General features: G+C 65.3%; 57 protein-coding genes (1 of these 57 cut by a window edge). 27 read left to right on the forward strand and 30 right to left on the reverse strand.

Going from position 1 to position 54772, the window contains the following annotated elements:
- Nucleotides 1-95: 95 nt before the first annotated feature.
- The 6 genes from AC3A6M_RS21195 to AC3A6M_RS21220 form a co-directional block, all read right to left on the reverse strand.
- Nucleotides 96-1109 (reverse strand): alpha/beta fold hydrolase, encoded by a 1014-nt coding sequence (locus tag AC3A6M_RS21195; RefSeq protein ID WP_487854696.1) that lies wholly within the window; start codon nt 1107-1109, stop codon nt 96-98.
- On the reverse strand, nt 1106-2008 hold the full coding sequence (locus tag AC3A6M_RS21200; RefSeq protein WP_487854697.1) for an NAD-dependent protein deacetylase: 903 nt from the start codon (nt 2006-2008) through the stop codon (nt 1106-1108). The genes AC3A6M_RS21195 and AC3A6M_RS21200 overlap by 4 nt, the downstream gene beginning before the upstream one ends.
- Nucleotides 2009-2132: 124 nt before the next feature.
- Complete coding sequence (locus tag AC3A6M_RS21205) at nt 2133-3032, reverse strand: DMT family transporter (protein ID WP_487854698.1); 900 nt, start codon at nt 3030-3032, stop codon at nt 2133-2135.
- Nucleotides 3033-3101: 69 nt separating this feature from the next.
- Nucleotides 3102-4730, reverse strand: coding sequence for an L-aspartate oxidase (nadB, locus tag AC3A6M_RS21210; RefSeq protein WP_487854699.1), 1629 nt, complete (start codon nt 4728-4730; stop codon nt 3102-3104).
- A 113-nt stretch (nt 4731-4843) separates the two neighbouring features.
- On the reverse strand, nt 4844-6016 hold the full coding sequence (locus AC3A6M_RS21215; protein ID WP_487854700.1) for a glycosyltransferase family 4 protein: 1173 nt from the start codon (nt 6014-6016) through the stop codon (nt 4844-4846).
- A 12-nt stretch (nt 6017-6028) separates the two neighbouring features.
- Entirely contained in the window at nt 6029-7303 is a 1275-nt protein-coding gene (locus AC3A6M_RS21220) for a glycosyltransferase (protein ID WP_487854701.1), read from the reverse strand.
- A 289-nt stretch (nt 7304-7592) separates the two neighbouring features.
- Here AC3A6M_RS21220 and AC3A6M_RS21225 point away from each other — a divergent pair, with 289 nt between their 5' ends.
- The 4 genes from AC3A6M_RS21225 (at nt 7593) to AC3A6M_RS21240 (ending at nt 10567) form a co-directional block, all read left to right on the forward strand.
- Nucleotides 7593-8093 carry a pyridoxamine 5'-phosphate oxidase family protein gene (locus AC3A6M_RS21225; RefSeq protein ID WP_487854702.1) on the forward strand — a complete coding sequence of 167 codons (501 nt, stop codon included), beginning with the start codon at nt 7593-7595 and terminating at the stop codon, nt 8091-8093.
- Between the two features lie 117 nt (nt 8094-8210).
- Nucleotides 8211-8840, forward strand: a complete 630-nt coding sequence (gene pnuC / locus AC3A6M_RS21230) for a nicotinamide riboside transporter PnuC (RefSeq protein ID WP_487854703.1) — start codon at nt 8211-8213, stop codon at nt 8838-8840.
- Nucleotides 8837-10147, forward strand: a complete 1311-nt coding sequence (locus tag AC3A6M_RS21235) for a Xaa-Pro dipeptidase (RefSeq protein ID WP_487854704.1) — start codon at nt 8837-8839, stop codon at nt 10145-10147. Before pnuC ends, AC3A6M_RS21235 begins: the two co-directional genes overlap by 4 nt.
- Before the next feature lie 75 nt (nt 10148-10222).
- Complete coding sequence (locus tag AC3A6M_RS21240; protein WP_487854705.1) at nt 10223-10567, forward strand: four-helix bundle copper-binding protein; 345 nt, start codon at nt 10223-10225, stop codon at nt 10565-10567.
- 9 nt (nt 10568-10576) lie between these two features.
- On the opposite strand, the gene AC3A6M_RS21245 is transcribed toward AC3A6M_RS21240, so the two are convergent.
- Nucleotides 10577-10951 carry a hypothetical protein gene (locus AC3A6M_RS21245; protein ID WP_487854706.1) on the reverse strand — a complete coding sequence of 125 codons (375 nt, stop codon included), beginning with the start codon at nt 10949-10951 and terminating at the stop codon, nt 10577-10579.
- 174 nt (nt 10952-11125) lie between these two features.
- On the reverse strand, nt 11126-11404 hold the full coding sequence (locus AC3A6M_RS21250) for a hypothetical protein (protein ID WP_487854707.1): 279 nt from the start codon (nt 11402-11404) through the stop codon (nt 11126-11128).
- A 197-nt stretch (nt 11405-11601) separates the two neighbouring features.
- Between AC3A6M_RS21250 and AC3A6M_RS21255 the strand changes: the two genes are divergently transcribed.
- Both AC3A6M_RS21255 and AC3A6M_RS21260 read left to right on the forward strand, forming a co-directional pair.
- Complete coding sequence (locus AC3A6M_RS21255; RefSeq protein ID WP_487854708.1) at nt 11602-13677, forward strand: putative bifunctional diguanylate cyclase/phosphodiesterase; 2076 nt, start codon at nt 11602-11604, stop codon at nt 13675-13677.
- Nucleotides 13678-14185: 508 nt separating this feature from the next.
- Nucleotides 14186-15277, forward strand: coding sequence for a tyrosine-type recombinase/integrase (locus tag AC3A6M_RS21260; RefSeq protein ID WP_487854709.1), 1092 nt, complete (start codon nt 14186-14188; stop codon nt 15275-15277).
- Nucleotides 15278-16253: 976 nt separating this feature from the next.
- On the opposite strand, the gene AC3A6M_RS21265 is transcribed toward AC3A6M_RS21260, so the two are convergent.
- The 3 genes from AC3A6M_RS21265 to AC3A6M_RS21275 form a co-directional block, all read right to left on the reverse strand.
- The gene (locus tag AC3A6M_RS21265; RefSeq protein WP_487854710.1) at nt 16254-16418 is read right to left on the reverse strand and encodes a hypothetical protein; all 165 of its coding nucleotides are present in this window, start codon (nt 16416-16418) and stop codon (nt 16254-16256) included.
- Nucleotides 16419-16445: 27 nt separating this feature from the next.
- Nucleotides 16446-18224, reverse strand: coding sequence for a class II glutamine amidotransferase domain-containing protein (locus AC3A6M_RS21270; RefSeq protein WP_487854711.1), 1779 nt, complete (start codon nt 18222-18224; stop codon nt 16446-16448).
- A 1311-nt stretch (nt 18225-19535) separates the two neighbouring features.
- Complete coding sequence (locus AC3A6M_RS21275; protein WP_487854712.1) at nt 19536-20546, reverse strand: acyltransferase family protein; 1011 nt, start codon at nt 20544-20546, stop codon at nt 19536-19538.
- 313 nt (nt 20547-20859) lie between these two features.
- Between AC3A6M_RS21275 and AC3A6M_RS21280 the strand changes: the two genes are divergently transcribed.
- The 11 genes from AC3A6M_RS21280 to AC3A6M_RS21330 all read left to right on the forward strand — a co-directional run bounded on the left by AC3A6M_RS21280 (nt 20860) and on the right by AC3A6M_RS21330 (nt 30565).
- Nucleotides 20860-21777, forward strand: a complete 918-nt coding sequence (locus AC3A6M_RS21280; RefSeq protein ID WP_487854713.1) for an ROK family protein — start codon at nt 20860-20862, stop codon at nt 21775-21777.
- The gene (locus AC3A6M_RS21285; protein ID WP_487854714.1) at nt 21770-22501 is read left to right on the forward strand and encodes a copper homeostasis protein CutC; all 732 of its coding nucleotides are present in this window, start codon (nt 21770-21772) and stop codon (nt 22499-22501) included. Before AC3A6M_RS21280 ends, AC3A6M_RS21285 begins: the two co-directional genes overlap by 8 nt.
- Before the next feature lie 55 nt (nt 22502-22556).
- Nucleotides 22557-23213 carry an amino acid ABC transporter permease gene (locus tag AC3A6M_RS21290; protein ID WP_487854715.1) on the forward strand — a complete coding sequence of 219 codons (657 nt, stop codon included), beginning with the start codon at nt 22557-22559 and terminating at the stop codon, nt 23211-23213.
- A complete protein-coding gene (locus tag AC3A6M_RS21295; RefSeq protein ID WP_487854716.1) occupies nt 23213-23884 on the forward strand; it encodes an amino acid ABC transporter permease in 672 nt (223 codons plus the stop codon). Before AC3A6M_RS21290 ends, AC3A6M_RS21295 begins: the two co-directional genes overlap by 1 nt.
- 1 nt (nt 23885) lies before the next feature.
- Nucleotides 23886-24620 (forward strand): amino acid ABC transporter ATP-binding protein, encoded by a 735-nt coding sequence (locus AC3A6M_RS21300; protein ID WP_487854717.1) that lies wholly within the window; start codon nt 23886-23888, stop codon nt 24618-24620.
- Nucleotides 24617-25543 carry a glycosylasparaginase gene (locus tag AC3A6M_RS21305; RefSeq protein ID WP_487854718.1) on the forward strand — a complete coding sequence of 309 codons (927 nt, stop codon included), beginning with the start codon at nt 24617-24619 and terminating at the stop codon, nt 25541-25543. The genes AC3A6M_RS21300 and AC3A6M_RS21305 overlap by 4 nt, the downstream gene beginning before the upstream one ends.
- Nucleotides 25544-25553: 10 nt before the next feature.
- Nucleotides 25554-26339, forward strand: a complete 786-nt coding sequence (locus AC3A6M_RS21310) for a transporter substrate-binding domain-containing protein (RefSeq protein ID WP_487854719.1) — start codon at nt 25554-25556, stop codon at nt 26337-26339.
- A 132-nt stretch (nt 26340-26471) separates the two neighbouring features.
- Nucleotides 26472-27578, forward strand: coding sequence for a TIGR03118 family protein (locus AC3A6M_RS21315; RefSeq protein WP_487854720.1), 1107 nt, complete (start codon nt 26472-26474; stop codon nt 27576-27578).
- A 219-nt stretch (nt 27579-27797) separates the two neighbouring features.
- Nucleotides 27798-28268 (forward strand): hypothetical protein, encoded by a 471-nt coding sequence (locus AC3A6M_RS21320; protein ID WP_487854721.1) that lies wholly within the window; start codon nt 27798-27800, stop codon nt 28266-28268.
- A gap of 1 nt (nt 28269) precedes the next feature.
- Nucleotides 28270-29178: a DUF2145 domain-containing protein gene (locus AC3A6M_RS21325; RefSeq protein ID WP_487854722.1), complete on the forward strand. Its 909-nt coding sequence runs from the start codon at nt 28270-28272 to the stop codon at nt 29176-29178.
- A 7-nt stretch (nt 29179-29185) separates the two neighbouring features.
- Nucleotides 29186-30565 carry a serine hydrolase domain-containing protein gene (locus tag AC3A6M_RS21330; protein ID WP_487854723.1) on the forward strand — a complete coding sequence of 460 codons (1380 nt, stop codon included), beginning with the start codon at nt 29186-29188 and terminating at the stop codon, nt 30563-30565.
- Between the two features lie 33 nt (nt 30566-30598).
- On the opposite strand, the gene budC is transcribed toward AC3A6M_RS21330, so the two are convergent.
- Nucleotides 30599-31360: a meso-2,3-butanediol dehydrogenase gene (gene budC, locus AC3A6M_RS21335; RefSeq protein ID WP_487854724.1), complete on the reverse strand. Its 762-nt coding sequence runs from the start codon at nt 31358-31360 to the stop codon at nt 30599-30601.
- A 193-nt stretch (nt 31361-31553) separates the two neighbouring features.
- On the opposite strand from budC, the gene AC3A6M_RS21340 reads away from it, so the two are divergent.
- From AC3A6M_RS21340 to AC3A6M_RS21365, 6 genes are all read left to right on the forward strand, one after another.
- Nucleotides 31554-31904 (forward strand): hypothetical protein, encoded by a 351-nt coding sequence (locus tag AC3A6M_RS21340; protein ID WP_487854725.1) that lies wholly within the window; start codon nt 31554-31556, stop codon nt 31902-31904.
- A gap of 130 nt (nt 31905-32034) precedes the next feature.
- Complete coding sequence (locus tag AC3A6M_RS21345) at nt 32035-34320, forward strand: FdhF/YdeP family oxidoreductase (RefSeq protein WP_487854726.1); 2286 nt, start codon at nt 32035-32037, stop codon at nt 34318-34320.
- An 18-nt stretch (nt 34321-34338) separates the two neighbouring features.
- Entirely contained in the window at nt 34339-34596 is a 258-nt protein-coding gene (locus AC3A6M_RS21350) for a DUF6582 domain-containing protein (protein WP_487854727.1), read from the forward strand.
- Nucleotides 34597-34672: 76 nt separating this feature from the next.
- Entirely contained in the window at nt 34673-35344 is a 672-nt protein-coding gene (locus AC3A6M_RS21355; protein WP_487854728.1) for an HNH endonuclease, read from the forward strand.
- Nucleotides 35345-35580: 236 nt separating this feature from the next.
- Nucleotides 35581-37551: a peptidase U32 family protein gene (locus AC3A6M_RS21360; RefSeq protein ID WP_487854729.1), complete on the forward strand. Its 1971-nt coding sequence runs from the start codon at nt 35581-35583 to the stop codon at nt 37549-37551.
- A 66-nt stretch (nt 37552-37617) separates the two neighbouring features.
- On the forward strand, nt 37618-38079 hold the full coding sequence (locus AC3A6M_RS21365) for a hypothetical protein (RefSeq protein WP_487854730.1): 462 nt from the start codon (nt 37618-37620) through the stop codon (nt 38077-38079).
- Here AC3A6M_RS21365 and AC3A6M_RS21370 read toward each other — a convergent pair.
- The 8 genes from AC3A6M_RS21370 to AC3A6M_RS21405 form a co-directional block, all read right to left on the reverse strand.
- Nucleotides 38076-38525: a pyridoxamine 5'-phosphate oxidase family protein gene (locus AC3A6M_RS21370; RefSeq protein ID WP_487854731.1), complete on the reverse strand. Its 450-nt coding sequence runs from the start codon at nt 38523-38525 to the stop codon at nt 38076-38078. The two genes, AC3A6M_RS21365 and AC3A6M_RS21370, sit on opposite strands and share 4 nt — an antisense overlap.
- 295 nt (nt 38526-38820) lie before the next feature.
- Complete coding sequence (lpxO, locus tag AC3A6M_RS21375; protein WP_487854732.1) at nt 38821-39720, reverse strand: lipid A hydroxylase LpxO; 900 nt, start codon at nt 39718-39720, stop codon at nt 38821-38823.
- Nucleotides 39721-39839: 119 nt separating this feature from the next.
- Nucleotides 39840-40067, reverse strand: coding sequence for a DUF6139 family protein (locus tag AC3A6M_RS21380; protein WP_487854733.1), 228 nt, complete (start codon nt 40065-40067; stop codon nt 39840-39842).
- 124 nt (nt 40068-40191) lie between these two features.
- A complete protein-coding gene (locus tag AC3A6M_RS21385; protein ID WP_487854734.1) occupies nt 40192-40392 on the reverse strand; it encodes a hypothetical protein in 201 nt (66 codons plus the stop codon).
- A 238-nt stretch (nt 40393-40630) separates the two neighbouring features.
- Nucleotides 40631-41563 (reverse strand): class I SAM-dependent methyltransferase, encoded by a 933-nt coding sequence (locus tag AC3A6M_RS21390; protein WP_487854735.1) that lies wholly within the window; start codon nt 41561-41563, stop codon nt 40631-40633.
- Nucleotides 41564-41682: 119 nt separating this feature from the next.
- The gene (locus AC3A6M_RS21395; protein ID WP_487854736.1) at nt 41683-42339 is read right to left on the reverse strand and encodes an ankyrin repeat domain-containing protein; all 657 of its coding nucleotides are present in this window, start codon (nt 42337-42339) and stop codon (nt 41683-41685) included.
- 3 nt (nt 42340-42342) lie between these two features.
- A complete protein-coding gene (locus AC3A6M_RS21400; RefSeq protein WP_487854737.1) occupies nt 42343-43125 on the reverse strand; it encodes a TatD family hydrolase in 783 nt (260 codons plus the stop codon).
- An 81-nt stretch (nt 43126-43206) separates the two neighbouring features.
- Nucleotides 43207-45207, reverse strand: a complete 2001-nt coding sequence (locus AC3A6M_RS21405; protein WP_487854738.1) for a PKD domain-containing protein — start codon at nt 45205-45207, stop codon at nt 43207-43209.
- Nucleotides 45208-45424: 217 nt separating this feature from the next.
- Here AC3A6M_RS21405 and AC3A6M_RS21410 point away from each other — a divergent pair, with 217 nt between their 5' ends.
- Entirely contained in the window at nt 45425-45628 is a 204-nt protein-coding gene (locus AC3A6M_RS21410; RefSeq protein ID WP_487854739.1) for a hypothetical protein, read from the forward strand.
- Nucleotides 45629-45638: 10 nt separating this feature from the next.
- Here the strand turns inward: AC3A6M_RS21410 and AC3A6M_RS21415 are convergent, their stop codons facing one another.
- The 5 genes from AC3A6M_RS21415 to mltG are packed head-to-tail and all read right to left on the reverse strand — an operon-like array spanning nt 45639 to nt 49232.
- Nucleotides 45639-46160, reverse strand: a complete 522-nt coding sequence (locus AC3A6M_RS21415) for an N-acetyltransferase family protein (protein WP_487854740.1) — start codon at nt 46158-46160, stop codon at nt 45639-45641.
- Nucleotides 46161-46173: 13 nt separating this feature from the next.
- Nucleotides 46174-46560 carry a PilZ domain-containing protein gene (locus tag AC3A6M_RS21420; RefSeq protein WP_487854741.1) on the reverse strand — a complete coding sequence of 129 codons (387 nt, stop codon included), beginning with the start codon at nt 46558-46560 and terminating at the stop codon, nt 46174-46176.
- Between the two features lie 10 nt (nt 46561-46570).
- Complete coding sequence (locus AC3A6M_RS21425; RefSeq protein ID WP_487854742.1) at nt 46571-47611, reverse strand: DNA polymerase III subunit delta'; 1041 nt, start codon at nt 47609-47611, stop codon at nt 46571-46573.
- Nucleotides 47602-48228 (reverse strand): dTMP kinase, encoded by a 627-nt coding sequence (tmk, locus tag AC3A6M_RS21430; RefSeq protein WP_487854743.1) that lies wholly within the window; start codon nt 48226-48228, stop codon nt 47602-47604. The genes AC3A6M_RS21425 and tmk overlap by 10 nt, the downstream gene beginning before the upstream one ends.
- A complete protein-coding gene (mltG, locus tag AC3A6M_RS21435; protein WP_487854744.1) occupies nt 48225-49232 on the reverse strand; it encodes an endolytic transglycosylase MltG in 1008 nt (335 codons plus the stop codon). The genes tmk and mltG overlap by 4 nt, the downstream gene beginning before the upstream one ends.
- Nucleotides 49233-49344: 112 nt before the next feature.
- Between mltG and ygfZ the strand changes: the two genes are divergently transcribed.
- From ygfZ to AC3A6M_RS21450, 3 genes are read left to right on the forward strand one after another with little or no spacing between them, the layout of a single operon-like run.
- On the forward strand, nt 49345-50412 hold the full coding sequence (gene ygfZ, locus AC3A6M_RS21440) for a CAF17-like 4Fe-4S cluster assembly/insertion protein YgfZ (RefSeq protein WP_487854745.1): 1068 nt from the start codon (nt 49345-49347) through the stop codon (nt 50410-50412).
- Complete coding sequence (locus AC3A6M_RS21445; RefSeq protein ID WP_487854746.1) at nt 50409-50726, forward strand: DUF4936 family protein; 318 nt, start codon at nt 50409-50411, stop codon at nt 50724-50726. The genes ygfZ and AC3A6M_RS21445 overlap by 4 nt, the downstream gene beginning before the upstream one ends.
- Nucleotides 50717-51460 carry an NRDE family protein gene (locus tag AC3A6M_RS21450; protein ID WP_487854747.1) on the forward strand — a complete coding sequence of 248 codons (744 nt, stop codon included), beginning with the start codon at nt 50717-50719 and terminating at the stop codon, nt 51458-51460. The genes AC3A6M_RS21445 and AC3A6M_RS21450 overlap by 10 nt, the downstream gene beginning before the upstream one ends.
- Here the strand turns inward: AC3A6M_RS21450 and AC3A6M_RS21455 are convergent, their stop codons facing one another.
- From AC3A6M_RS21455 to AC3A6M_RS21475, 5 genes are all read right to left on the reverse strand, one after another.
- On the reverse strand, nt 51461-51661 hold the full coding sequence (locus AC3A6M_RS21455; protein WP_487854748.1) for a hypothetical protein: 201 nt from the start codon (nt 51659-51661) through the stop codon (nt 51461-51463).
- A gap of 23 nt (nt 51662-51684) precedes the next feature.
- Nucleotides 51685-52398 carry an SDR family oxidoreductase gene (locus AC3A6M_RS21460; protein ID WP_487854749.1) on the reverse strand — a complete coding sequence of 238 codons (714 nt, stop codon included), beginning with the start codon at nt 52396-52398 and terminating at the stop codon, nt 51685-51687.
- Nucleotides 52399-52479: 81 nt separating this feature from the next.
- Nucleotides 52480-53076: a TetR/AcrR family transcriptional regulator gene (locus AC3A6M_RS21465; RefSeq protein ID WP_487854750.1), complete on the reverse strand. Its 597-nt coding sequence runs from the start codon at nt 53074-53076 to the stop codon at nt 52480-52482.
- Nucleotides 53077-53192: 116 nt separating this feature from the next.
- Nucleotides 53193-53516, reverse strand: a complete 324-nt coding sequence (locus AC3A6M_RS21470) for a hypothetical protein (protein ID WP_487854751.1) — start codon at nt 53514-53516, stop codon at nt 53193-53195.
- Between the two features lie 91 nt (nt 53517-53607).
- Nucleotides 53608-54772, reverse strand: partial view of an MFS transporter gene (locus AC3A6M_RS21475; RefSeq protein ID WP_487854752.1) — the 3' portion only. The gene runs 206 nt beyond the window's last position; the window shows 1165 of its 1371 coding nt (coding positions 207-1371); the start codon falls outside the window, past its right edge; it ends in the stop codon at nt 53608-53610.

Consider the following 54772-nt stretch of genomic DNA (forward strand, 5'->3'; position numbering starts at 1 on the left):
ATTACCCGCAACCTCATCAGCTACTTACTTCTCTTCAGTAGCTGCTCTTCCTTAATTATCCCGGACAGCAGTGCGCGAAGGCGGAAACGACGGGGCTATACACCACTCTCGCTCGCCCGCGCCATCGCCTCCGCCTGCGGGCTGCGCGGCAGCAGATGCTCGCCCACCCGCGCCGCGATCGAATCGACCGCCGCCAGCACCCGGTCCGGATGCGCATAATGCGTCATGTGGCCGACGCCCGGCTGCAGTTGCAGCTCGCTGTCCGGAATCCGTTCGCTCAGGCGCTCGGAGTTGTGGCCGAAGTCGGCTATCAGGTCGCGGGTGCCGGCCATGATGACTGCCGGGACCTTCAGTTCCTGGTAGCGCTTGGCCAGCGCCATCGCGGACGGAATCATCATCGCGGTTTCGGCGGCGCTGGCGCGTAGCTGGCTTGGCCGCAGCATCATCCAGACCGGCAGCGAGCGGAAGCGGATATCGAGCTCCTGTGGCGCGAAAGCGCGTTTCGCAATCGGGCGCCACAACATCCGCCCGACCAGCGGCGACACCGTATAGCGCATCAGGTCGCCAATCAGCGGGATGGCCGGTCCGGACGTCAGCACGTCGGCGCGCAGGCTCGGATAGTAATAGCCTGACAGCAGCACCAGTCCGCGCACGAAATCGGGCGCCTCCAGCGCCATCGACAGGGCGACCAGGGTGCCCCAGGAATGGCCGAGCACGATGGCGGAATCGACCTCCAGCTGCTGCAGCGCATGGTGCAGCAGGCGCGCCTGGGCCTGGGGCGTCCAGACCGTCTTGCGCGGACGCTCGCTGTAGCCGAAGCCGGGGCGGTCGAAGGCGATCACGCGATAATGCTGGGCCGCCAGGTCGAGCAGACCGCTGTGCTCGAAATCCTCGGCCAGCACGCCGTTGCCGTGCAAGAGCACCAGGACCGGCCCTTCGCCGCGCTCGATGTAATGCAGGCGCACTCCATCAACCTCCACGAAGCGGCCCTGCGGCGGATTCTCGGCCTCGGCCTGCCGGGTTTTCGCCCGTACGTAAAAGAAGGATGCCGCCAGGCCGAGTCCGGCCGCGGCCGCGCCGATTTGCCAGCCTTTGATGTTATTCGTCACAATGTTCCCCCGTCGAGTTGAATGGATGGCGTGACTCTTTCAGTTCCAGCCCGAGCATTTTCCAGCAGCTCGACCACGAGCGGCAGCACGCGCTCGCTGGATTCTTCGATTTTTATGTCGAGCATGTCATCGGCCCGCGTACGGCCGAGGTTGATGGCGGCGATCGGCTTGCCGCTGGCCAGTGCCATGCGGCAAAAGCGGAAACCCGAATAGACCATCAGCGAGGAACCGATCACCAGCAGGGCGTCGGCGCGCTCCATCTGGTCGAGTGCGATGGCGGTGCGCGCCGGCGGGACGTTGTCGCCGAAAAAGACGACGTTCGGCATCAGGGTGCCGGCGCAGCATACGCACTGCGGCAGGCGGAACTCCGCCAGCTCGGCCGGCTCGACTGCGGCGTCGCCGTCCGGCAGCGGCGTCGCGTCCGCGTGCAGCATGTGGGGATTCGCATCGGCCAATTGCCCCTGCACAAAGGCGCGGGGAAATAGCGCCGAACACTCCAGGCAGACCACCGAATGGATATTGCCGTGCAGTTCGAGCACGCTGTGGCTGCCGGCCTGGCCGTGCAAGCCATCGACGTTCTGGGTCAGCACCGAGCCGATGTGGCCGATCTTTTCCAGTGCTGCGATCGCGGCATGGCCGGCGTTCGGGCGCGCGCGCGACAGCACCGGCCAGCCGATCATGCTACGCGCCCAGTAGCGTTTCTGCACATGCTCGTACTTGCGGAAATCCGGCCCGTGGATGGGCGGACGGCCGCGCCGGGTGCCGTCGCGGTCCCGGTAATCGGGGATGCCGGACGCCGTGGACAGGCCGGCGCCGGTCAGTACCAGGGCGCGCGGGTGGCGGTCCAGGAATTCCGCGAGCGTCGCCGCGTGGTCGTGGACAGTAAAACCTTCAGCCATCGTGGTGGTTCCTCGTTCTGCTTCTTCCCCAGGGATCGTAACACCCTTACTGACGGGACGGACACACGATACCGGCCCGTGCGCTGCGGCGCAGCATTGTCGCAACGGCGAGGCGCCGGATGCCTCAGCGACGGCTCGAAACGACGATGCCGCCCACGATCAGGGCGAAAGCGAGCGCATGATAGGCGTGTGGCAACTCGCCGAGGAAGCTTGATGACAGCAGCGCCGCGAACAGCGGGGTCAGGTTGACGAAGAAGGCGCCGATGCCGGGCCCGGCACGGCGGATGCCGGCGCCCCACAGCGCATAGGCCAGCACCGCCGGCCCGGCGGCGACGAACAGCAGGGCCGCCGCCAGGGTGCCGCTCCAGGCGATCGCCGGCGCGCCGATACTCCACTCGACGCCCGTGAACAGCGCCGACCACAACAGGCCATAGGCGACCTGGGTCGCGAGGAAAGCCGCCCAGCCGGCGCGCAGGCCCGGCGCATCCTTCGGCTGCAGCAGCATCCAGCTATAGAACGACCAGGCGATGGTCGCCAGGATCATGTACAGGTCGCCGGCCACCAGGCGCAGCGCCAGCAACTGACCGGCATCGCCGCGGCACAGCACCACCAGCACGCCGAGGATGGACAGGACCGCGCCGGCCACCTGCCAGGGCCGCACCGCCACCCCGAAAAACAGGCGGCCGACCAGCATCATCCACACCGGCATGCCGGACGCGACCAGGGTCACGTTGATCGGCGTCGAGCTCTGCAGGGCGAGGTATTGCAGCGAATTGTACAGGCCGACCCCGACCAGCCCCAGCAAGGCATAGCGGCGCCAGTTGGCGAGCACCCCGCTGCCGGGCCTGAACGCGGCGCGCGCCATCGGCAGCAGGATCAGCAAGGCGATGACCCAGCGCAGCAGGTTGAGCGTCATCGGCGGCACGGCTTCGCGCACCAGGCGCCCGACGATGGCGTTGCCGGCCCAGAGCAGGGGCGGGATCGTCAGCAGGAGGATGGTGGAGGGGGAGAGTTTCTGGTTCATGGAGAGCATGACGTGGGCCCGCAGCGCTCGCCCGTCGTTCCCGCCTGCGCGGGAACGACGGTGCACGGGTCAGCGCCTCCGCGGCGTCAACACACTGGGCAAGGCCTTCGGCAAGGTATCCGGATAATCCCGCGAATAATGCAGTCCGCGGCTCTCGCGCCGCGACAGCGCGCTGCGCACGATCAGGTCCGCCACCTCGACCAGGTTGCGCAGCTCCAGCAGGTCGTTGGTGACGCGGAAGTTGCGGTAGTACTCGTCGATCTCTTCCTTCAGCAGGCGGATCCGGTGATGGGCGCGCTCCAGGCGCTTGGTGGTGCGCACGATGCCGACGTAATTCCACATGAAGCGGCGCAGTTCGTCCCAGTTGTGGGCGATCACGACCTCCTCGTCCGCATTCGTGACGCGGCTCTCGTCCCAGGCCGGCAGCGCCGGCAGCTCGGTCGACGGCGTGGCGGCGATCTGGTGGGCGCAGGCGCGGCCGACCACCAGGCATTCCAGCAGCGAGTTACTCGCCAGGCGATTCGCGCCGTGCAGGCCGGTATAGGCAGTCTCGCCGACCGCATACAGGCCCGGAATGTCGGTGCGGCCTGCCAGGTCGGTCACCACGCCACCACAGGTGAAATGCACCGCCGGCACCACCGGGATCGGCTGCCGGGTGATGTCGATGCCCAGCTCCAGGCAGCGCGCGTAAATGGTCGGGAAGTGTTCCTTGATGAACTCCGGGCTCTGGTGCGAGATATCCAGGTGGACGTAATCCAGGCCGCGCTTCTTCATCTCGAAGTCGATCGCGCGCGCCACCACGTCGCGCGGGGCCAGTTCGCCGCGCTCGTCGTGCGCCGGCATGAAGCGGGTGCCGGCGGCGGCGCCGGCTTCCGGCGGCAGCTTGAGCAGGCCGCCTTCGCCGCGCACCGCCTCGCTGATCAGGAAGGACTTCGCGTAGGGGTGGTAGAGGCAGGTCGGGTGGAACTGGATGAACTCCATGTTCGAGACCCGGCAGCCGGCGCGCCAGGCCATCGCGATGCCGTCGCCGGTGGCGGTGTCCGGATTCGTCGTGTACAGGTAGACCTTGCCGGCGCCGCCGGTGGCCAGCACGGTGTGTTCCGCTTCGAAGGTCAGCACCTTGCCGCTCTGTTCGTCCTGCACGTACAGGCCGTAGCAGCGCGGCTGGCCGACCAGGGTCGGGGCGCCGCCGTGCACGCCGTTCGGGGTCAGCTTGTCGGAGGTGATGACGTCGATCGCGCAGTGGTGCTCGAACAGCGAGATGTTCGGATGCGCGCGCACCTTCTGTTCCAGCGTGACCTGGACCGCGTGGCCGGTGGCGTCGGCGGCGTGGATGATGCGGCGCTGGCTGTGTCCGCCCTCGCGCGTCAGGTGGAAGCCGAGCTCCGCGCTCTCGTCGCGGGTGAAGGGCACGCCTTGCTCGATCAGCCATTCGATGGCTTCGCGGCCGTGCTCGACGATGAAGCGGGTCGCCGCCTCGTCGCACAGGCCGGCGCCGGCCACCAGGGTGTCGGCGATGTGCTGGTCGTGGCTGTCTCCGGAATCGAGCACGGCGGCGATGCCGCCCTGCGCCCAGTTGCTGGCGCCGTCGAGGAGTTCACGCTTGGAGATGATGGCCACCTTGCGGGTCTGCGCCAGGTGGAGGGCGACGGAGAGGCCGGCTAGGCCACTGCCGACGATAACAACATCGTATTTCATGGTGGTTGGGGACTTGATCGGCCTGCGTGGCTCCTCATGCCCCTTTTGATTTTGTAGGGAGGCATTACTATAGACCATTCCAGGCGGGTTTGTTGGAGTGGCATGATCTTGCTTTAACGTGATGCATCACGTTTACTCAACACCATCTCGTAGACTTTCCGGTAGCGCGCCGCCGTCGCTTCCCAGCTGCGCCGCGTGCGCATGAAATCGCGGGCCGCCGCGCCCAGGGCCTCGATGCGCCGGGGCTCGGCCAGCAGCGCGAGGATCGCTTTTTCGAGTGCCGCGCGGCTGCCGGCTTCGAACAAAAGCCCGCTGTGTCCATGCACCAGCAACTCCCGGTGGCAGGGAATGTTCGAGGCGACGATGGCGCATCCCTGCGCCAGCGCATTCAGGAGATGGCGGGACGGCAGCAGGCAAGGCTGGTGTCGCAGCGTGGGGAACACCACGATATCGGCGCGTGGAAGCAGGTCGGCCGCGCGCCGGTACGATAGCGGACCCGCGAACACGACGTGGCCGCGCAGCGCGGGCTCGGCAAGCTCCCGGTCGAAACGGGCCTCTTGCGCACCGCCGCCGGCAATCAGCAGGCGCAGCGTGGGATGCTGGCGGCGCAGCCGGGCCAGCGCCGCCAGCAACAGCAGCAGTCCGTCGTCCGGTTCCAGCCCGCCCGCATAGGCCAGCAGCGGCGCGCCGTCCAGGTCCGGCAGCCTGGCGCTCGCGAGCCGGGTCGGCAGCAGGTCCGGCGCCGGCGGAATCACGGCGATCGCCTGCCCGGCCAGGCCTTCGGCGCGCAGCGCGGCGCGCACCTCGGCCGTGCCGGCCGCGATCGCATGGGCGGCGCCCATGGCCCAGCGCTCGGCGCGCGGAAACGGAAACGCCGGCTGCGCCTGTCCGCGCCGCTCGGCTTCGACCAGCAGCGGCAGCTTCGCCAGCCGCGCCACCGGCCAGGCGGCGACCGCGTTCGAACTCGGCAGATGCACGTGGATCAGGTCGGGCCGCGTCAGCCGCGTCACCTGGCGCAGCCGCAGCGCGAGCGCCGCCGTCGACATGGCCGCACCCAGGCGGGAATCCGGTCCAGGCGCGCCAATGAATGGCATCCGACGGACCGGCGCCGCGGTGCGGTAGAAATGCCAGCCCTCGCTGTTGGCACCTCCGGCCGGCTGCCGGGTCCCCGTCAGGTGGACCGTCTGCACGCCCTGGGCGCGCAAGCCTTCCAGCAGGGCCTGGGCGCGCCGGCTGTAGTCGCTGCGGCGCGGCGCCGAGTGGTCGAGCAGGTGCAGCACACGCATACGGCCTGCCGCTCAGGCATCCCGCAATGAGGCATCGGGGCCGGCGTAGCCCGTCAGCGCATCGTAGACCGCCAGGTAGTCGCGCGCCATCGCCGGCATGCTGTGGCGGGCCATCACTCGGCTGCGCGCGCGCGCACCATGGCGCGCCGCCATCTCCGGAATCCGGCAATAGTCCGAGACCGCCGCGGCGAGCAGTTCGGCGGACCTCGGCGGCACCAGGATCCCGGTGAAACCCGCGTGCACCAGCTCGGCATTGCAGCCGACCGCGGTCGCCACCACCGGCAGTCCGCTGGCCATCGCCTCCAGGATCGCGTTCGCACGGTCTTCGAAGAGCGAGGGCAGCACGAACAGGTCCATCGCACGCAGCAGCTGGGCGGTATCGGTGCGTGCGCCGGGCAGCCATGCCCGCGCCTCTGCCCCGGCGCGCTTGAGCATCGCCTGGCACTCGGCGCGCGCCGGACCGTCGCCCACGATCATCAGGCGCAGGCGCTGGTGGGCCTGGTGGGGCGAGGCGATCAGGCGCAGGAAGGCGTCGACCAGGGTCACATGGCTGGCGCTGTCGTCCATGCGGCCGATGCTGCCGATCACGAACACGCCGTCGCGCATGAAGCCGGGCGGCCCGACCGCCGCCGCCGGACCCAGGCGCGGGTGGAACTGGACGCTGTCGACGCCGTTGCCGATCCGCGAAACGCGCGCCGGCTCGGCGCCGACGGTGTCGACCAGCCACTGTGCGAGGTCGCTACTGACGGCGATGAAATGGTCGACCAGGGGGCGCAGCATGCGCCGCCACAGCCTGGCGCGCAGGCCGGTCCGTCCCGGCCGCGCGAGGTCCCGGCCATGCTCGGCATGCACCCGCAGCCGCACGCCCGCCAGCGCCGCCACCAGCTGGGCCGGCAGGCCGGACTGGTTGCGCGTATGGATCAGGTCCGGCTGCAGGCTGCGCAGCACGCGGTAGAGGTGCAGGCAATGCGCCATGCCGCCCAGGCCGCCATCGCCGCGCTGGCGCAGGTGGACGAGGTCGATGCCCTGTTCGCGCAGGCCGGCGACGTCATCGCCGCGGTCGCGCAGGCAGACGATGGCGTGGCGGTAGCGTTCGCCGGGCAGGTGGCGGATCAGGTTCAGCAGGTCGCTCTCGATGTTGGCGCCGGCCAGCGTGTCGACCAGGTGGACCACCAGGCGCGGGCGCGCGGCGGTGCCCGCCGCCATGACCGAAAGCGGGCCGGCGAATGCGCCATCGGCCGCACCGGCAGCGGCGCCGGCGGCCGCGCCGGAAAGTGGTTCCGGCACGGCAGCGGCCGCATATTTCGCGCCCGTGCCGGCACCGTCCGGAAACGACTGCACATGTCGGCGGCTTGGATTCATTTCGCGGCGTGCCTCATCCTCGTTGGCGGCGCAGCGACCGGCGGAATCCGGCGCTGAAACGTGATTATAGGGCGGCCAAACCCGGGTTTTCCGCGCTTTCCGGCCGCGTTGACTCGTCTCAAAAAAGCGCCATGCCGATGTTCGGCGGCGCACCGACCCGCCGCCTGGCGCGGGCTAGGATGGCCGCACATCAAGCCAACCATGAGGATCACCCATGAGCACCCATCACGCCGCCGAAGTCGCCAAACTGGCCGACAAGATCAGGGAAGTGCGCTTCCCGATGTTCACCTGGCAGGACCAGCATGGCCACCTGCTGAGCCAGCCGATGACGCGCCAGCAGGTCGACGACGAAGGCGGCATCTGGTTCTACACCTCGACCCTGACCTCGCTGTGGGATTGCATCGGCCACCGTCCGCAGGTAAACCTCGGCTTCGCCGACCAGGAGCACAGCCTGTACGTGTCCGTCAGCGGCACCGCCGAGCGCGTGGTCGACCGCGAACGCATCCGCGCGATGTGGAACACCGGCGTCCAGGCCTGGTTCCCGGCCGGCCCGGAAGACGAGCATGTGGTGCTGATCCGCGTCGATCCGCACTCGGCCGAGTACTGGGATTCGAACGACAGCAAGATGGTCCGCATCTTCGCCATGGCCAAGGCCGCGATCACCGGCGACAAACCGGACCTGGACAGCGAGCACAAGTCGATCCGCCTGGACTGAGCCCGGCGGGCAATCGAACCTTCCTCTCTTGCAATAATCCGGCCGGCTGACGTACAGTACACGCTTCTCGACGAAGGAGCGGCAGGACATGGAGCAGGCAGGGCAGGGCCGGGTACGATGAGCGGCCCGCTGGAATTGGCGGGCATGGTCCATGCGGCGCTGGCGGCAACGGCGCCGCTCGAACTGGCCGCGAACTTGTTCACCGCCGTCGCCATCGTCCTGGCCGGGCGCAACAATGTCCACACCTGGTGGACGGGCATGGTCGGCTGCGCGCTGTTCGGCCTGCTGTTCGCGCAGAGCCGGCTGTATGCCGACGTCGCCCTGCAGGCGTTCTTCGTCGTCACCAGCCTGCTCGGCTGGTGGAAGTGGTTGCGCGGCCGCGAAGGCGAGGCGCTGCCCGTCACCCATGCCGGCATGGGCAGCATGCTGTGGATCGTGCCGCTCGGCGTCGGCGCCACCGCGGCCTATGGCGCCATGCTGCACCATTTCACGAACGCCTACGCGCCTTTCCCCGATTCCGCCGTGCTGGTCTTCAGCATCATCGGCCAGGTCCTGATGATGCAGCGGCGCGTCGAAAACTGGAGCTTCTGGCTGCTCGTCAATACGATCGCCACGCCCCTGTACTTCAGCCGCGGGCTGCACCTGACCGCCGTGCTGTATGCCGGCTTCTGGATCAACGCCCTTGTTTCCTGGCGCAACTGGCACAAGCTAGCCGCGCCGCCATCCCTCGAAAGCATCCGTCCATGACACTGAAAACAATCGCGGCCGCGCTGGCCGCCCTCGGTCTCGCCGCCACCGTCCACGCGGAATCCACCCCGGGCGCGGCGCCGCACCTCGTCGCCATCCGCGCCGGCAAGCTGGTCGACGTGGTCGCTGGCAAGGTGCTCGACCGGCAGACCATCCTGATCAGCGGCGACCGCATCACCGCGGTCGGTCCCACCGCCAGCGTGACCGTGCCGGCCGGCGCCGAGCTGGTCGACCTGTCGGGCGCCACCGTGCTGCCGGGCCTGATCGACGCGCATACCCACCTGACCGGCGATCCGCACCAGCACGGCTACGCCTCGCTGGGCGTGTCCGACATCCGCGCCGCGATGTATGGCGCCCACTCCGCGCAGGTGACGCTGAATGCCGGCTTCACGACCGTGCGCAACGTCGGCGCCAGCGGTTTCGGCGACGTCGCCCTGCGCGACGCCATCAACGACGGTGAACTGCAGGGGCCGCGCATGCGCACCGCCGGCTACGCCATCGGCATCCAGGGCGGCCACTGCGACAACAACCTGCTGCCGCACGATTTCCACTATGTCGAGAACGGCGTGGCGGACGGCCCGTGGGCGGCGCGCGCCAAGGTGCGCGAGATGGCCAAGTACGGCGCCGACGTCATCAAGATCTGCGCCTCGGGCGGGGTGCTGTCGAAGGGCGACGAGCCGGGCGCCCAGCAACTCACGCTGGAAGAGATGAAGGCGATCGTCGAGGAAGCGCACAAGCTGGGCCGCCGCGTGGCCGCGCACGCGCATGGCGCCAGCAGCATCCGCGATGCGATCCTGGCCGGGGTCGATTCGGTCGAACATGCCAGCCTGGTCGACGACGAAGGCATCCGCCTGGCGCGCGAGAAGGGCACGTATTTCGTGATGGACATCTACAACGACGACTACATCCTGCAGGAAGGCGCCAAGGCCGGCATGCTGCCGGAATCGCTGGACAAGGAACGCGCGCTCGGCCAGCTCCAGCGCGACAACTTCCGCAAGGCCTTCAAGGCCGGCGTCAAGATGGCCTTCGGCACCGACGCCGGCGTCTATCCGCACGGCGACAACGCGCGCCAGTTCCATTACATGGTCCAGTACGGCATGAGCCCGATGCAGGCGATCCAGGCCGCGACCATCAACGCTGCCGACCTGCTGGGCTGGAAGGACCGCATCGGCTCGGTCGCGCCGGGCAAGTACGCGGACCTGATCGCCGTGGCCGGCGACCCGCTGAAGGACCCGGCCGAGCTGACCCGCGTGACCTTCGTGATGAAGGGCGGGGCGGTGGTCAAGGGTACGGCGGCACCGCACTGAGCCGGAGCCATTCGTACGAATCCTTTCTCCAGCGCGTGCTAACCTCGGTTTTCACACACAGCAATGGAGAAAGCGATGCCAACTCTACAGAATCCGCAATACCAGGCCTGTATCGATGCCTGCCATGCCTGCGCGGCGGCCTGCGACAACTGCTCCACGGCCTGCCTGCAGGAAGACGACGTCAAGATGATGGCGCGCTGCATCGCGCTCGACATGGATTGCGCCGCGATCTGCCGGATGGCGGCCGCCTACATGGCCCGCGGCAGCGACTATGCCGTGCAGCTGTGCCGGCTGTGCGCCGAAGTCTGCACGGCCTGCGGCGCCGAATGCGGCAAGCATCCGATGGATCACTGCCAGGCATGCGCCGAGGCCTGCCGCCGCTGCGCGGAAGCCTGCCTGGCGATGGCCGCCGACCACTAGGCCACGTTTTTATTTCCGGTACGGCGGCGCCAGGTCGCCCTCGGACTGGTTGCCGCCCGTCTCGGGCGTTCCCAGCCCGGTCGGATTGATGCCGGCCTGCTGGCTGCGCGTATCCTGCGCGCCGCGGGCCGTCGCGGTGGCCGCCGTGTCCGCGCCTTCCGCCGGAGCCGTACCGGGCTGGCTGCTGTCCGGCGGGGCCGGCTGGCCCAGCGGCGGCATCGACTCCATGGTTTCTTCCTTGCGCGGCTTGGTCAGCGCGTCGCCGCCGCTGCCGCCCGTTTCGGCCATGGTCTCGTGGCTCGGGGTCGAGCCGGCTTCGCCGCTGGTCAGGTTGCCGATCCCCAGGGTGGCGGAATCTCCGCCCTTGCTCTGTTGTGCGCTCATGGTTCCTCCCGTTCGCTGGATGAGATTATCCGCCCGATTCCCGTGGCAAGGCTGTCGGCGCAGGCAGCACGGTGTTGTAGGAGGCTACCGAGCGGGCGCGATGATGAAGCGCGGCCGGCCGCGCGCCCCGTCGAGCGGGACGGCGCGGCGCCGCTCGCCGCTTCCTGGCGGCCGCTAGACCGGAATCTCGGACTCGCCGCCGCCGGCGCTGCCGAAGCTCTGCAGCTGATCGAGCGTCAGCCGGCGCTCGTTCAGGGCGGTGACGATCGCCTTCAGCTGCTCGGGGTCCGGCTGGATGTAGATCATGCGCTGCTCGAGCTGGCCTTCCCAGTAAGGCGTGTAGGGGACGTCGGTCTCGGGCATGACCTTGGCCTGGAAGCTGCCGTCCTGCAGTTCGCCGACCAGGGTGATGCGGGTCTTGTCCGGGGTCGTGTTCTTTACCGTGATGTTCATGGCGGTCCTTCCTTGTCCGTTCGCTCGGAATCATTGTCCCGTACGTCAGGGAAGAGCGCCAACACGGTTCAGCCGAGCAAACCCGGCTGCGGCGGGAGGGGTCGCCGCCGACAAAAATCGATCTCCGTCGGCATTGCGCTGTCTAAGGGATTTCGGCCCGGCGTGGCGCTCGTGTTCACCCGTGAAGGGGCGGCAGCGTGTATCTGAAAAAGTTATTCCGCGGCTCAGGAATCAGTCCGGCACGTCCTTACGTCGTGGCCTTCTTCCTGGTCGTCGTGTGCGCCATCGCGCAGTACATCGGACAGCGCTTCGTCGGTCCGCGCGCGCCTCTTGGCCTGCTGTATTTCCCGATCATGCTGAGCGCCGTGCGCGGCGGCTGGCGGGCGACGATCCTTGCGTCGGGTCTGTCGCTGATCGCGGCGCCATTCTTACTGGCGCCCGAGCTCAGTATTGAAGTCAGCAGCGCGCAGGACAGGGGTGCGCTCGCCGTGTTCGCCATGGTCTGCATTTTTACCTGTCTTCTTTCCGCCGTGCTGGAACGGTCGGAGAAAATCGCCCAGGCCTTCCTGGTCTCACTGAAGGAAAGCGAGCAGACCTTGCGCGCGCTGCTGGAGTCATCGACCCATGCGGTGCTGGGGATAGGCAAGGACGGAAAAATCCGCTTTGCCAGCGAATCCGTGGTAGCGCTGTTCGATTACAGGCCCGGCGAGGTGATTGGTCAATCTTTCGAAGTGCTGGTCCTGAACGGCTTGCGCCAGCTGCGTGGGGAAGGGCGCGACAACCTGTTCAACGCGGCGGCATCCGGCCCGGTGGGACATCTCCAGGAATTGCAATGCAGGCGGAAGGATGGCAGCCTGTTCCCGGCGGAGGCCAGCCTGTTCATCGCCGACGTGCCTTCCGGCCGCCTGGCAGTCAGCTATGTCGCCGACATCACCGAGCGCGTCGACGCCGAGCGGAAAATCCTGCATGCCGCGCGCCACGATCCACTCACGGGCTTGCCGAACAGGGCGCTGATCTATGAGCTGGGCACCCACCTGTTGCAGTCGGCGAAACGGCACAACGTCACGATCGCGATCCTGTTTTTCGACCTCGACCGCTTCAAGCCCATCAATGACACGTATGGGCACACGATCGGCGACAAGATGCTGCAGCAGGTGGCGCAGAGACTCAAGCAAGGGCTGCGCAGCAATGATATCGTCGGCCGGGTCGGCGGCGACGAATTCGTGGCCGTGCTGTGCGACATCCATGCCGACGATGCGGTGCTGCACACGGCCTCCCACCTGCTGCATTCCCTGAGCGAGCCATATCGCATCGACAGGCTCGAACTCCGGACGTCGCCAAGCATCGGGATCAGCATCTATCCCACCGACGGCGAGGATCTCGACACCCTGATCCGGCACGCAGACGCGGCGATGTACCACGCCAAGAACGCGGGCCGCAATACCTGCCAGTTCTTCACGCATGAAATCCATTTGCACGCCAAGCAATCGTACGAAGTGGAGCAGCGGTTGCGGAACAGCTTGATCGAAAAAGACTTCGAATTGCTGTACCAGCCCTTCATCGACCTGAAAACCGGGGATGTCATCGGCGTGGAAACGCTGCTCCGCTGGCGCCAGCCCGGTCCCATCGCGATCACGCCCGACAAATTCATCGCGGCCACCGAGCGCATCGGCATGATCAATCCCCTGAGCGACTGGGTGCTGGAAGAGGCGTGCCGGCAGCACAAGAAATGGCGCAATCTCGGCCTGCCTGCCTTGCGCATGGCCGTGAATGTCTCGCCGGTCCAGTTTCGCGTCAAGGACTTCGCCAGGCGGACCGCGGACATCATCAAGGCAAGCGGCGTCAATCCGGACTGTATCGAATTCGAAGTGACGGAGAGCACCGTCATGAACGACGTCGAAGCGGCTGCAAAAATGCTCGACGAACTGAAAGAGGACGGGGTCAGCATCGCGCTCGACGATTTCGGCACCGGGTATTCCAGCCTGAGTTATCTCGCGCAGTTTCCGATCAATAAGCTGAAGATCGACCAGTCCTTCATCGTCAACATGGATACCGATATGCGTTCCCTGGCCATCGCGGAAACCGTGGTCGCTCTCGGCAAGAAACTGGGCATGACCGTGATAGCGGAGGGGATCGAATCGCAGGCGACACTCAATACACTGGTGAACATCGGGTGCGACTTCGGGCAGGGCTACTTCATCAGCAAGCCGATCCGGCCCGATTACCTGGTCGATTGGTATTACCGGGCGCAGTACCGGCATCTGCTCGTCTAGCGCTTGCGGACAGGGGAGGCGTACCCAGGCGATTGGCGTGATGCATCACGAAAAAACGAGGCCGGCTGGCTGGAATCCCACGAGCCGATCGGAGCAGGGATTGGCACCAGACTCATGGCCCATGGCCCATGGCGGGGCAAGCGTCCCATCGCCAGAAGCCGACCGGGGCCTGATGCCGGGAGAGGGCTGCGCTCGCCAACGGCAGCTTTCCGGGTAGCCGATCGCTGCGCGGGAACCAACAAGCCTCCGCACGGCGCAGTCCGATGCATCGACGGCGCAGCGAAAAATGCCGGACGTCGATCAGGTATAAAAAGTGGAAATCCGCCTAAACCTTAACTCGACATTACCAAATATATTGTCGAGTTTAGTTCGAAAGCGCCCGAGATGTTATACTGTACATAGATACAGCCCTTTTCAACCGCAGTCCGCTCGCGCAATGCCGAACTTTACGCCAATCGACCTGGGTCCGTCAGCACCGGAAGAGATCACAAGCGGCCCGAGCGGCCGCATGCATGTCAAGATGTACCGCCTCGCCGACGATGCGATCACGGAAGCCACCACCGACATCGAACTGGCCCGTGAGTTCATCGCCCACGGCGAACTGAGCGCGAAATCGATCCAGAATTCCCAGAAGGAGCTCTACCGCTTCCTGACCTGGTGCCGCGAAGAAGCGAACAAGACGCTGTCCCAGCTGAACGTCGCGGACCTCAACGCCTACAAGGAATTCCTCAAGAATCCGCCACCCGAATGGGTCTCGAAGACCAAGTGGCCGCGCAACGACCCGCGCTACCGGCCGTTCACCGGGCCGCTGTCCGATGCGAGCCGGCGCCAGGCCATGATCGCGGTGAAGGGACTGATGGGCTTTGCCGAGCAGACCGGCTACCTGCGCCGCAATCCCGGCGCGCTGGTACGCAACGTCCGGGCGCCCTCGAGCAGCCGGATCACGCGCTACCTGACCCAGGGCGCGATCGCGCTCGCGCTGGAAACCGTTTCCGCGCGTCCGGCCGACACGCCGGCGGCTTTCAGGCGCCGCGCACGCGACCGCTTCCTGCTGATCGCCTTCGCGCACACGGGCGCCCGCCTGAACGAGATCGTCAGCGCCTCGATGGGCTCGATCTACACCGAAGGCAATGGCCGCTGGTGGCTGGACGTCCTCGGCAAGGGCAACAAGCCGCGCCGCCTGCCGGTCCCGCCGGAGATGCTGGACGCTTTCCAGGCCTACCGCCAGGCCTTCGAACTGCTGCCGCAATCGAGCCGCACCGACCGCACGCCGCTGGTCCTGTCCAGCCGTTCGCGCGAACTGGCGCGCATCACGGACGAAGCGGCGTCCGAAGCGATCAAGGCGGTGTTCGCCGACGCCGCGCGCGCCGCCGACGCGCGGGGCGACCAGGACACGGCGGCGACGCTGCGGCAGGCGTCGGCGCACTGGCTGCGCCACAGCATGCTGACCAACCATGCGAACAACGGGGTGCAGCTGAAGACCCTGCAGGACACGGCGGGGCACGCCAACATCGCCACCACGGCGGCCTATCTGCACAAGACCGATAACGAACGCCACGACGAGATCATCCGTTCGGCGAACGGGAAGAGCATCTTGTAGGACTATTCCGGCTGTCCAGGCCGGTCTACGGAAAGCGGATTTGACATAATATAGATTATGCGCACTTACGGAAATGCGATGCACGTTTGCAATAGTCCTAAATACCTTAGCTCTTGGAAGTTAGCAGCTAAACCGGCTGACAATATCCTCACGGGAAATTAGCTTTCGTCAGCCACACAGTGGCCTAGCACCCATCGCCGACCCCTCGGCGCCGTCTACAGCGTAGCCTGCTGGATTGACTGCCACGTGGTGTGATCGGTATTGTGCAGACCGTAATTCGGGGCTACGGTGTAATCGCCCTAGGTATGGCACAAGTTTCTGTTCTCGTTTAAAGTCACCCGCTACCAAAGGCCCCACATGAGTGATAAGCACGCGTTGAAAGCCAGCGCATATGCTTTTGCGATCCGCTGAAACGCAGATCCGACAAAACCGGCCCGGTTGTCTATCGATCAGATATCGAATACCGAGCAATTGGATTGCCGATCGCCCTGTCGCGACGTTTGGCAGACAAACTCGAAGCGCAAGAACCGAAGACGGAAAGATGTGAAAAAAGGCCGCCTTCCGCTGCAGCGGAACGGATTACACATCTGTACCATTACATCCAGCCCGTCCCTTCGAGCACAGGAGCATCGTCCGCGACGGGGCGAGAGCGCGACCTACTCGAGTACAGCGACGAACTACTTAGCCCCGTTCTGCGCTGGCCTCTTTGCTCAAACAGTGATGCGCGCCCTGCTCCTGCAGGCCAAGCGTAAGATGAGGTCAGATAGCAGTGCGCCGTTGATAGGTTGCAAAGCACGGAAGCTTGATGTAACTACTGAGGCGAATATAATTTTGAGGGAAATTTTTTCCGATTCGATCACCAAGTGATAACGTAATATCGGGCCGCAACTTGCTCATGCTCTCGCCATCACTGAAGCGCTTCCCCAAAACGGAAAAAGCCCGCAACTGCGGGCTGTTGGTGAACTGAAGATTTAAGCTAAGCGGCCATCTGGAATTTCTGCTCAACCGCCGCGTTGCACTGTGCGACGATGGCCTCCGCTACTTCGCGCGGCGCAATGAAAAGGAATTCACCATTGGCGTCACGCACCGTCGAATCAATTGAACGGTAAGGCGTAGCGGTTAAGGGTAACGAAAGTTGCATATTATTCTCCTAGTTTTGGTTTACTTACTACGATTGACCGTCAATCTGCATTTCAATGCTCGGCTCGAACTGAACTGCTCTTTTTTCGCTTCGCGCCGGGGTGGCCGCATTCATGTATGGCACGTTTTGATGACTAGTGCGTACAAGCGTCAATATAGGACGAAATATCCAGTCACGATGCTGGCGTAATTTTGGCATAAATTTTGCCGCCAGCAAGAGGACCTTGTTTGGAAAGCTTAAATATCGGCAGGCAGCCCAAACAACAGAAGAATCGTTATAAAGGTACGCCTCCTCAATCTGATGGCGCGAGGAGCTGATTTCTTCAGGAATGGGTGCGTGATCCGCCGGCAGATCGCGCGAGCCGGCAAAGTCATAAAATTCTGGATAAAACCGTCGTAGACATTCACGCTGGAGATAACGCTGGTATTTTTGCCCCGGATCATACGCAAGTGCCGTACGTGCGAATTCTATATCGCAGTATGGAAATACTATGACGTGGCCAGGAGGATGCATCATCGTGATCCACGGAGCAACGCTACGCCTGGTACGCGCTTGAAGAAACGCCAGTTGGGATTGATTCATGTTAGGCGTAAATTTCGCCACATATTGCTCGTACTTTTCACGATAGCTCCGGGCGGATTTCATGGAACCCGCCAAGTGACGAAGGATCCTCGCCTTGACAGCCTTCTGAACTATGTCACCTGCAGTACGGTGTGAAGTGCCTTCTAAACCCTCGATGTCGAAACTTGAGTTTCCGAAAACATCTCCAGCAAGCCCATCGAATACGAGTGATGGTTCCTTTTCGGAGAGCCACTTCATCAATGGCATCGCCCATCCGTGCATGAACGTTTCAGTTCCAATAAGATTTTGGCGCTTTCGTATGTCTGCAGAAAATTGCTCGTTAGAGCTGGCTGGTATGACCTCGCAGTCGACATCAAAAGCAGCAGCAATCTTTGGAGCATAAACCGAATCAATGTCGTAATCGCGCCCTCTTTTCCTGTGGAAACTCTGGCACGTAACAGCTTTAAAGGCTATTTTATTCCGTACCATGAACGCAAAAAAACGCCTTGAGTCGAAGCCACTGGAGAACGGGAGTATCACTGACCCAACCTTAAGATTCAAGCAGCGAACCATTGAATTTCGATAAGCCCGCTCGATCTTCTTGATCGCTTCGTTATTTACTTCACTGGTCCCCTCTGGTAATTCCGAGAAGTCGAACCAATGCTTGATGTTGCAAACACCTGGGGCGATAAGCATCTCCGCACCGGCAGGAAAACGTTTAATCCCTTCATAGAAGCTACGGTCCGCGAACGGATAACCATTTTGCAACAAGCTTGCCCAACTGGTTAAGTCAGGCACATCATCTGCCAAGTGAATCAACGCGGGGTGGGACGCAAAAAACCAAGCTCCATTTTTCTCTCGGTAAAACATTGGCCCCATACCAAATGCATCACTTTTTACTGTCGCCTCTTGCGACTCCTCATCAAGCTTTAGCAAAGAGAAAACTCCATTCTCCAGTTGATCAGGCTCAATTATTTTAGCCAGATCTGAAAGTGGAGAATAAGAGTGCACCCCAATCGCTACCTCATAACCGCGAAAGACAATAAAGTCGTTATGTATCTTGTGCGCCAAGCCGGCACGGGAGAAGGGAGAAACCGATGTTACAGCCCAGAATTGCGATGAATTTACTACCGAAATGTCGTCAGCGCGACCCTTAAAATTCGGTGACTCACTTGGAAATACGCAGGCAAGAAAAAATTCTACATTCTTGAATTTCTGAGAAATTAGCTCTAAGTCAACGTTCATTTATCCCCGCCAGGCGCATTGAAAGCCGCTATTCTAGTAATGTTAATTTTTAGGTGAGCAAAGTTCACCTTTTCTTTCTACCGCCCCGTCTTCCACGTACTCCAATGTCGCGTCCCCAAGGGTCGTTATCTTTGAGGGAGAGCTCTCAAATGCGTCAAGGAAGACCTGAAAGAACTATCAAGGAGCTGTTGCTATCTAACATTTTTCCTATTGTAAATCTAAATAGTGTTTTCGATACATCTCGTTTTTGGTACCGTTGCATAAATGCACTATCGAGAGAATGTTAAACTGAGCGCAAAAGAATTAACGATCAGGGCAACGAAATGATGAATAAAGTGGGTACCTATGAGCGGAGGTTCACAGGCAGTTTTTACATAACCAATATGGGTGTTTAACGATTTCTTTGGAGTAATACCAGGCTCCAGCCCGACAAGGTGCGTCGAATAAGGCAATCCCAGCCGAGCTTTTAGCTAGTTCGATAAAGCTCTCTTGGCTACCCCTCCCCTCGCTTACTGCGCTATGTACCTGAACAAACTATCGGGAGCCCGCGAACATCAGAGGTGTTTACTGCGTATGCATCAGCACTGCTGAAAGCCACGCCAGCGCGAGGCAGCGTGAAGACGCTAACAAGCAACGCTTCGGCTAAAAGCAAGTGCGGATCAACGAAGATCTTTTTCTCCCACCATGCTGTATGAACCGCCCTTCCGAAATTGCGTCGAGTGGTGAACTTGCTCAGATGATAAAGTTCTGTGCGTACGCTGGACTGATCTGGCCCCTACTGGTGTAGCGCGCAAACAAGGGCCATGAGCGAGTCGACGACTAAAGTTGACAAGGTGCGTTCCTCCGTGGCTATCCGAAGCGGCGTTAGGTGCCCAGACCATAAAAAACTGCAGAAACGCGCTGTAGGGCCCTGGACAGAAGCAGGTAAACGGTGCAACTAAGGTCCTGCTGGCGCTGCCGAGTCAACGCTTGCCGTTGGATGGGGTACAGCGAGAGGTGCTGGTATCGACGTGCTCCTGGATGCATCAACATCTCATCAGCAACTGTCAACCGGTAAGGCGCACCGGCTAGGCGGCGGACAACGCACGTGTTTGAAAGCGGTTGAAGTTGCGGCGAATTGGTGCCGTTGCGCGATTGAAAAAAGACAGACGCACTAGCTCCAAGAACCAAAGTACAATGTGCCGCGTAGAAGTGCTAACGACAGTCAAAGTCTGTCGGCTTGTCGACCGCAGCTGACCCGAAGCGGAATATAGCGCTTCCTCTCTCGTCGGTGCCAGCACCGTGTCTTCTGGCGCAAGTTCGCTGTCTAAGTTAGCGAAAACTGACCTCGCACTCTGCTGCTGTTACGACGGCTGGCCTGGCTCCCCATCGTCCATTGAGATACAAGCGCGCAGGATTTTCGATGAGGTGAAAGGCGGCCCAACCTGCTCCTAAAGACAATGCCAGTCCGAGGAAAGGCGATAGTCCAAAGTGGTGATAAAGTTGGTAGAACGGCTGCTGCCACAGATAGATCGAGAATGAGTACATCCCCAACCGGCGTAACCATGAAAATTCCAATGCCAAGACAAACCATCTTGGAGCCGATGAAATGGTGTTGGCAGCGAGGGCAAATGCGCCAGGGGCGATAATAAGACTAAGCGGGGCAGGAATGCTCCACCAGTGAGCGAGAACGCCAGCGACCAGCGCTAACGGAGCAATCCAATATGCCGTCATACGGAACTTCGAGCGAGCAAAGGCCAACGCCAGAAAACCCGAAGTGAAAATTCCGAAGCATGCGACTTCAGTCCGATGGGAGTATTTCGGAGAGAAGGGATGTGGACTCAGCGAGTAGACTGCGATTGCGACCAGGATGGCCACTGTCGTCAGAATGAAGGACTTGATCTCGTTTCCAGTTCGCATCCTGCACCAATAGGCTACGATCGATAAAATGACATATGAATGCTCCTCGACGCTCAATGACCAAATGTGTCCGAAGGGCATTGTCCAATTCTCGGTCACGAAATAATTGTTTGTGAACGTTGCAGCCGGCAGCAACTCTCTCCAATCGATCTTGTTTCCAGTCAATCCAAAAAAAGCCGTGATAGTGAGCAAGTACACGGCCACTGATGGGAACACGCGTGCTACTCGCCGCCGGTAGAACGTACCAAAATCTGTCTTCTGGACAAACAACACTTGGGTCATCAGCAAGCCAGACAAGACGAAGAACAACCCTACCCCAACATTGCCAAAATTTATTCCCGGAACTGGAAAAAAGTGCCCGATCAGGAGACAAAAAATAGCGAGTCCACGCCAGCCATCGAGGAAGGGAATATGCTTTGCCATGATCATTTTTGACAAAAAACGTCATTCTATTGACAAAGCTTTGCTTCAGAGAAAATATTTAAGTGTTAATGGAGATAATGTTTCATTTTTGCCACATCTGTGAACCCATTTGCTTGATAGAAATTCTACTCCACGCGAAGTCGTTAATCGCGACAGATAGTCAAAACTGTTAAAGCTTTGAAATGTTAAATTCTTTAAGCTCCCACTGTTTTGTTTAGGGCCTCCCGCCGTCGAGCGCACAGATGAAAAGTTTGGACTCGCAAGCAGTTCAGCTACTGGCGCCCGGGCAAGCTTTCCCCTTATGATTCCCGCCATGATTACCTGTTTCGACATCGGCGGCAGCGCCATCAAATCCGCCGTCGCCACGGCCGACGGCCAGATCGGCGGCCTGACCCGCGTGCCGACGCCCATCCACGACTTCGCCGCCTTCACGGCGGCCATGCGGGCGCTGATCGATGCCGGCGGCCCGTCGCGCGGCGTCGCCATCTCGATCGCCGGCGTGGTCGATCCAGGCACCGGGCGCATCAAGTGCGCGAACATTCCCTGCATCGACGGTCGCACGCTGGCAGCCGACCTGTCCGCGGCCCTCGGGCTGCCGGTCTGGATCATCAACGACGCCGACAGCTTCGCCCTCGCCGAAGCCCAGGCCGGCGCCGGACGCGGCCACGCCAATGTGTTCGGCCTGATCCTCGGCACCGGCGTCGGCGGCGGCCTGGTCCTGAACGGCCGGCTGATCGGCGGTCCGGGCGGCTTCGCCGGTGAATGGGGTCACGGCCCGGTGGCCGCGCACTTCGCCGGCACGCCTTCGTCAGCCATTCCCCGCTTCCCGTGCGGCTGCGGCCAGGCCGGCTGCCTGGACACGGTCGGCGGCGCGCGCGGCCTGGAGCGGCTGCACCTGGCCTTGCACCAGCAGGCGCTGGACAGCCGCGAGATCATCGCCGCCTGGCAGTCCGGCGACCCCGCCGCCGAACACACCATCGCCTGCTGGACCGAGCTGCTGGGCGGCCCGCTGGCCATGCTGGTCAATACCCTTGGCGCGTCCATCCTGCCGGTCGGCGGCGGCCTGGCCAACAGCGCGCCCTTGATCGCGCGCCTGGACCGGGCGGTCCGCGCCGCCATCCTGCGCAAGACCGACGCCCCCATCATCGTGCCCGGCCAGTCCGGCGCGGAGCCGGGCCTCATCGGTGCGGCCTGGCTCGGCCTGGAAAATCTGGAACACGCGCATGCTTGATCCCATCACGCTCGAAGTCTGCGTCGACAACACCGCCGGACTGGCCGCTGCGCTGGACGGCGGCGCCGACCGCATCGAATTGTGCAGCGCGCTGGAAATCGGGGGCCTCACGCCGAGCGCCGGCCTGCTGCGCATGGCATCAAACAGCCCGGTTCCGGTGGTGGCCATGATCCGCCCGCGCGGCGGCGACTTCTGCTTCGATGAGGCGGAAACGGCGCTGATGCTGCACGAGATCGACGCGGTTGCGGCAAGCGGCCTGCAAGGCGTGGTGCTGGGCGCGTCGCTGCCGGACGGCCGGCTGGACCGGCGCACGCTCGAACGGCTGGTCCACCGGGCCGCGCAGCGTGGACTGCGCTGCACCCTGCACCGTGCGATCGACCTGTGCCCGGACCTGGCGCAGGCGACCCGCCTGGCCATCGACCTGGGCTTCGAGCGCATCCTGACCTCCTGCGGCGCCAGGAGCGCGCCGGAAGGCCTGGACGGCCTGCAGCGCTGCTTCGATGCCGCCGCCGGCCGCATCACGATCATGCCCGGCGCCGGCGTCAACGCCGGCAACGTGCACCTGCTGCGCGTCCGGCTGCCGCTGACCGACGTCCACGCGTCCTGCTCGGAGCCGCTGCCGGCGCCGTCGCCGATGGTGGCGGCGTTCGGCTTCGATGCCGGCGGCCGGCGCCAGACCAGCAGTGCTAAAGTCGCCGCCCTGAAAGCTAAACTGCGGGCCTGAGAGGGCCTTTCGCTTGAAATCCGCGTCGGCGTGTGTGACACTCGGCCGGATGAGTTTGACGTTCGATCCGACCACGCTTGCCCCCTACCTTGGCGACCTCGCAGCCGGTGCGCGGCTGAGCGCCCTCGCCTGCGCGCTGGCCCTGGCCGGCGGCCTGGCCCTGGGCATCGCGGCCGCCCTGATGCGGACATCGGCGTCGCCGCTGGCCCGACGCATCGCCGGCATCTACGTCGACGTGTTCCGCAACGTTCCCTTCATCGTCCAGCTGTTCTTCCTGTTTTATGGATTGCCCGAAATCGGGGTCGAACTGAGCGCCTTCGGCACCGGCGTGCTGGCGTTGTCGCTGGCGGGCGGCGCGTTTACCTCCGACGTGATCCGCGCCGGCGTCCTGGCGATCGAACCGGGCGTGCTCGAGGCGGCGCAGGTCAGCGGCCTGTCGCGCCTTGCCATCTACCGCCGCATTGTGCTGCCGATCGCGCTGCGCAGCGCCGTGCGCCCGCTCGGGTCGGTGTTCGTCAACCTGATCCTGACCTCGTCGATCCTGTCGGCCATCACGATCAACGAGTTGACCGGCAGCGCGAAGATCATCGCTTCCGACACCTTCCAGCCCTTCGAGGTCTACGCCCTGCTCCTGCTGCTGTATGCGGTCATGACCTGGCTGGTGTCGCTGTCGGCCGGCGCGCTCCATCGGCATTTGAATCGCGCCGCCTGATGCGCTACGCCGAATTCAGCCACCACGACCTGCTCCTGCTGCTGCAAGGCCTGGGCGTCTCGGTCGCCCTGTTCGCCGCCACCACCATCATCGGCCTCGTGATCGGGCTGGCGTGGGCGCTGCTGCGCTACTACCGCACGCCGCTGCTGGCGCCATTCGCCGCCGCGGTGGCGGAGCTGCTGAAGAATTCCCCCGTGCTGGTGCAGCTGTTCCTGGTCTTCTTCGGCCTGCCGGTGCTGCTGGAGACCGACCTGACGCCGGTGCAGGCGGCCCTCATCACCTTGTCCGGCAACACCGCGGCCTTCGTCTATGTGATCGCGGTGTCGGCCATCGAATCAGTCGGGCGCGAGCAGCTGGAAACCGCGCGCGTGTTCGGCCTGAGCCGCTGGCAGGCGCTGCGCCGCATCGTCGCGCCGCAGGCGGCGGCCTTCGGTTTCGGGCCGCTGGCCGGCCTGCTGGTGAACCAGCTGCAGGTGACCTCGCTGATCTCGGTGATCGGGGTGCTCGACCTGACCAAGGCCGGCGCGATCCTGAACGTGCGTACGCTCAAGCCCTTCATCGTCTGGACGGTGATCGGCGTTTTGTACTACCTGATGGCGCGGCTGATCGCGAGAAGCTGCGCCCGCGCCGAGATCCGCTTGCGCGCGCATAGTCAATGGAAGGGTTTGTAAGATGATCCAGATCGACGGCGTCGCCAAGCGCTTCGGCGCCAACACGGTCCTCGATGGCATCGACCTGCGCATCGCGCCGGGCGAAGTGGTGTCCATCCTCGGCGCCAGCGGTTCCGGCAAGTCGACACTGATCCGCTGCATCAACGGCCTCGAAAAGCTCGATGGCGGCGCGATTTCCGTCGATGGCCACCGCGTCGACGATCCGAAGGCCCTGCAGCTCGCGCGCCGCTGCTGCGGCACCGTGTTCCAGCTTTTTAATTTGTACCCGCACATGACGGCGCTGCAGAACATCACGCTGGCGCCGATCGAGGTGCTGAAAGTGCCGCGCCGCCAGGCCGAAACCGAAGCGCGCGCACTGCTGGCCGCCGTGGGACTCGGGGAGCGCGCGGACGCCTATCCGGCCCAGCTCTCCGGCGGCCAGCGCCAGCGTGTCGGCATCTGCCGCGCCCTGGCGATGAAGCCGCGCTACCTGCTGCTGGACGAAGTCACCAGCGCACTCGATCCGGAGATGACGGCCGAGGTGCTGGATATATTGGCGAAACTGGCGGCGGATGGCACCACGATGCTGTTCGTCACCCACGAAATCGAATTCGCCCGCCGCATCTCCAGCCGCATCGTGTTCCTTGACCAGGGCCGGCTGCTGGCCGACCTGCCGACCGATCGCTTCTTCGCGGCGGACGGCGGCCTGGCGCAGCCGCGCATCGCCCAATTCCTTTCCAGGATGAGCAAATCATGAAAATGCTGTTAGCGAACGCCGAGGCCTGGCCCGGCTTCGACACCACCGTCGACCTGCTGAAACAGGGCGGCGCCGCCATCGACGCCATGGTCAGCGGCATCGCCAGGGTCGAACGCGAAGCCAGGGTGCGCAGCGTCGGCTACGGAGGCTGGCCGAACATGCTGGGCGAGATGGAATTCGACGCCGGCGTCATGGACGGCACCACGCGCGCGGTCGGTGCCGTCGGCGCGGTGCCGGCCACCCTGCCCGTCTCCGCGCTGGCCCACGAAGTGATGAAGCACCTGCCGCACGTGATGCTGACTGGTCTTGGTGCCCGCCGCTTTGCTACCGAGCGCGGTTTCGCGGTCGACGAGGTGCTGCATCCGGACAGCAGGCGCGTGTGGTGGGAGCGGCTGCAAAAGGAGATGTCGCCGGAACAGCGCGCGGCCTTCCCCGACATCCCGCTGGCCCCGCTCAGCAACACCATCACCGACCCCGAACGCGTGCGCGACACCACGGTCTTCCTGGGCCGCGACGCCGGCGACCACATCGGCGTGGTCACCTCGACCTCGGGCTGGGCCTGGAAGTATCCCGGCCGGCTGGGCGATTCGCCGATTCCCGGAGCGGGCTTTTATGCGGACAGCCGCTACGGCGCCGCCGCCTGCACGCATACGGGCGAAATGACGATGCGCTGCGGGACTTCGCGCAGCATCGTGCTGGCGATGCGGCTCGGCTACTCGCTCGAGGAGGCGATCGGGCTGGCGGTGGAAGAACTGGCCGAGCTGAAGTCCGGCTTCCTGGCCGGGGTGGTGATCCACGCCATCGATGCGAAGGGCAACCACCGGGTGGTCAACTACCGCTGCGACGAAGAGATACGCTATTGGTACTGGGACGAACGCCTGTCCGCGCCGGAACTGCGCGTCGCCGCCGCCATCCAACCCTGAAAGGACGTTCATGCAGCATCGTCTCAACTACATCGCCGCCGCCGCATTGATGCTGGTGGCGACCTCCGCGCTGGCCGGCCGCATCGAAGACATCAAGGCGCGCGGCTATGTGCGCATCGGCGTCTCGCTGGGCGGCGAGCCGGTGGGCTTCCGCAACGCCAGCAACGAGCCGGTCGGCTATGACGTCGACGTCGCCAGGCAGCTGGCCGCGAAACTCGGCGTACCGGTGCGTTTTTCGGATGTCTCCAGCGATGCGCGGATCTCGATGCTGATGTCGAAGCAGCTCGACCTGGTGGTGGCGAATGTCTCGATCACGCCGCAACGCGCGCGCGTGGTGGATTTTTCCATCCCCTACAACCTGGCCGGCCTGCGCGTGATCGCGCAAAAGAGCGCGCACATCAAGACGCTGGCGGACCTGAACGGCAAACGGGTCGTGGTCGGCCGCGGAACCACCGCGGATGCCTTCCTGAAAAAGTCGGCGCCGCAGGCGGTGTTCGTCTACACCGACAACTTCGCACCGGACGGCGTCCTGCTGTTGCAGCAAAAGCGCGTCGATGCCGGCATCGAGGATTCCTCGCTGCTCGACTATCTGGCCAGCAAGAACGACCAGCTGGAAACCCTGCCCGCGATGTACGGCAATACGCCGATCGGCATCGCGATGGCCAAGGGCGACCCAGCCTTGCTGAAACTCGTGAACGGCTTCGTGTCGGACTACATCAGGTCCGGCGCCTATGCGGCCAACTACAAGAAATGGTGGGGCAGCAAGGCCGTGCCGCCGGCACTGGCGCCGCTCTGAATTTATAAGGACATGGAACCATTCGCCTCCCCCACGGTATAAACAGGACCGCCACCACCCGGCGGTTCGGCGGCCGCCACAGTATGCGCGTGGCGGCCGGACACTTGATCGTGGAAACTGGAGGAACCAAAGATGAGACACATGTCCAAAGCGCTGGCCTGCACCGTGGGCGCGCTGATCCTGGCCGGCAGCGTCGAAGCACAGGCCGGCGATTTCTACAGGCAGCGCAACCTGGTCTCGGACAGCGCCGCCGTGCGCGCCGAGCATCGGGACCCGCACCTGGTCAACGGCTGGGGCCTTGCCTTCAATCCGTATGGCGTGGCCTGGGTCGCCGACAACGGCACCGGCTTCTCGACGCTGTACGACGGCAACGGCGTCCCGCAAAGCCTGGTCGTGCAGATCCCTGGCATCGGCAACGCGGCCGGCAAGCCGACCGGGACGGTGTTCTATGGCGGTAACGGGTTCGTCGTCAGCAAGGGCGCGACCTCGGGGCCGAGCCGCTTCCTGTTCGTCGGCGAAGATGGCGTGATCTCCGGCTGGGCGCCGACGGTCGACCCGACCCATGCGATCCGCGCGGTGGACAACAGCGCCAGCCATGCCATCTACAAAGGCGTGGCGATCAGCGGCAATGGACGCGGACAGTTGCTGTATGCGACCGACTTCCATAACGGCAAAGTGGACGTGTACGACAGCAGCTTCCGCCCGGTTTCGCTGCCCGGCAAGCCCTTCTTCGATCCCAACCTGCCGTCCGGCTATGGACCGTTCGGGATCCACGCCATCAATGGCGATCTTTACGTCACCTACGCCAGGCAGGACGAGGACCGCGAAGACGACGTGGCCGGCCGTGGCCTGGGTTATGTCGACGTCTACGACACCGACGGCAGGCTGATTCGGCGCTTCGCCTCGAACGGCGCCCTGAACGCGCCCTGGGGCATGGCGCTGGCGCCGGCCAGCTTCGGCAAATTCAGCAACCGCCTGCTGGTCGGGAACTTCGGCGACGGCACGATCAATGCCTACGATCTGGACAACGGACACTTCGTCGGCCGCCTGAAGGGCCAGGACCACCGGCCGATCCGGATTCCCGGCCTGTGGGGCATCGCCTTCGGCAATGGCCTGAGCCAGCAGCCGGTCGACACGCTGTTCTTCGCCGCCGGACCGAACGACGAGAAGAACGGCCTGTATGGACGCCTCGACGTGGTGCCGGGCGACCAGTACGACGACACCAACGAGGCGGAGTGAACTCCGCGTCCCGCCGCACGGCCCGGCGCTGGCTCGGGCGCCTGCCGTGCGGCGGCCATCGGAAGCCAGGCTGGATCACGGTGTGATTCACGCAACGGTGTGTGTGGAGCGAAGCCGGCCGCGCGGACGAAAATTCCCGCCCGATTCCTGCGAAGCTGTGCAGTCCGGCTCCGGCCATGTACCATTAGCGCCGTTCTGCCTGTTTACGAAAGCCTCATCATGACCTTCACCACCCTTCGCCGCGCCCTGTTCCTCGCCACGTTTGTCACCGCCTGCGCGGCGCCGGCCTACGCCGACAGCGTCGCTTCCTCCGCCTCCAGCGCCGGATCGGCCTCGTCCGCCAGCATTTCCGATTCGATCGGCTCGTCCAGCAACAGCTCGAACCGCGACCGCGACCGCCGCGTCACCGCCGGCGACTACCGCGTGATCGACATCGCCCAGGCGCCGGCCAAGGCCGACACCACCCGCCTGACCCTGCGTCCGGTCGGCGGCGACCTCGCCCAGGAATTCACCCTCGACGTGCCGAACCGCGCCCTGGCCGCGCGTGCGGTCGGCGCCGGCGCGCTGGTGCACGTCAACGAACGTGTTTACGGCTACGAATTCGCCTACGCCGACACCCGGCAGCCGTTCTTCCTGGCCCTGCAGGACGACTGGTACCGCGAACTCGGTTCGCGCAAGGTCACCATCTGATATGTTGCGCCGTCTTGCCGCCGCCTTGCTGGCGGCGGCGGGCCTCGGCGCCAGCGCGGGCGCCTGGGCCGGCATCCCGACCTTCTGCGAGCGCGGCAAGGAAGTCAGCGCCCTCGAACAGGACCGCGTGCTGCGCTTTGCCGGTGCGGTCAAGCAGCAACTCGACGCGTCGGGCGGGCGCGTCGCGCTGATCTCGCGCGCGGGCCTCGACCTGAGCCGCTTCGGCCTGCTGTATTCGCACGCCGGCGTCGCGCTGAAGGACGATGCGGCCGGCTCCTGGGCCGTGCGCCAGCTGTATTACGCTTGCGACGAATCGCGTCCGCGCCTGTTCGACCAGGGCGTGCCGGGTTTCGCGCTGGGCGCCGATGCGCCGGGCGCGGGCCACATCGCGCTGGTCTTCCTCGACGGCGAGGACGGCGCGCAGCTCGAGCAGGCCGCGCGCGACCGGCGCCTGGCGCTGGCGCTGCTGGCCGGCCGCTACAGCGCCAACGCCTACGCCTTCGGCACGCGCTACCAGAACTGCAACCAGTGGGTGGCCGAGATGCTGGCCAGCGCCTGGGGCCATCTCGGCAGCCAGGAAGCGGCCCGCGAGCGCGCCCAGGCCTGGCTGCGCGAGCAGGGCTACACGGCCGGGCCGGTCAAGGTGCCGTCGCGCTGGCTGATGTTCGCCGGCCAGTTCGTGCCGCTGCTGCACGTCGACGACCATCCGCTCGACGATGTCTACGCGCTGGCGCTGCGCGTGAGCGTGCCGGCGGCCATCGAAGATTTCGTGCGCCAGCGGGCGCCCCGGGCGCGCCGCGTCGAGTTGTGCCACGACACCCGGCACATCGTCGTGCACCGCGGCTGGGAGCCGCTCGACGCCCGCTGCGAACCACGCCCCGGGGACGAGGTGATCGCCCTGGCGCCCTGACCAGCCCATGCCGATGAAACGCCTGATCCCGATGCTCGCCCTGTCCCTCCTGTCCGCCGCCGGCGCCGCGCCGCTGCCCGAACCGCAGGCCGACGCGCTCACGCGCCGGCTGCAAGCCATCGTCGACGACCCTGCGATGCCGCTGCCCGGCCTGTCCGTGGTCGCGATCCGCCACGGCGAGATCGTCTACCGCCGGCATTTCGGCAGCAAGCGCCTGGCCGGCGCCGGCGGCGCGGCGCAGCCGATCGACGACGACACCATGTTCCGCGTCGCCTCGGTCTCGAAATTCGTGACCGCGCTGGGCGCCATGAAACTGGTCGAGCAAGGCAGGCTGGCGCTCGACGCCGACATCGGCGACGTCCTCGGCTACCGCCTGCGCAACCCGCATTTCCCGGACACGCCGATCACCCTGCGCATGCTGCTCACGCACACCTCCAGCCTGCGCGACGAGGGCGGCTTCAAGTGGGATCCCGGCGTCGGCCTGAACGAAGTCCTGCTTCCCGGCGGGCGCCGCTACGGCACGGGCGCGATGTGGTCGAACGCGCATGCGCCCGGCGCCTGGTTCGAGTACGTGAACTTCAACTGGGGCCTGCTCGCCACCGTGATGGAGGCGGCCACCGGCGAACGCTTCGACCGTTTGATGCGGCGCCTGATCTTCGACCCGATGGGCCTGAAGGCCGGCTTTTACCTGGCCGACTTCGCGCCGGCCCGGATCGGCGACGTCGCCACCCTGTACCGCAAGCGGGAGAAGGACGGCGACGAGGTCTGGGATGCAAACGGCCCCTGGATCGCCCAGGCCGACGATTTCGGCAAGGAGGTCCCGGGCGCGCCGCCGGGACTGGACAGCTACAAGACCGGCAGCAACGGCACCATCTTCGGCCCGCAGGGCAGCCTGCGCATCTCCACGGGCGAACTGGCGCAGATCATGCTGATGCTGATGCATGGCGGACGCCACGGCGGGCGCCCGATCCTGGCGCCGCACACCGTCGCCACGCTGTTCAGCCGCCAGTGGACCCTGCACCGCGGCGGGACGAACGGCAGCGCCAACGGCGACGGCGGCAGCTACAAGGGCCTGTACCACGCCTGGGGGCTGGGCAACCAGCAGTTTACGGACACCAGCATCGTGCGCGACGGCCATGCGAGCGGCGACCGGCTGGTCGAGGGCGGGGGCTTTACCGGTGTCGGCCACCTCGGCTGGTCCTGGGGCCTGAACGCGCTGTTCGCGTTCGATCCGGCGACCAACGACGGCATGATCTACGTGAGCACCGGGGTCGGCGCCGATCCCGACAAGCAGCCGGGCAGGTTCTCGTCCGAGGCGCGCTTCCAGGAGCGGATCACCGACGCCCTGTACCGCGCGGCGATCGCGCCGGCGCCAGGCGATTTGTGACCCGGCGTCACAAATCCGTGACGCGTCACGCGATTACATCGGCGGCTGCCCGTTGGATGCCCCCAGGCCCGCATCGACCGGCAGGTTGACGCCGGTGATCAGGCGCGCATCGTCGCTCGCGAGGAAAGCCATCGCCGCCGCCACGCCTTCCGGGTCCTCGGGCGCACCGAGCGGCATGCGCTCCCTGAACTTCGCGACCAGTTCCGGATCCTGCAGCATATCCTCGGTCATCCCGGTCTTCGTGAAGCTCGGGTTGACGGCGTTTACCCGCACACCGTCCTTTCCCGCATCCAGCGCCATCGCCCGCACCATGTTGCTGACCGCGCCTTTCGAGGTGTTGTAGGCGAAGGTATTCCAGTCGCCGCCCAGTCCGGATACGGAAGAAGTCATGACGATCGCGCCGCGTACCTTCACCAGTTCGGGCATCGCCGCCTTGGCCATGTGGAAGTAACCGGCCACATTGACCGCCATGACACGCGCGAAGTCTTCCTCACTGGTCTGCATGATGTCGCCCTCGGTCGCCACGCCGGCGTTGTTGACCAGGATATGCAGCCCGCCGAAGCGGTCGACGGCCGCCTTGACCGCCCTGGCCGCGGTTTCCCTGTCGGCGGTGTCGCCCACCTGCACGAGCACGCGGTCCTGCGGCAGTCCCGCCGCGGCTTTCTTGAGGGCGGCTTCGTCGATATCGAGCATGACGACGCACGCGCCTTCATCGAGAAACCGGCGCGCGGCGGCCAGGCCGATGCCGGAAGCGGCGCCGGTAACGAGTACAGTTTTTCCTTGAAAGCGGTTCATCGGATTCCTTTGTTGGGGACGAAAGCGGATCGACCAGGCACTGGTCCGACGATATCACGGCAGCCACCAGGGCCGCGCTTCAGTGCTACCAGGCAACCTTACGCATCCCGGCTGGAGAATTCTCCATTGGACACACTTGCCTTAACGTAACGCATCACGAATAATGTGGTGCTCCCGCCAATAACCGAACGCCATGAAACAGCCGGAAGACCAACGCACCATCGAACTCGCCCTCGACGCCGCCGTCGCGCGCAAGCGCGGGCGCCCGCCCAAGGCCGACAAGCTCAGCGACGCGGAACGGGCCCGCCGCTACCGCGCGCGCCAGAAGATGATGCCGAAGGACGACTGGAACTACGAGCACCTGACCACCCTCACCCGCACCGAAATCCTGCGCCTGACCGGCGACGCGGCCAGCAAGCCGGCTTCCGAAAGCGAACTGGTCGCCAACTGGGCGTATGGCATGTTCCTGCTGTGGGACCGCACCACGGCCCAGTGCCAGCGCGCCGAGGACCGCAGCGAGCTGCTGGCGCTGGTTACCGTCTGAGCCGGCGCCCGCTGCCGCCCGGTGCGCCCGGCTCGCCGGCCAGCGCCACGCCGATTACGTGAACTCCCGAACAGACAGGCGGCAGTTCCAGCGCGATGCTGGCGTCCCACAACGAGCGAGGGCGGCAGCGATGGACAAGGAAGGCGGCAGCCATGAACCCAGGATCCCTTCAGGCGGCTGGGGTTCCCTGAAGGAAGTCGGCAGCATCCTGATCCAGGAGCGGGTGCCTCCGCAGCGCGCCGCGATCCTGCTCAAGCAGAACAAGCCGGACGGCTATGCCTGCGTCAGCTGCGCCTGGGCCAAGCCCGCGCACCCGCATCCGGCCGAGTTCTGCGAAAGCGGCGCCAAGGCCACCGCCTGGGAAATCACCAGCAAGCACATCGATGCTGATTTCTTCGCCCGCCACACGGTACGCGAGCTCGAACGCTGGCACGACCACGACCTCGAGGATGCCGGCCGGCTCACGGTGCCGCTGCGCTACGACGCCGCCTCCGATAAATACCTGCCGATTTCCTGGAGCCAGGCCTTCAGCGAGATCGGCGACCACCTGCGCCGGCTCGATCCGAAGAGCGTGGTGTTCTACAGCTCCGGCCGCGCCTCGCTGGAAACGTCATACATGTACCAGCTGCTGGCGCGCATGTACGGCAACAATAACCTGCCGGACAGTTCGAACATGTGCCACGAAAGCACTTCGGTGGCGCTGCCCAAAAGCATCGGCGTCCCGATCGGCACCGTGGTGCTGGACGATTTCGAAAAGACCGACTGCATCCTGTTCTTCGGCCAGAACGTGGGCGTGAACAGCCCGCGCATGCTGCACCAGTTGCAGGAGGCGCGCCGGCGCGGCGTGCCGATCATCACCTTCAACCCGCTGCGCGAGCGCGGCCTGGTCAGCTTCGTCAATCCGCAATCGCCCACCGAGATGCTGACCAACCACGAGACGCCGATCAGCACCCAGTACCACCAGCTCAGGGCGGGCGGCGACACGGCCGCGCTGATGGGGATCTGCAAGGCCGTGATCGAGGAAGACGAAGCCCTGGCGAAACGCGGCGAAGCCTCCGCCCTCGACCATGCCTTCCTCGCCGTGCACACCCACGGCTTCGATGCATTCGCGGACAAGGTGCGCACCACCTCCTGGAGCGAGATCGAGCAGGAAGCCGGCATCGGCCGCGCCGACCTGCGCGACGCCGCGCGCGTCTACATGGGCGCGAAGGCCGTGATCGGCGTCTACGGCATGGGCCTGACCCAGCACCGCAACGGCGTCCAGAACGTGCAGATGCTGGTCAACCTGCTCCTGCTGCGCGGGAACATCGGCAAGCCGGGCGCCGGCATCTGCCCGGTGCGCGGCCACTCCAACGTGCAGGGCCAGCGCACGGTCGGGATCACGGAAAAGCCGGAGCTGGCGCCGCTCGACAAACTGAAGGAGCAGTACGGCTTCGAGCCGCCGCGCGACAAGGGCATGAACACCGTCGAAGCCTGCAAGGGCATCCAGGACGGCAAGGTGAAGGCGCTGGTCAGCCTGGGCGGCAACCTGGTGCGCGCCGTCCCCGACCACGGGCCGATGGACGCCGCCTGGCGCGCGCTGCCGCTGACGGTGCAGATATCGACGAAACTGAACCGCAGCCACCTGGTGCATGGCCAGGCCGCCTACATCCTGCCTTGCCTGGGCCGGATCGAGATCGACCGCCAGGGTGGGGTCGAGCAGGCCGTGTCGGTCGAAGATTCGACCGGCTGCATGCACGGCTCGCGCGGGATGGCCGAACCGGCGGCGGACACGCTGCTGTCGGAACCGGCGATCGTGGCCGGCATCGCCAAGGCGCTGCTGCCGCCCAACCCGAAGCTCGACTGGGACGCCTGGGTAAGCGATTACAGCAAAATCCGCGACGCCATCGCCGAGACCTACCCGGAGATCTTCCACGACTTCAATGCGCGCATGTGGACGCCGGGCGGTTTCCGCAAACCGGTCGCCGCCGCCCAGCGCCAGTGGAAGACCCCGAACGGCAAGGCGAATTTCACGGTGCCGGACAGCCTGGCCGTCGATCCGGACATGCCGGACCACCCCGACACCCTGCGCCTGTTCACGGTGCGCAGCGACGGCCAGTTCAACACTACGATCTACAGCCTGGACGACCGCTTCCGCGGCGTGGAAGGCGACCGCAAGGTGCTCTTGATGTCGCGCGCCGACATGGACGCGCGCGGCCTGCGCGACGGCGAACGGGTCACGGCCAGCACCGCCACCAATGACGGCGTCGAGCGCAAGGTGGACGGCTTGCGGGTGATGGAATATCCGGTGCCGGCCGGCTGCGTGGCCGGCTACTACCCGGAATGCAATCCGCTGCTGCCGCTGTGGCACCATGCGAAGGAGAGTTTCGTGCCGGCGGCGAAGTCGATTGCGATCCGTATTCAGGCAGCAAGGTGATTTTTTTCGGGAGGCCCCATGAGCAAGCTGGATCAGGAAGACCGGGACGAGATCCCCGGTCGGGAATACGCGTTTCCCAAGCAGCGCAAGGAACCGCTGGAGGATGCGACTCACGTGCGCAATGCCATCGCGCGCTTCAATCAGGTCGAGGGTGTGACGGACAAGGAGCGGGATGAGGCCTGGGCGCGGATTCGTGCGGCGGCGAAGAAGTTCGATGTGGAAGTCAACGAGAAGGATTGGCGGGAGATTGGGTCGGCAAAGAAAGACAAGCGCTGAGAGGAGCGCGTGGCGCACCTTGCAGTCAGCAACCTTATTCGAGGCTCCGTCCATGCCAATAATAAAAATTTTAAACATGAAACAAATCATCCGTCGTGCGAACCAGGCGGATGATCCACGACGCGCTTTTTACCAAGCTATCTTGGGATCACAGACGTTAGATGATTACCTGAGCTTAGTCGGCGATATTGTTGTCTTCCCGCCAACATATCAAGAACGTATGGGCGCGATGAGGGAATTTCGGTACATGCATGACACCGTTCGTTGGGTCGCGCTGGATTCTTCGGACAACACGACTGTTGCGCCTACCAGTAGCGGAGATACAGATAGGTTTAAGCCAACTCCTGAAAATGATGCCCGACGGCGAACAATTCGTGAAGTGGTAACGAGGCAAGGACAAGGGCAGTTCCGTAACAGTTTGCTAGATGCATATTCCGGTTGCTGCGCAGTTACTGGGTGTAGGGTTACGTCCCTCCTAGAGGCTGCGCATATCACGCCTTATCTCGGGGCTTATACGAACCACATTGCTAACGGGCTTTTACTGCGGGCTGACATACACAGCTTATGGGACTTAGGATTTATAGCTGCGGATCCTTCAACCCGAATGGTTCGCATCTCGCCGGTTGTCGCCGATGCAGACCCTTATTACAAAAATTTTGATAGTTGCTCACTGCGTGAACCACAGGAACCATCACAGCGGCCTTCTTACGAAGCCCTAACACAGCATTGGCGCTTCGCAAACCTTTGAGGCTGCTGCCCATCAATGGTAGGGTTTAACTGTAAAACACCACGATGGGAATCATTGATAGCCTGGCTTGGTTCCGTAGGAAGTGCGTTGTCATGTACAACCCGCTTTGCCAATTCCACACTCCCAATTCTAAAATGTGATGCGTCACGCAAACACTCACCACCCGCGGTGACATAAACCCTTGATCCGACTATAATTTCCGCCTTTCGGCCCACCGATTCGCCAGGAATGTCCCCATGTCACTGCTCGCCCACCAGCTCGAACTGCTGTCCCCCGCCAAAACCGCCGAGATCGGCCGCGAAGCCATCCTGCACGGCGCGGACGCGGTGTACATCGGCGGCCCGGCCTTCGGCGCTCGCCACAACGCCAGCAACCCGCTGGAAGACATCGCGGCCCTGGTCGAATTCGCGCACCGCTACCGCTCGCGCATCTTCGTGACCATGAATACGATCATGCACGACGCCGAGCTGGATACCGCGCGCCGGCAGATCTGGGACCTGTACAACGCCGGCGTCGACGCCCTGATCATCCAGGACATGGGCCTGCTGGAGCTGGACCTGCCGCCGATCCAGATGCACGCCTCGACCCAGTGCGATATCCGCACGGTCGAAAAGGCGAAGTTCCTCAGCCAGGTCGGCTTCTCGCAGCTGGTGCTGGCGCGCGAGCTGACCATCGAGCAGATCAGGGCGGTGCGCGCCCAGGTCGACACGCCCCTCGAATACTTCATCCACGGCGCCCTGTGCGTCGCCTTCTCGGGCCAGTGCTATATCTCGCACGCCGACAATGGCCGCAGCGCCAACCGCGGCGACTGCTCGCAGGCCTGCCGCCTGCCGTACACCCTGAGCGACGGCCAGGGCCGCGTGGTCGCCTTCGAAAAGCACCTGCTGTCGATGAAGGACAATGACCAGAGCCGCAACCTGGAAGCGCTGATCGACGCCGGCATCCGCTCGTTCAAGATCGAGGGCCGCTACAAGGACATGGGCTATGTGAAGAACATCACCGCCCACTACCGCCTGCTGCTGGACGAGATCATGGAGCGCCGTCCGGAACTGGCGCGCGCCTCGAGCGGCCGCACGAATGTCCTGTTCACGCCGGACGTCGACAAGAACTTCCACCGCGGCCACACCGACTATTTCGCCACCGGCCGCCAGCAGACCATCGGCGCCTTCGATTCGCCGAAATACGTGGGTGTCGAGCTGGGCACGGTGGCGCGCATCGGCGGCGACAATTTCGACCTCGTCACCAATGCGCCGATGGCGAATGGCGACGGCCTGAACTACATGCACAAGCGCGAGACGGTCGGCATCCAGGCGAATACCGTGCAGAAGCTGGGCGAAGATGCCGAGGGCCAGCGCTGGCGCGTGTTCCCGAACGAAGCGGTGTCCAGCCTGGCGGGCCTGAAGGTCGGCACCGTGGTCAGCCGCAACCGCGACCACCAGTGGGAATCGGCGCTGACCAAGAAATCGTCCGAGCGCAAGGTGGCGGTCGAGCTGTTGCTGTCCGAGGTCGACGGCGGCCTGCGCCTGAGCGTCACCGACGAAGACGGCATCACCAGCCACACCGACGCCGCGCTGGCGCTGCAGCCCGCGCAGCAGGCGTCAGCCGCCGAAGCCGGCCTGCGCACCAGCCTCGGCAAGCTGGGTAACACCATGTTCGAGGCGCGCGCCATCGTGCTGCAGCTGTCGCAGCCGTGGTTCGTGCCGGCAAGCAGCATCAACGCGCTGCGCCGCGACGCCATCGCCGGGCACGAGGCGGCGCGCCTGGCCAGCTGGGAGCGTCCGGAGCGCGCGCAGCCGGTCGAGCCGCCGGCCGTCTATCCGGAAGCCCAGCTCAGCTACCTGGCCAACGTCTACAACGAGAAGGCGCGCGCCTTCTACCACAAGCACGGCGTGCAGCTGATCGCCGCGGCCTACGAGGCGCACGAGGAGCCGGGCGAAGTCTCGCTGATGATCACCAAGCACTGCCTGCGTTTCTCCTTCAACCTGTGCCCGAAGCAGGCCAAGGGCGTGCAGGGTGTGCAGGGCCAGGTCCGCGCCGAGCCGATGACCCTGGTCAGCGGCGAAGAGCGCTACACCCTGAAGTTCGACTGCAAGCCCTGCGAGATGCACATCATCGGCGCGATGAAGCCCCACATCCTGAATTCGCCGCCGCCCTCGGCCATTCCGTACAGCCCGCTGGTGTTCCACCGCCAGCGTCCCCGGGCTTAACGGCGCTGACACAGGGCGGATCGGCGGCACTATAATCGAGCTCAGCCATTTTTTCGAAAGAGCTCGATGACCCTTCCCCGCTTGCCCGCGCTGCTGATCCTGTCCCTGCTGTCGGCCTCCGGCGCCGCCCTGGCCGACGACGCCGCCATCCTCACATGCCGCGCACTGGGCGATTCCCAGGCGCGCCTGGCCTGCTACGACAGGATCCCGGTCGGCGCCCGGCCGGCCGCCACGCTGGCTGCCGCTGCCGCGACCGCCGAGCAGCGCTTCGGCCTGGAGCAGGTCCAGCGCAAGGAAGCCGAGCCGCAATCGATCGAAAGCACGATCGAGGGCAACTTCGGAGGCTGGGAGCCGGGCGCGCAGATCCGCCTCGCCAACGGCCAGGTCTGGCGCGTGGTCGACGGCAGCAGCGCCGTGCTCGCGCCCATGAAGAACCCGAAGGTCAAGGTGACGCGGAATGTGTTCGGCACCCTGTTCCTGGAAATCGAAGGCACCAACAACTCGCCCAAGGTACGCCGCGTCCGCTAGGCGTTGACCAGTTCGGTGTGCCCGAAGCCTTTCGAGTAATCGATCACCGACACCATCTGCGGCCGGATCCGCACGAAGGCGACTTCATGCGCCATGTCCGGCCCGCACCATTCCGACACCGCCGGGAAGCGCCGCTCCAGGCAGGCAGCCGCAGCGGCCGCTTCCCGAGGGTCGTCGAGCAGTTCGGCGATGCCGCTCATCGACAGGCCGCGGATCTCGCGCCAGTCGTGGTACGGCAGGTTGATCGTCAACGACACCTTGCCGTTGCCGCGGATGTTCTCCGCCTTCTGGCTGTTGCGCCCGATCCCGACATAGATCGCCATGTCGTCGTGGGCGAAGCTGACCGTGGTCGCCTGCGGATAGCCATCCGCGCGGATGGTCGCCAGCGTGAGGTCCTGCGCCGTGTCCAGCACCTGCAGGACGAAATCCTGCTGCCCCCTTTCCATCATCCCTCCTCTTGCCGTGTGCCCGCCACCAGACGCTCGACCGCCGCTTGCGCGATCTCCGGCGGGATCGTGTGCAATCCCGGCCCCGCAACGGGCCGCCCGAGAGGAGATGGCCGCGCCAGCAGCCGGTCCATATCGAACACATTCCCTCCGTATCGACAGGGGACGGGGAGATTGTAGCTTTGGACACGATCCGGAAACGCACGCCACGACGTCTCTCGTTCCACCACGCTTACACAATGAAAACGGCGCGCCACCCTTGCGGGCTGGCGCGCCGTTCCCGGTCGGGCGTGGCTTAGAGGTAGTAGACCAGCGCGGCCAGGCCCACGATCAGCAACACCTTGGTCGCCTTGTACGCGGTCTTGTTCCAGGCCTTGTAGCGGCGGCGGTACTGGCCCATCACGTGCGAGATACGAAACAGCTTGCTCACCAGGCCGGTCTGGTCGCCGGTCTCGTTGGGCGAGGCGGCGGCCGTCATCATGGTGCGGCCCAGCCAGCGGTTGACCGCCTGCGCCCAGCGGAAGCGCAGCGGGCGTTCGACGTCGCAGAACAGGATCACGCGGTCGCGGCCGGAAGTGTTCTCGGCCCAGTGGATGAAGGTTTCGTCGAAGATCACGCCCTGGCCGTCGCGCCAGCTGTAGCGCTGGCCGTCGACTTCGATGAAGCAGCGGTCGTCGTTCGGCGTGGCCAGGCCCAGGTGGTAGCGCATCGAACCGGCGAAGGGGTCGCGGTGCGGGTTTAATTTTGCGCCCGGCGGCAGCTCGGCGAACATGGCCGCCTTCACCGAGGGAATGCCCTGCAGCAGCGCATAGGTCCTGGGGCACAGGCGCTCGGCCGAGGGATGGCTGGCGTCGTACCACTTCAGGTAGAAGCGCTTCCAGCCGGTCTTGAAGAAGGAGTTGAAGCCGGCGTCATTGTTCTCTTCGGACGCCTTGATCTTTTGCAGCGCGACCAGGTGCAGCGCTTCTTCGCGGATCACCTCCCAGTTCTGCTGCAGGACGTCCAGCTCGGGGAATTCGCGTACCGGGATGTAGGGCGTGCTCGGCACCTTGGAAAACAGGTGCATGAAGATATTGATCGGGGCCATGAACGACGAATGGTCGAACAGCTGGCGGCCGAACGGCAGGCGCACCTTGCCGCGGAAATGGATGTGCAGGACGGAAAGGATGAGAAAACCGACGACTGCCCACTTCATTACGCCTCCACTTGCACCTGTCTAAACGGAGGGCAAGGATACCATATGCGACGCGCAGCCGTGCGCCGGCCCTCCGCGCAATCGGCGGAGCGGCCGGTTTCCGGCTGCGACTTGTGGCGTCAGTGCATCGTGGAGGTGACGGCGTACCCTTTTTCGGCCAGCTGGCCGGTCAGGTTCTGGATGTCGTAATCCTCGATCTGCTGGGCGTCGTCGTCCACTTCGACAGCGCGGGCTTCGACTTCCCAGTCGGTATTCGTGGCTTCCTCGGGAATATTGCGGGTTTCGGGCACCGCCAGGTACGAGAACTTGCCGTCCTGTTCGGCTCTGCGGTAAATATCCAGGCGCATAGTCGTTTCCTTTCTAAGCATGGCTGACGAATGAAAGCCATCAGTATGCCCACGATAGGCGAAGGACGGAGCACGGTCTGTTAGTCGGCGCACACTGGATTAGAGACAAGAAACTTTGAGGCGCTCAGCGCCCCGGCGACGCCCCCAGCACCCGCGCCGGCAGCAGCACGATGGCGCGCAACAACTGGAACACGGCTTCCACGCCGATGCCGAGCAGCCGGAACGGCAGCAGGACCAGCCACACCAGCGGATACAGGAACAGCGCCAGCAGGGCCAACGGCCAGCACAGGAACAGCAGCAGCAACCAGGCAAGGAAACCAAGCATTGTTCGCTCCTTCGGCAGAGGGTCGTCGATGCTGTGACTGTAGTGACAAGTGGCGCCGGGGGCAATGCCGATGCGATGAATGGTCGCTGGCGGGGATGGGCGGGGGAAACGCGGGGGTGAATGGGGTGTGGAGTAATGGGAGAACTTGGATTCCCGCCTTCGCGGGAACGACGTTTGCAAGTTACTGGCTGCAACGCTGGTACGTCGTTCCCGCCAAGTTTTTCATTCAGCTTTTAGCTCAGGCGTACACGTCCGCCCCAAGCTGCTCGCCGACGGCCTCTTCCTGCACACGCCCCACCAGCTCGGTGCGGATCGACGCCTCCAGCGACGGAATCGAACCGCCGCAGCGATAGGCGAAGCTGACCTGCACCACGTCGCCGGCCTGTACGTCCAGCGGCTTGGCCAGCGGCAGCATCATGTAGTGGTTCAGCCAGTCGATCGTGGTGCCGTATTCTTCGATGATCGACAGCACGTTCTTGGTGATGAAACGCAGCGCGTTCAGGCGGCCGGCCTTCTCGATCAGGAACTGGCCTTCCCAGGCGACCAGGGAATCGACCGGCTGGCTGAAGTCCATGATGCTGTACACGCCCGGCTGGGCCAGCTCGACGGTGCCGGGATAGATGACGTTGGTCGGCTGGAACTGCACGATCGGGGCCTGGAAGCCTTCGAAATCGTATTCCTGCTGCAGCGGCTGGGCCGCCATGATGACGGCTTCGGGCAGGAAGACCGGCAGCGGGCCGCCAAAGCGGGCCAGGTAGCGGCGCTTGAACGATTCGATCACCTCGACCTGCTTCTCGCGCAGCATGCCGACATGGATCATCTCGCAGATCACGATGTCGACCGGTTCCGGCGGCAGGTAGTTGAAGGCATCGGCATGGATCACCTCGACCTTGTGGCCGTTCTGGTTCATGGCCAGGAACTTGCGGGCTTCGCGCACCATGTCCGGATTGAACTCGACGCAATAGACCTTGTCGGCGGCCTGCGCGGCAAAGAACGACAGCACGCCGGTGCCGCCGCCCAGTTCAAGGACCTTGGCGCCCGGCTTGACGGCGTGGAAGATCGCCGACTTGAAGCTGTGCATGCGATTCTGGTCCATCAGCATGTTGTGGTGGTAATGGACCGGGATGAACTGCCCCAGGTAGCAGCTCTCGATTTCGCGTTCGTTCAGCATAGTGTTCCTTGCACGGTTGATTGCATGGAAGCATTATCTGCAACGGGAAAGCTTTTCGATGCGCGGAGCTGACGGGCATTTCCGCGCCAGTTTGCTGCTTGGGCTTGCCCGGATATTAACTACTGACGCGCCGTCCTGGCCCGCTCCGCGATCTGCGCGGCGGCCAAGCCTTCGGTATTCCTGAGCTGGGGATTCGCGCCCTGCTCGGTCAGGAAGGCCACCATGTCCGGATGGCCCTCGCGCGCGGCCATCATCAGCGGAGTCATGCCGCCACTGGCTGGCGGCGACACGGCGTCGACCCTGGCGCCGCGCTTGATCAGCAGGCGGGCGATCGCTTCGTCGCCGCTGGCGGCCGCATAGTGCAGCGGCGTCCAGCCCGGGCGGTTGACCGCCGCGCCGCGCGTGAGCAGCGCTTCCGCGGCCGGCTGGTTGTGCTTGAAGGCGGCCATCATCAGGGCCGTATTGCCGTTCAGGGCCGGGGCGTCGACCTGGATGCCGGGCACGTCCAGCAGCGCACGGAACACCCGCATCGAGCCTTCGCGCACGGCCAGCACCAGCGCCGGCTCACCACCGACGGGGTTGGGCTGGTTCGGGTCCACGCCCGCCGCCAACAGGGTCTTGACCGTGTTCGGATCGTCGATCTGCACCGCGCGGAAAAATTCGGCCACTTGCGCGGACGTGGCGGCCAGCGCCGCAGTTCCAGGAAAGGCGGCCACGACGATCCCAGCAAGGAATGCCCTGGCGCTCAGGCGAAGAAAACCGCGACGCTGCATCATGGTTCAGTCCCTCGGTACGTTAAACAGCTTGTGGAAGTTGTCCGTGGTGCGCTCCGCGACCTCGCGCAGCGGCACGTCCTTGAGCGTGGCGATGAACTCGGCCACATGGGGCACGAAACCCGGTTCGTTCATTTTCCCACGGTAGGGCACCGGCGCGAGATAGGGCGAATCGGTTTCGATCAAGATGCGGTCCAGCGGAAGTGCTTGGGCCACCGCCTGCAGGTCTTTCGCGCTCTTGAAGGTCACGATGCCGGAGAAAGAGATGTAAAAACCCATCTCGATGGCGGCCTGCGCCACTTCCAGCGTCTCGGTAAAGCAATGCATCACGCCGGCCACGCCGCCCTTGTCGACCGCCGCGCCCTCTTCCTGCAGGATGCGGATGGTGTCGGCGCTGGCCGAGCGGGTATGGATGATCAGCGGCTTGCGCGTTTCGCGCGACGCCCGGATGTGGGTGCGGAAGCGCGTGCGCTGCCACTCCAGGTCGCCTTCGAGGCGGTAATAGTCCAGCCCGGTTTCGCCGATGGCAACGATCTTCGGGTGGTCGGCAAGCCGGACCAGCTCCTCGACGCTCGGCTCGGGCGTGTCCTCATAGTCGGGATGGACGCCGACCGACGCGTAAATGTGCGGATATTGCTCGGCCAGGACGAGCACGCTGGGGAATTCCGGCAGGTTGACGGACACGCACAGCGCCTTGTCGACCTTGTTCTCCGCCATTTTGGCGAGAATCTCGGGCATGCGGGCGGCCAGCTCCGGGAAATTGATATGGCAATGTGAATCGATGTACATCCCGCCATTGTACGCGAGGCAGCGCGGGCTTGCCCCGCTCCGCTGGCCGTCCCGTCTGCCGTGCCGCCTGCCGTGCGTTTGCTATTCCACGACGATCTTTCCTTCGACCAAGACATGGCTCGCGGCACCGTCCGCCGCGCCCAGGTTGTCGTAGTCAACCACCTCGGTGTGCGTGGCGGGGTCGTGATGCCAGATCTTCAGGCCAAAGCGCCCGGGCTCGCCGTTACCGCCAGCCGCGCCGGCCGTCGTGGCCATTGAAAACCGGTACCCGCCCTTGCCATTGAGCGTGCCGCTGCCGGCGAAGCGCGCCCGGCCTCCCTCACTACCGAGCAGCCGGATGTCCGTGCTGCGAAAGCTCAGCCCGGCAGCGTCGACGCCCAGGCCGGCCTGCGCCTTGACGCCCTGGGCCCGCACCGTCAGCGGCGCAAGGAAACTGAAACTCGCCTTGCCCGCGACGGTGGCCGGCATCCTGGCGCCCGGCGGCGCCATGGTCGAACCGGTGCCGCCGGCAAATCCGCCGTCCGGGTCGAGCACGACGATCTTGCGGCTCACGGCCATACGTTCCCCGCTCGCGTCGGCGACCGTGGCCGTCATCGTGTAGACGCCCGGGGCCTGGTAGGCATGGCTGGCGACGGCGCTTCCTTCGCCCTTACGTTCGCTCACCGGCACGGTCTGAAGCTCGCTGCCGTCGCCCCATGACCAGCCGACCCGATGGCTGGCGCCGGGGTCCTCGGCCGCGAAGGCCAGCGACGCCACGAACGCAGTGCCGGCCCGGACGACATCCGGGCTGGCGATCGGACCGGAGACGTGTCCATGGCCGGAACCGCCATCCGGCGTCAGCAGCACCGGTCCCGTGTTCGATTCCGCCACGATGGCCCCGTTGTCGTTGATGCCGTCGGCCTGGTACAGGACCAGCCCGGCCGGCGCACCGCGCAGGCGCGTGTTCAGGTCGACCATGCCTTCCCGCGACGTCCAGGCGAAGGCATGCGTTTCCGTACCGCCCGGCAAATCGGCGCGGCCCACCACCTGGCCCCTGTCGTTCGCCGCGAGCGCGACGGATGCCTGGCCGCCCAGTGTCCCGAGATCGACCATGCCGCCGGCGCGGGTCCAGGTCATTGCGTGCTGCTGGAAGCCGGCAAGGTCGATGGCGCCGGCGATCCGCCCGCCCAGACTCATCCCGACCACGTCCGCGCCGATCCCGCCCGCCGTCCCGAGCCCCCGCATGCCCAGCTCCCGGGTCCAGATGAAGGCGTGGTTGATGTTATCGGGAGGGTTGGTGTAATTTCCGGCCACCTGTCCCCGCGCGCCGATGGCGACCGCGGACGACGCATGGTTGCCGAGCGTATCGATATCGACCATGCCGGTGGCGCGCGTCCATACGACGGCGTGGTAGACATTCCCCGTGCCCATGGAAGCGAGGGAATCGCCGGCGATCATGCCCTCGTCGTTGATTGCCCGGCCATAGGAACTGGCGTCGGCGCCGCTCGTCAGGGCGCCCAGGCTCTGGATCCCGCCAGCGGCGGTCCACCGGAAGGCCTTCGGGGGCGGCAGCGCTTCGCCGCCCGAGGTGCCGGCAATCTCGCCGCGATTATTGATAACAGGCTGCAAGGTGTCGGTGGCGCCGGGAAGCGTGCCCAGGTCGCGCATGCCGCAACCCTTCCGCCAGACGAAACCGTGCCGGTGGCCGGCGGGATCGATGAAGTCGCCGGTCACCTGTCCGGCATCGTTCAGTCCGGTGACGTTGACGAACGCGCCGCCGGCGGGCGGGACGATGTGCCGCACGCGCTTTCCATCGTAGAACCAGGCGTCGATATCGGAAAAGGCGTCCGCGGCCCGGCTGAACGCCACCTGCCCGCCGGCATTGATCTTCAGTGCGACGGTCATGCCGCTGCCAAGCTGGGTGACCCGGTACGTCGTGCGCGCGGCGACGGCAGGTGCCGCCGCGCCCCCGACGCCGTCCTGCCCGGCCAGGGCTGCGCCGCCCAGCGCGAGACCGCCCAGCGCGAGACCGCCCAGCAGACAGGGCAGCCAGCGGTAGGAAGGCCTCTCCTTCAGTGCTTCCGATCCATGTATGTGCAGCATGATCTCTCCTTGCACGATGGGGATTGCCGGACCACGATGATCGCGCGGAGAAGGAGAACGAAGTTGGCGCCCGATCATGCAAATCGGGTCAGAAACCATGTTTTAACTCAAGCTGGCCAGTCGTATGACGCTTCCAGCGGAGCTGCGGATGAACGGGACGCCGCCGGCGCTGCCTCTGTGCCAAACTCGGTCGCAATGACAGTCAAGAGGAAAGATCATGAATACCGAACAGCAGAACCAGCAGGCCGTCCCGCCCGGCAATGAGCAGACGGCAGCCCAGTCCGACCAGTCCCGGCAGCAGGCAGAGCCCGACAAGCATCCGGATCTGGACGGCCTGGCCGACAAGAAACCGGAAGAACTGACGCCGGAAGAACTGCGGCTGATGGCGGATACGATGCCCGGAGAAGGTCCGGGCGACTGAATCCAACGCGTTATTCGACGACGCGCTTGCCGAGGATAATCAGATCGCGCTCGATCCCGTCCAGGTTGGCCACGCGCGGGAAATTCGCCCAGGTCTCGAAGCCGTACTTGCGGAACAGGGCCAGGCTGGGCGCGTTGTGGCCGAAGATGAAGCCCAGCAGGGTGTGGACCTGGATGTTCGGCGCGAAGGCCATCGCCTGCTCCAGGCAATAGCGGCCAATGCCCTTGCCGCGCCATGCCTCGGCAATGTAGATCGACACTTCGGCGGTGCCGGAATACGCCGGGCGGCCGTAGAAATTCGAATAGGAGCACCAGCCGATCACGGCGGGGTTCTCCGAGGTGTCGTCGGCGTCATGGATGACCCACAGCGGGCGGCGTTCCGGAGTGTGGTCGGCAAACCATTGCTCGCGCGACTGGACCGTGATCGGTTCGGTATCGGCGGTGACTTCGCGCGAGGCGATGGTGGAGTTGTAGATATCGACGATGACGGGCAGGTCTTCGATGCGGGCGATGCGGTGTACGTACGACGGCATAAAAATCAAATGATTACAGGGTGTGGGTGGCGCGCGAGGACCGCAGCGCCGCGCCCAGGATTTCTTCGATGCGCAGCCGGGCGCGCTGGCCCGTCTCGTCGGCCGGGAAATGCACGCCGATGCCCTGCGCCTTGTTGTTGTTGGCGCCGGCCGGCGTGATCCAGGCGACCTTGCCGGCAATCGGGTATTTGTTCGGGTCGTCCATCAGCGACAGGATCAGGTAGATCTCGTCGCCGATCTTGTACGGCTTGTTGGTCGGCACGAACATGCCGCCGTTCTTCAGGAAAGGCATGTAGGCGGCGTACAGCGCCGCCTTTTCCTTGATGGCGAGCGAGAGCACGGACGGCCGTGGCGCCTGGGGCGCGAGCGGAGCGTTTGGGTCGGTCGGCAAGCCGTTCATCGGATTCCTTTCATGATGCTGTGCAGCAAGCAGTGTAATCAAGCAACATGTCTTCGACAAACAATTTCGGCGACAGCGGGTGATCCGCCACCGCGCGCCGGTCGTTGGTCGACTTGATCGCCTGCATCACCCTGGCCGTGTGCACGCGCCCGGCCAGGTTCGCAAGCTGCTGGCGATACCGCGGATAATAGCGGATCGTGCCGGACAGCTTGTACGAAAACACGTCATACAGCCATCTTTGCTGCCACGCGACGAGGGATGCGAGCGGCGCTTTGCTCAATTTGTCGGCAGCACGCAACGCGGCATCGACGCTGGGCTGGGCCAGGATCTGCAGCAGGGCATCCAGCTCTTCGCGGCTGCCGGTCTCGGCCTGGCCGAGCGCCGCCAGCGGCGCCCCGCCCTGTTCGCGCAGCCAGCCGTCGGCGTCCTGCACGCCCTGGGCTTCGAGCCAGGCCAGGGCCGCGGCATGGTCCGGCATCGGCAGGGCAAACTTGCGGCAGCGCGACAGGATCGTCGGCAGCAGACGGTCCAGGCCGTTCGATGCCAGCAGGAATACGGTGCCCGGCGGCGGTTCTTCCAGCGTCTTCAGCAGTGCGTTCGAGGCCGGCATGTTCAGCGCCTCGGCCGGATACAGCACGACCACGCGCAAGCCCTGGCGGTGGGTCGAGATGTTCATGAAGTCGGCCAGCGCGCGCACCTGCTCGATCTTGATGTCCTTCGAGGCGGTCTTCGAGGATTTTGACTTCTTGTCGGCCTCGCCCGCTTCCTCGCCCTCGGCCGCCGGGGCTTCGTCTTCCATCGCTTCCGGGCGCACGCGGCGGTAGTCCGGGTGGTTGCCCTGGGTGAACCAGCCGCAGGACGCGCACTCGCCGCAGGCATGGCCATCGGGACGCACGTTTTCGCACAGCAAAGCCTGGGCGAAGGCTTCGATGAAGTCGGCCTTGCCGATGCCGGCCGGGCCGTAGAACAGGATCGCATGGGGCAGGCGGGCGCGCATCTGCTGCAGCTGCGCCCAGGCCTCTCCCTGCCACGGATAAATCGTCACAACCATTTCTCCAGTGCCGCGCGCAAGGAGGCGCGGACTTCGTCGATCGAGCGGGTCGAGTCGATGACCACGATCCGCCCGGAACTCGCGGCGGCGCGGCGCAGGTATTCATTACGGCAGCGCTCGAAGAACGCGGCCTCTTCGGATTCGAACTTGTCGAGGGTCCGGGTGGCGTCCAGCCGCTCGCGCGCCACTTCCAGAGGGACGTCGAACAGCAGGGTCAGGTCGGGCTGCAGGCGTGGATGCACCCAGCGCTCCAGCTCGTCGAGCTTGGCGCGCGGCAGTCCGCGGCCGCCGCCCTGGTAGGCGAAGCTGGCATCGGTGAAGCGGTCGGACAGGACCCAGTCGCCGCGCGCCAGGGCCGGTTCGATCACCTGGGCGATGTGTTCGCGGCGGCTGGCGAACATCAGCAGCGCCTCGGTCTCGAGGTCCATCTTTTCGTGCAGCAGCAGCTCGCGCAGCTTTTCGCCGAGCGGCGTGCCGCCCGGTTCGCGCGTGGACACGACGGTCTTGCCGGCATTCGCCAGCAGCTCGGTGACCCAGCCGATGTGGGTCGACTTGCCGGCGCCGTCGATGCCTTCGAAGGTAATGAAGCGACCCGGGGTAAAAGCTGGACCGGTCATTTGGATCCCTGGCGCTGGTACTGGTTCACGGCCTTGTTGTGCTCGTTCAGGTTGACCGAGAAATGGCTGGTGCCGTCACCGCGCGAGACGAAATACAGGGCATCGGTCTTGGCCGGGGTCAGGGCCGCGGCCAGCGATTCCACGCCCGGCAGCGCGATCGGGGTCGGCGGCAGGCCGGCGCGGGTATAGGTGTTGTACGGGGTATCGGTCTCGAGATCCTTCTTGTGGATCTTGCCGTCGTACTTCTCGCCCATGCCGTAGATGACGGTCGGATCGGTCTGCAGCAGCATGCCGGTCTTCAGGCGGTTCACGAACACACCGGCGATCATCGAGCGCTCGGCCTTCTGGCCCGTTTCCTTTTCGACCAGCGAAGCCATGATCAGGGCCTGGTAAGGATCGGTGTACGGCAGGTTCGGCTCGCGCTTTTCCCAGGCCGCCTTCAGGCGCTTCATCATCATCTCGTGCGCCTGCTTGTAGATCTGCAGGTCGCTGGAATTCTTGGCGAACAGGTAGGTGTCCGGGAAGAACAGACCCTCGGCGGTCGCGTATTTCGCTTCCGGCGCCACCTTGGCCAGCAATTCCTTGTCGGACAGCCTGGCCGTCTCGTGCTTCAGGTTCGGCGCGGCGTCGATGGCCTGGCGCATCTGGCGGAAGGTCCAGCCTTCGATGATGGTCAGCGATTCCTGGGCGAATTCGCCGCGCACCAGTTGGGTGAGCAGGCGGCGCGGGGTGGTCTCGGGCTTCAGCTCGTAGCTGCCGGCCTTGATCTGGCCGGCCTTGCCGGTCACGCGCGCCAGCACGCCGAACAGGAAGCCGTTGATCGGCACGCCGGAAGTGGCCATCTGCTGGGCGGCGCCGGCCACGCCGCTGCCCTGGGCGATGGCGAAAGGAATGACGGGGCTGCTCGCTGCGGTGATCGGCTGGCCCGCCCACCACTGGAAGCCGCCGACGGCCGCGACTGACACGATCACGCCCGTGACGATGAGTTTTCTTATTAGTGCCATGTGAATTCTGGTTTTGCGCCGTGCCCGGCGCGATTTTGTCGACAACTCTATAATGAGGCCGTAATGATAAAGCCTAATCGGGAAATAGTTCGGATTTTGACACGCGCATTTTATGAATAACTGGATAGATTACCTCGCTTCGCTCGGCGCCCGCTTCCACCAGGACGACGCCAGCCAGATCGAAGACTTCGGCAAGACCCTTTCCGCCGCCGACCTCGCCGCGGGCGTCGTGGCGCCGGTCACCGACCTCGGCCTCATCGCCGTCGCCGGTGAGGACGCCGCCAGTTTCCTGCACAGCCAGCTGACCAACGACGTCGAACACCTGGGCGCCAACGAGGCGCGCCTGGCCGGTTATTGCACGCCGAAAGGCCGCCTGCAAGCCACCTTCCTGATGTGGCGCGGTGGCCCGGAAAACCGGGATATCTACCTGCAGCTGCCGCGCGCCATCCAGGCGCCGCTGCAGAAGCGCCTGAGCATGTTCGTGCTGCGCGCCAAGGCGAAGCTGCGCGACGCCACCGACGAAGCGGCCACCGCCGCCGTCCTCGGCCTGGCGGGCGCCAAGGCCGGCGAGGCGCTGGCGCGGCATGTCGGCGCCCTGCCCGCCGCCCCTTACGGCAAGCTCGACGGCGCCTTCGGCACGGTGATCCGCCTGGCCGATGCGCTGGACGCCCCGCGCTACCTGTGGATCACCTCGGGCGAGACCGCGCGCGCCGCGCTGCCGCAACTGCGCGACACCCTGGAACTGGGCGGCAATGCCGCCTGGCGCCTGGCCGGGATCCACGCCGGCGTGCCGCAGGTGACCCAGCCGACCCAGGAACAGTTCGTGCCGCAGATGGTCAACTTCGAGCTGCTCGGCGGCGTGAACTTCAAGAAGGGCTGCTATCCGGGCCAGGAAATCGTCGCCCGCAGCCAGTACCTCGGCAAGCTGAAGCGCCGCATGGCGCTGGCCACCCTGCCCAACGCCGCCGTACGCGCCGGCGACGAGGTCTACGCGATGGACGACCCGGGCCAGCCGTCCGGCATGATCGTGAATGCGGCGCCGAACGGCCGGGGAGGCGCCGACGCCCTGGTCGAGATCAAGGTGGCCGCGCTGGACCAGGAAGTGCGCCACGGCGCGGCCGGCGGCACCGCGCTGGCCTTCCTGCCCTTGCCCTACGCCCTCGACGCGCAGGAAGCGTGACGCCGCGCGCGATGATGGACCTGTACGTCTATTACAAGGTGCGCGAGCAGGACGCCGCCGCGCTCGCGCCGCGCGTGCGCGCCATGCAGGCGGCGCTGGCCGCCAGCGATGGCGTGGCCCTGCAGCTAATGCGCCGGCCCGAGACCAGGGACGGCCTGCAGACCTGGATGGAAGTCTACCCGGGCGTGCCTGACGGTTTCGCGGACGAGCTCGAGCGCGCCGCGGCGCAGGCCGGCTTCGATGGGCTGATCAGCGGCCCGCGCCGCGCCGAGGTATTCGTCGACCTGACTCCGGAGCCCAGCCCATGTGCCTGATCGTCTTCGCCTGGCGCGTGATTCCCGGCGTGCCCCTGATCGCCTGCGCCAACCGCGACGAATTCTATGACCGTCCCGCCACCCCGGCCGGCCCATGGCCGGAAAACCCGAACATCATCGCCGGCCGCGATCTGCAGGGAGGCGGCAGCTGGATGGGAGTGACCCGGACCGGTCCGAACGGCCCGAAGTTCGCCGCGCTGACGAATATCCGCGCGCCCGGCGAGCGGCGCAGCGATGCGCCCACGCGCGGCGCCCTGGTTGCCGATTTCCTCAAGGGCGAGCTCGACGCGCCGGCCTACCTGGCGCAGATCGCGGAAAGCGCGGCGCGCTACAACGGCTTCAACCTGATCCTGGGCGACCGCGAAGCCCTGTACTGGTTCTCGAACCGCGCCGGCGACGATCCGCGCAACGGCAAGGCCCTCGAGCCGGGCATCTACGGGGTCTCGAACGGCCTGCTGAACGCGCCCTGGCCGAAGGTGGTGCGGACCAAGGCAACCTTCGCCAGCCTGCTGCTGCAGGGAGCGCCCGAGGAAGCCTATTTCGAGATGCTGGCCGACACGACCCGCGCGCCCGACCTGCGCCTGCCCGATACCGGCGTGCCGATCGAGGTCGAGCGCCAGCTGTCGGCGGTGTGCATCGAGATCGAGGGCTACGGCACCCGTACCTCGACCGTGGTGCAGCTCCACGCGGAGGGCGAGCCGGAGTTGCACGAGCGGGTGCTGCAGCCCTGCTAGTCAGGTCGACTCGCGTTTCATGAACGGCGATTCGAACTGCTGCCTGCGCTCCACCGGCCTGGTGAGCACCCGCATCGCCACCTCCAGCGGCACGCCGATCTCGGCCAGCCGGCGCGCCGCGGCCGGCGTGCCGATGCCGCCGGCTTCGTGGATCACGGCCTCGATCAGGAGGGCGGTCTTGTAGTCGGTGCGTTTTTCCATCCGGCGATGCTAACACGCTCCGCTCAAGCGGGGCGCTGCACCACGTCCAGGTAGATCCCGGGCTCCTGCGACAGGCCGCGCTTGACGTTCTCCGACAGTTCGTCGATCAGCACCTCGCTTTTCCCTTGTTCCAGCGCGGCATAGGCCCGCGACACCACCTCCGCCGGGGCCAGCTTCGGCAGATCGATGCCGCGCGTCAGGTCGGTGTCGACGAAGCCGACGTGCAGGCCCAGCACCTGGGTGCCCTGCTCCTTCAGCGCGATCCGCAAGCCATTGTTCACGCTCCAGGCCGCCGACTTGGTCGCCGCATAGGCGGCCAGGCCCGGCGTGCTGATCCAGCTTGCCACCGACAGCACGTTCAGGAAAGCGCCGCCGCGGTTTGCCGCCAGCACCGGGGCGAAGGCCTGGCTCACGCGCAGCATGCCGTAGACGTTGGTATCCATCATGCGCCGCAGCGCGTCGATGCTGTCTTCCTCGAGCAGGCTGCCGGGGCTGGCGATGCCGGCGTTGTTGATCACCAGCGTGACGTCGGCGCAGGCGGCGGCCGCGTCGCGTACCTGTGCGGGGTCGTTGACGTCCAGGCGCAGCGGCACCACGCCGGGCAGCTTCACGGCGCCGGGGTCGCGCGCGGCGGCATAGACCTTGCGGGCGCCGCGGGCCAGCGCCTGGCGGGCGAATTCCTCGCCAAGGCCGCGGTTGGCGCCGGTGACGAGGACGATTGCGTTGTCGAGTTTCATGGCTTCCCTTTCTATATGATGCGCATCATATTTCAGATGCAAAAAAAGCCGGCCTCCCGGGCGCGGCCATCTGCCTGCGCCTCAAGCCAGGCGGCCGGGGCGCTCGTACTGGGCAAGCAGGTTTTCCCGGCATGCCTGCAACACCTCCTGTCCCCCATCTTGCGGCCCCAGCACCCGGGCCATCTGCAGCGCCCCGACCAGGGTAGCGGCGATGGTCCAGGCGCTGCCGGCCGGGGACTCCGGCGGCAAGGCTTCCGCGACCAGCGCGGCCAACCCGCGCACGCGGCGCTGCGACACCTCGCGCAGGGCGTCCCGGGCGCGCTGCATGTCGGAACCGACCGCTGCCACCGGGCAGCCGAGTTCCAGCGCATCCATGTGCGGTTCGGACAGGTATTCGCTCACCAGCGCACGCAATGGGGACTCGCCGGCTTCCATGCGTGCGCGCATGCGTTCGCGCACCCGCAGGTTGCTCTGCATGCCGGCGTGCTCCAGCGCATCGGCCAGCAAGGCATCGCGCGATGCGAAGTGGGCGTAGAAGCCGCCATGGGTCAGGCCGGCTTCCTTCATGACCTCGGCCACGCCGACTCCGCCGACGCCGGCGCGGCGCACGGCGCGGGCGGCGGCGTCCAGGATGCGCTCGTGGGATTGCTGGTGGCGGGAGGATCGGGTGGCGGACATGGTCGCGGATCTAACAATATGATGATCGTCATATTATACCGCGTCCACGCCAGGGTCAAGCCACCATGCAGGCATGGCCGGAGCGCCGCCTGGAGCACCGGCCATGTGCAGACTTGTCAGCGGTCCGGATCGTTACCCGTGGTGCCGCTCGCGGACGTACCGCCCGAGCCGCCGAGCTTGCCCTCGTCCGGCGTGCCGGCGGCCGAGTCGCCCGCCCTGCTGCCCGCGTCGCCACGGTCGCTCTGCGGTGCGCCGGCCGGGAATACATTGGCGTCCGGCGAGCTATGGATGAAACCGCCCTGGCGGCTGCGGCCGGCGCCTTCGCCGCCGCCAGACTGGCTGGAGCCGACGGATGCGCCCTGGCCGTCGCGGGCGCCGCTTCGGTTCTGCTCCGGCATGTCCTGCTTGCCTTCCTGCGCCTTGCCATTCTTGTCAACCATGGTGTCCTCCTGGTGCGATATGCGATAGGCCAATGCTAGCGCTCCGGCCCGTCAGTCGAATAGGAAGACACCTCACGCGCCTGTAGGACGATCACGGAAGCGGCTCCCCAGCCGGCACTTGCCGCCGGATCATCAAGGCCGTGGCGGCGGCGAGGGCCAGGCACAGCAGCACGGCCGCCAGGCCGAAGCAGGCGCGGAATCCATCGACGCCTGCGCCCTGCTGGGAACCATGCGCGGCGCTGCGCAGGAAAACCGTGCCCATGGCAGAGGCGCCGGCGATCAGGCCAAGGTTGCGCGACAGGTTCAGCAGTCCGGAAACGAGGCCCCGGTCGGCGGCCGACGCGGCGGCCATCACGGCCGTGTTGTTTGCCGCCTGGAACAACGCGTAGCCGGCGGTGAGCACCGCCAGCAATGCGATGTAGGCGCCTGTCGTCGCCGGTGGAGCAGCCCGCAGCAGGCAGGCGCCGAGCTCCATGGCAAGCAGGCCGGCCAGGATGGCGGGCGGCACACCGTAGCGGTCGACTGCGCGGCCTGCGGAAACGCCGGCGGCCGCGGCGACCACCGGTCCGGCCGCCATCGCCACTCCCATCCGCCCGGCCCCGAGTCCCAGCACGCCCGACAGGTAGAACGGCCCCACCACCAGCGTCGCCATGACCACCGTGGTCGCCAGCAGGCTCATGGCGAAGCCGGCCGCCAGCACGGGCTCGCGGAACAGGCGCAGGTCGACCAGCGGCGCACGGCTGCGCCATTCGGCGATCGCGAACAGGACCGCGCCGGCGGCGGCTCCCGCCAGGAACAGGCCGCGCGGCCCGCCGGCGGTCATCGCCAGTGCGGCCAGCACGAGCGTCAGCGCGAGCAGCAGCGTGCCGGCATGGTCGAAGCGCGGCCTGGTGCGGGCGCGCATGCCGGCAGGCAGGAAACGGGCGGCGCAGGCCAGCGCGGCAAGACCGAGCACGGCCTGGACCAGGAACACCGACCGCCAGCCGAGGCCGCCCACCAGGACGCCGCCCAGCGACGGCCCGACCGCCGTGCCCACCGCCGACACCGTCCCCAGCATGCCCATTGCGCGTCCGGTGGCTTCCTCGGGCAGCGCATCCCGCACGGCCGCCAGGGTCAGCGCCATCATCGCCGCGGCGCCGGCTCCCTGCAGGACACGCGCCGCGATCAAGACCGGCAGCGTCAGGGCGGCGGCGCCCAGGCCGGCCGCCAGGCCAAACAGCAGGATTCCGGCCAGCAGCAAACGCTTCCGCCCGACC

The organism is Telluria sp. Soil_C_11 (genome assembly GCF_057657395.1).

What these genes read in the sequence shown, in the direction of transcription:
- AC3A6M_RS21235 (WP_487854704.1), top strand. Translation starts at nt 8,837, where the DNA reads ATGACACTGAAAACAATCGCGGCCGCGCTGGCCGCCCTCGGTCTCGCC.
- AC3A6M_RS21330 (WP_487854723.1), top strand. Translation starts at nt 29,186, where the DNA reads ATGCCGATGAAACGCCTGATCCCGATGCTCGCCCTGTCCCTCCTGTCC.
- AC3A6M_RS21240 (WP_487854705.1), top strand. Translation starts at nt 10,223, where the DNA reads ATGCCAACTCTACAGAATCCGCAATACCAGGCCTGTATCGATGCCTGC.
- ygfZ (WP_487854745.1), top strand. Translation starts at nt 49,345, where the DNA reads ATGAATAACTGGATAGATTACCTCGCTTCGCTCGGCGCCCGCTTCCAC.
- AC3A6M_RS21200 (WP_487854697.1), bottom strand. Translation starts at nt 2,008, where the DNA reads ATGGCTGAAGGTTTTACTGTCCACGACCACGCGGCGACGCTCGCGGAA.
- AC3A6M_RS21250 (WP_487854707.1), bottom strand. Translation starts at nt 11,404, where the DNA reads ATGAACATCACGGTAAAGAACACGACCCCGGACAAGACCCGCATCACC.
- AC3A6M_RS21260 (WP_487854709.1), top strand. Translation starts at nt 14,186, where the DNA reads ATGCATGTCAAGATGTACCGCCTCGCCGACGATGCGATCACGGAAGCC.
- AC3A6M_RS21280 (WP_487854713.1), top strand. Translation starts at nt 20,860, where the DNA reads ATGATTACCTGTTTCGACATCGGCGGCAGCGCCATCAAATCCGCCGTC.
- AC3A6M_RS21400 (WP_487854737.1), bottom strand. Translation starts at nt 43,125, where the DNA reads ATGTACATCGATTCACATTGCCATATCAATTTCCCGGAGCTGGCCGCC.
- tmk (WP_487854743.1), bottom strand. Translation starts at nt 48,228, where the DNA reads ATGACCGGTCCAGCTTTTACCCCGGGTCGCTTCATTACCTTCGAAGGC.
- AC3A6M_RS21470 (WP_487854751.1), bottom strand. Translation starts at nt 53,516, where the DNA reads ATGGTTGACAAGAATGGCAAGGCGCAGGAAGGCAAGCAGGACATGCCG.
- AC3A6M_RS21465 (WP_487854750.1), bottom strand. Translation starts at nt 53,076, where the DNA reads ATGTCCGCCACCCGATCCTCCCGCCACCAGCAATCCCACGAGCGCATC.
- AC3A6M_RS21205 (WP_487854698.1), bottom strand. Translation starts at nt 3,032, where the DNA reads ATGAACCAGAAACTCTCCCCCTCCACCATCCTCCTGCTGACGATCCCG.
- mltG (WP_487854744.1), bottom strand. Translation starts at nt 49,232, where the DNA reads ATGGCACTAATAAGAAAACTCATCGTCACGGGCGTGATCGTGTCAGTC.
- AC3A6M_RS21310 (WP_487854719.1), top strand. Translation starts at nt 25,554, where the DNA reads ATGCAGCATCGTCTCAACTACATCGCCGCCGCCGCATTGATGCTGGTG.
- AC3A6M_RS21365 (WP_487854730.1), top strand. Translation starts at nt 37,618, where the DNA reads ATGACCCTTCCCCGCTTGCCCGCGCTGCTGATCCTGTCCCTGCTGTCG.
- AC3A6M_RS21420 (WP_487854741.1), bottom strand. Translation starts at nt 46,560, where the DNA reads ATGAACGGCTTGCCGACCGACCCAAACGCTCCGCTCGCGCCCCAGGCG.
- AC3A6M_RS21245 (WP_487854706.1), bottom strand. Translation starts at nt 10,951, where the DNA reads ATGAGCGCACAACAGAGCAAGGGCGGAGATTCCGCCACCCTGGGGATC.
- lpxO (WP_487854732.1), bottom strand. Translation starts at nt 39,720, where the DNA reads ATGAAGTGGGCAGTCGTCGGTTTTCTCATCCTTTCCGTCCTGCACATC.
- budC (WP_487854724.1), bottom strand. Translation starts at nt 31,360, where the DNA reads ATGAACCGCTTTCAAGGAAAAACTGTACTCGTTACCGGCGCCGCTTCC.
- AC3A6M_RS21390 (WP_487854735.1), bottom strand. Translation starts at nt 41,563, where the DNA reads ATGCTGAACGAACGCGAAATCGAGAGCTGCTACCTGGGGCAGTTCATC.
- AC3A6M_RS21425 (WP_487854742.1), bottom strand. Translation starts at nt 47,611, where the DNA reads ATGGTTGTGACGATTTATCCGTGGCAGGGAGAGGCCTGGGCGCAGCTG.
- AC3A6M_RS21355 (WP_487854728.1), top strand. Translation starts at nt 34,673, where the DNA reads ATGAAACAAATCATCCGTCGTGCGAACCAGGCGGATGATCCACGACGC.
- AC3A6M_RS21215 (WP_487854700.1), bottom strand. Translation starts at nt 6,016, where the DNA reads ATGCGTGTGCTGCACCTGCTCGACCACTCGGCGCCGCGCCGCAGCGAC.
- pnuC (WP_487854703.1), top strand. Translation starts at nt 8,211, where the DNA reads ATGAGCGGCCCGCTGGAATTGGCGGGCATGGTCCATGCGGCGCTGGCG.
- nadB (WP_487854699.1), bottom strand. Translation starts at nt 4,730, where the DNA reads ATGAAATACGATGTTGTTATCGTCGGCAGTGGCCTAGCCGGCCTCTCC.
- AC3A6M_RS21395 (WP_487854736.1), bottom strand. Translation starts at nt 42,339, where the DNA reads ATGATGCAGCGTCGCGGTTTTCTTCGCCTGAGCGCCAGGGCATTCCTT.
- AC3A6M_RS21295 (WP_487854716.1), top strand. Translation starts at nt 23,213, where the DNA reads ATGCGCTACGCCGAATTCAGCCACCACGACCTGCTCCTGCTGCTGCAA.
- AC3A6M_RS21350 (WP_487854727.1), top strand. Translation starts at nt 34,339, where the DNA reads ATGAGCAAGCTGGATCAGGAAGACCGGGACGAGATCCCCGGTCGGGAA.
- AC3A6M_RS21415 (WP_487854740.1), bottom strand. Translation starts at nt 46,160, where the DNA reads ATGCCGTCGTACGTACACCGCATCGCCCGCATCGAAGACCTGCCCGTC.
- AC3A6M_RS21270 (WP_487854711.1), bottom strand. Translation starts at nt 18,224, where the DNA reads ATGAACGTTGACTTAGAGCTAATTTCTCAGAAATTCAAGAATGTAGAA.
- AC3A6M_RS21325 (WP_487854722.1), top strand. Translation starts at nt 28,270, where the DNA reads ATGTTGCGCCGTCTTGCCGCCGCCTTGCTGGCGGCGGCGGGCCTCGGC.
- AC3A6M_RS21265 (WP_487854710.1), bottom strand. Translation starts at nt 16,418, where the DNA reads ATGCAACTTTCGTTACCCTTAACCGCTACGCCTTACCGTTCAATTGAT.
- AC3A6M_RS21275 (WP_487854712.1), bottom strand. Translation starts at nt 20,546, where the DNA reads ATGGCAAAGCATATTCCCTTCCTCGATGGCTGGCGTGGACTCGCTATT.
- AC3A6M_RS21300 (WP_487854717.1), top strand. Translation starts at nt 23,886, where the DNA reads ATGATCCAGATCGACGGCGTCGCCAAGCGCTTCGGCGCCAACACGGTC.
- AC3A6M_RS21450 (WP_487854747.1), top strand. Translation starts at nt 50,717, where the DNA reads ATGTGCCTGATCGTCTTCGCCTGGCGCGTGATTCCCGGCGTGCCCCTG.
- AC3A6M_RS21410 (WP_487854739.1), top strand. Translation starts at nt 45,425, where the DNA reads ATGAATACCGAACAGCAGAACCAGCAGGCCGTCCCGCCCGGCAATGAG.
- AC3A6M_RS21305 (WP_487854718.1), top strand. Translation starts at nt 24,617, where the DNA reads ATGAAAATGCTGTTAGCGAACGCCGAGGCCTGGCCCGGCTTCGACACC.
- AC3A6M_RS21405 (WP_487854738.1), bottom strand. Translation starts at nt 45,207, where the DNA reads ATGCTGCACATACATGGATCGGAAGCACTGAAGGAGAGGCCTTCCTAC.
- AC3A6M_RS21460 (WP_487854749.1), bottom strand. Translation starts at nt 52,398, where the DNA reads ATGAAACTCGACAACGCAATCGTCCTCGTCACCGGCGCCAACCGCGGC.
- AC3A6M_RS21345 (WP_487854726.1), top strand. Translation starts at nt 32,035, where the DNA reads ATGGACAAGGAAGGCGGCAGCCATGAACCCAGGATCCCTTCAGGCGGC.
- AC3A6M_RS21360 (WP_487854729.1), top strand. Translation starts at nt 35,581, where the DNA reads ATGTCACTGCTCGCCCACCAGCTCGAACTGCTGTCCCCCGCCAAAACC.
- AC3A6M_RS21225 (WP_487854702.1), top strand. Translation starts at nt 7,593, where the DNA reads ATGAGCACCCATCACGCCGCCGAAGTCGCCAAACTGGCCGACAAGATC.
- AC3A6M_RS21455 (WP_487854748.1), bottom strand. Translation starts at nt 51,661, where the DNA reads ATGGAAAAACGCACCGACTACAAGACCGCCCTCCTGATCGAGGCCGTG.
- AC3A6M_RS21285 (WP_487854714.1), top strand. Translation starts at nt 21,770, where the DNA reads ATGCTTGATCCCATCACGCTCGAAGTCTGCGTCGACAACACCGCCGGA.
- AC3A6M_RS21315 (WP_487854720.1), top strand. Translation starts at nt 26,472, where the DNA reads ATGAGACACATGTCCAAAGCGCTGGCCTGCACCGTGGGCGCGCTGATC.
- AC3A6M_RS21385 (WP_487854734.1), bottom strand. Translation starts at nt 40,392, where the DNA reads ATGCTTGGTTTCCTTGCCTGGTTGCTGCTGCTGTTCCTGTGCTGGCCG.
- AC3A6M_RS21320 (WP_487854721.1), top strand. Translation starts at nt 27,798, where the DNA reads ATGACCTTCACCACCCTTCGCCGCGCCCTGTTCCTCGCCACGTTTGTC.
- AC3A6M_RS21340 (WP_487854725.1), top strand. Translation starts at nt 31,554, where the DNA reads ATGAAACAGCCGGAAGACCAACGCACCATCGAACTCGCCCTCGACGCC.
- AC3A6M_RS21370 (WP_487854731.1), bottom strand. Translation starts at nt 38,525, where the DNA reads ATGGAAAGGGGGCAGCAGGATTTCGTCCTGCAGGTGCTGGACACGGCG.
- AC3A6M_RS21380 (WP_487854733.1), bottom strand. Translation starts at nt 40,067, where the DNA reads ATGCGCCTGGATATTTACCGCAGAGCCGAACAGGACGGCAAGTTCTCG.